General features: G+C 59.1%; 54 protein-coding genes and 1 pseudogene. 23 read left to right on the plus strand and 32 right to left on the minus strand.

Annotated features, from left to right (window positions below; all coding sequences use genetic code 11):
* Positions 1-353 precede the first annotated feature (353 nt).
* From CKW26_RS27865 to CKW26_RS27875, 3 genes are all read right to left on the minus strand, one after another.
* Entirely contained in the window at positions 354-563 is a 210-nt protein-coding gene (locus CKW26_RS27865) for a DUF1289 domain-containing protein (protein ID WP_093436849.1), read from the minus strand.
* Positions 560-1,084, minus strand: a complete 525-nt coding sequence (locus CKW26_RS27870; RefSeq protein ID WP_034154816.1) for a gamma carbonic anhydrase family protein — start codon at positions 1,082-1,084, stop codon at positions 560-562. Before CKW26_RS27870 ends, CKW26_RS27865 begins: the two co-directional genes overlap by 4 nt.
* A gap of 62 nt (positions 1,085-1,146) precedes the next feature.
* Positions 1,147-1,746, minus strand: coding sequence for a CoA pyrophosphatase (locus tag CKW26_RS27875; protein ID WP_093436852.1), 600 nt, complete (start codon positions 1,744-1,746; stop codon positions 1,147-1,149).
* Between the two features lie 147 nt (positions 1,747-1,893).
* On the opposite strand from CKW26_RS27875, the gene CKW26_RS27880 reads away from it, so the two are divergent.
* From CKW26_RS27880 to nagE, 7 genes are all read left to right on the plus strand, one after another.
* Positions 1,894-2,445 (plus strand): NUDIX hydrolase, encoded by a 552-nt coding sequence (locus tag CKW26_RS27880; RefSeq protein WP_007909002.1) that lies wholly within the window; start codon positions 1,894-1,896, stop codon positions 2,443-2,445.
* Positions 2,446-2,558: 113 nt separating this feature from the next.
* Entirely contained in the window at positions 2,559-3,074 is a 516-nt protein-coding gene (locus tag CKW26_RS27885) for a murein L,D-transpeptidase family protein (RefSeq protein WP_095050942.1), read from the plus strand.
* Between the two features lie 283 nt (positions 3,075-3,357).
* Complete coding sequence (locus tag CKW26_RS27890) at positions 3,358-4,089, plus strand: GntR family transcriptional regulator (protein WP_093436861.1); 732 nt, start codon at positions 3,358-3,360, stop codon at positions 4,087-4,089.
* Positions 4,090-4,129: 40 nt separating this feature from the next.
* On the plus strand, positions 4,130-5,236 hold the full coding sequence (gene nagA, locus CKW26_RS27895; RefSeq protein WP_095050943.1) for an N-acetylglucosamine-6-phosphate deacetylase: 1,107 nt from the start codon (positions 4,130-4,132) through the stop codon (positions 5,234-5,236).
* Positions 5,217-6,239 (plus strand): SIS domain-containing protein, encoded by a 1,023-nt coding sequence (locus tag CKW26_RS27900; protein WP_095050944.1) that lies wholly within the window; start codon positions 5,217-5,219, stop codon positions 6,237-6,239. Before nagA ends, CKW26_RS27900 begins: the two co-directional genes overlap by 20 nt.
* A gap of 138 nt (positions 6,240-6,377) precedes the next feature.
* Positions 6,378-8,891: a phosphoenolpyruvate--protein phosphotransferase gene (ptsP, locus tag CKW26_RS27905; RefSeq protein WP_095050945.1), complete on the plus strand. Its 2,514-nt coding sequence runs from the start codon at positions 6,378-6,380 to the stop codon at positions 8,889-8,891.
* Between the two features lie 23 nt (positions 8,892-8,914).
* A complete protein-coding gene (gene nagE / locus CKW26_RS27910; protein ID WP_095050946.1) occupies positions 8,915-10,630 on the plus strand; it encodes an N-acetylglucosamine-specific PTS transporter subunit IIBC in 1,716 nt (571 codons plus the stop codon).
* Positions 10,631-10,809: 179 nt separating this feature from the next.
* Here the strand turns inward: nagE and CKW26_RS27915 are convergent, their stop codons facing one another.
* The 3 genes from CKW26_RS27915 to purL form a co-directional block, all read right to left on the minus strand.
* On the minus strand, positions 10,810-11,172 hold the full coding sequence (locus tag CKW26_RS27915; protein WP_095050947.1) for a DUF6124 family protein: 363 nt from the start codon (positions 11,170-11,172) through the stop codon (positions 10,810-10,812).
* 1,116 nt (positions 11,173-12,288) lie between these two features.
* The gene (locus CKW26_RS27920; protein ID WP_095050948.1) at positions 12,289-12,600 is read right to left on the minus strand and encodes a YqfO family protein; all 312 of its coding nucleotides are present in this window, start codon (positions 12,598-12,600) and stop codon (positions 12,289-12,291) included.
* A gap of 5 nt (positions 12,601-12,605) precedes the next feature.
* The gene (gene purL, locus CKW26_RS27925; protein ID WP_095050949.1) at positions 12,606-16,502 is read right to left on the minus strand and encodes a phosphoribosylformylglycinamidine synthase; all 3,897 of its coding nucleotides are present in this window, start codon (positions 16,500-16,502) and stop codon (positions 12,606-12,608) included.
* A 285-nt stretch (positions 16,503-16,787) separates the two neighbouring features.
* Between purL and mltF the strand changes: the two genes are divergently transcribed.
* Positions 16,788-18,248, plus strand: coding sequence for a membrane-bound lytic murein transglycosylase MltF (gene mltF, locus CKW26_RS27930; RefSeq protein ID WP_093436891.1), 1,461 nt, complete (start codon positions 16,788-16,790; stop codon positions 18,246-18,248).
* Positions 18,249-18,372: 124 nt separating this feature from the next.
* Here the strand turns inward: mltF and pdxJ are convergent, their stop codons facing one another.
* The 8 genes from pdxJ to lptF all read right to left on the minus strand — a co-directional run bounded on the left by pdxJ (position 18,373) and on the right by lptF (position 26,940).
* Positions 18,373-19,116: a pyridoxine 5'-phosphate synthase gene (gene pdxJ / locus CKW26_RS27935; protein WP_016986101.1), complete on the minus strand. Its 744-nt coding sequence runs from the start codon at positions 19,114-19,116 to the stop codon at positions 18,373-18,375.
* A gap of 205 nt (positions 19,117-19,321) precedes the next feature.
* Positions 19,322-20,011: a DNA repair protein RecO gene (gene recO / locus CKW26_RS27940; RefSeq protein ID WP_093436899.1), complete on the minus strand. Its 690-nt coding sequence runs from the start codon at positions 20,009-20,011 to the stop codon at positions 19,322-19,324.
* A gap of 166 nt (positions 20,012-20,177) precedes the next feature.
* A complete protein-coding gene (gene era, locus CKW26_RS27945; RefSeq protein ID WP_007909024.1) occupies positions 20,178-21,080 on the minus strand; it encodes a GTPase Era in 903 nt (300 codons plus the stop codon).
* Positions 21,073-21,762: a ribonuclease III gene (gene rnc, locus CKW26_RS27950; RefSeq protein ID WP_093436904.1), complete on the minus strand. Its 690-nt coding sequence runs from the start codon at positions 21,760-21,762 to the stop codon at positions 21,073-21,075. Before rnc ends, era begins: the two co-directional genes overlap by 8 nt.
* Positions 21,763-21,931: 169 nt before the next feature.
* Positions 21,932-22,786, minus strand: a complete 855-nt coding sequence (gene lepB / locus CKW26_RS27955; RefSeq protein ID WP_095050950.1) for a signal peptidase I — start codon at positions 22,784-22,786, stop codon at positions 21,932-21,934.
* A 5-nt stretch (positions 22,787-22,791) separates the two neighbouring features.
* Positions 22,792-24,591, minus strand: a complete 1,800-nt coding sequence (gene lepA / locus CKW26_RS27960) for a translation elongation factor 4 (protein ID WP_008083639.1) — start codon at positions 24,589-24,591, stop codon at positions 22,792-22,794.
* Between the two features lie 173 nt (positions 24,592-24,764).
* Entirely contained in the window at positions 24,765-25,826 is a 1,062-nt protein-coding gene (gene lptG, locus CKW26_RS27965) for an LPS export ABC transporter permease LptG (RefSeq protein ID WP_095050951.1), read from the minus strand.
* Positions 25,819-26,940 (minus strand): LPS export ABC transporter permease LptF, encoded by a 1,122-nt coding sequence (lptF, locus tag CKW26_RS27970; protein ID WP_095050952.1) that lies wholly within the window; start codon positions 26,938-26,940, stop codon positions 25,819-25,821. Before lptF ends, lptG begins: the two co-directional genes overlap by 8 nt.
* Before the next feature lie 574 nt (positions 26,941-27,514).
* On the opposite strand from lptF, the gene CKW26_RS27975 reads away from it, so the two are divergent.
* From CKW26_RS27975 to rlmF, 5 genes are all read left to right on the plus strand, one after another.
* On the plus strand, positions 27,515-29,005 hold the full coding sequence (locus CKW26_RS27975; protein WP_095050953.1) for a leucyl aminopeptidase: 1,491 nt from the start codon (positions 27,515-27,517) through the stop codon (positions 29,003-29,005).
* 57 nt (positions 29,006-29,062) lie between these two features.
* A complete protein-coding gene (locus CKW26_RS27980) occupies positions 29,063-29,491 on the plus strand; it encodes a DNA polymerase III subunit chi (protein WP_007909049.1) in 429 nt (142 codons plus the stop codon).
* A gap of 8 nt (positions 29,492-29,499) precedes the next feature.
* Positions 29,500-29,895, plus strand: coding sequence for a DNA polymerase III subunit chi (locus CKW26_RS27985; RefSeq protein ID WP_095050954.1), 396 nt, complete (start codon positions 29,500-29,502; stop codon positions 29,893-29,895).
* A 194-nt stretch (positions 29,896-30,089) separates the two neighbouring features.
* The gene (locus CKW26_RS27990) at positions 30,090-32,936 is read left to right on the plus strand and encodes a valine--tRNA ligase (protein WP_095050955.1); all 2,847 of its coding nucleotides are present in this window, start codon (positions 30,090-30,092) and stop codon (positions 32,934-32,936) included.
* A gap of 238 nt (positions 32,937-33,174) precedes the next feature.
* Positions 33,175-34,194: a 23S rRNA (adenine(1618)-N(6))-methyltransferase RlmF gene (gene rlmF, locus CKW26_RS27995; RefSeq protein WP_093436942.1), complete on the plus strand. Its 1,020-nt coding sequence runs from the start codon at positions 33,175-33,177 to the stop codon at positions 34,192-34,194.
* A gap of 194 nt (positions 34,195-34,388) precedes the next feature.
* On the opposite strand, the gene CKW26_RS28000 is transcribed toward rlmF, so the two are convergent.
* Positions 34,389-34,670: an HU family DNA-binding protein gene (locus CKW26_RS28000; RefSeq protein WP_003221909.1), complete on the minus strand. Its 282-nt coding sequence runs from the start codon at positions 34,668-34,670 to the stop codon at positions 34,389-34,391.
* 395 nt (positions 34,671-35,065) lie between these two features.
* On the opposite strand from CKW26_RS28000, the gene yejK reads away from it, so the two are divergent.
* Both yejK and CKW26_RS28010 read left to right on the plus strand, forming a co-directional pair.
* Positions 35,066-36,070: a nucleoid-associated protein YejK gene (yejK, locus tag CKW26_RS28005; protein WP_095050956.1), complete on the plus strand. Its 1,005-nt coding sequence runs from the start codon at positions 35,066-35,068 to the stop codon at positions 36,068-36,070.
* Positions 36,070-36,420 carry a glutaredoxin family protein gene (locus CKW26_RS28010; protein WP_095050957.1) on the plus strand — a complete coding sequence of 117 codons (351 nt, stop codon included), beginning with the start codon at positions 36,070-36,072 and terminating at the stop codon, positions 36,418-36,420. Before yejK ends, CKW26_RS28010 begins: the two co-directional genes overlap by 1 nt.
* A gap of 116 nt (positions 36,421-36,536) precedes the next feature.
* Here the strand turns inward: CKW26_RS28010 and CKW26_RS28015 are convergent, their stop codons facing one another.
* Positions 36,537-37,472: a glutathione S-transferase family protein gene (locus tag CKW26_RS28015; protein ID WP_095050958.1), complete on the minus strand. Its 936-nt coding sequence runs from the start codon at positions 37,470-37,472 to the stop codon at positions 36,537-36,539.
* Positions 37,473-38,008: 536 nt separating this feature from the next.
* Between CKW26_RS28015 and CKW26_RS28020 the strand changes: the two genes are divergently transcribed.
* On the plus strand, positions 38,009-38,392 hold the full coding sequence (locus tag CKW26_RS28020) for a DUF6124 family protein (protein ID WP_095050959.1): 384 nt from the start codon (positions 38,009-38,011) through the stop codon (positions 38,390-38,392).
* A 51-nt stretch (positions 38,393-38,443) separates the two neighbouring features.
* On the opposite strand, the gene CKW26_RS28025 is transcribed toward CKW26_RS28020, so the two are convergent.
* The 7 genes and pseudogenes from CKW26_RS28025 to CKW26_RS28055 form a co-directional block, all read right to left on the minus strand.
* Positions 38,444-38,680: an ogr/Delta-like zinc finger family protein gene (locus tag CKW26_RS28025; RefSeq protein WP_095050960.1), complete on the minus strand. Its 237-nt coding sequence runs from the start codon at positions 38,678-38,680 to the stop codon at positions 38,444-38,446.
* 158 nt (positions 38,681-38,838) lie between these two features.
* Entirely contained in the window at positions 38,839-39,066 is a 228-nt protein-coding gene (locus tag CKW26_RS28030; protein ID WP_095050961.1) for a hypothetical protein, read from the minus strand.
* 158 nt (positions 39,067-39,224) lie between these two features.
* Positions 39,225-39,452, minus strand: a pseudogene (locus CKW26_RS30350) (phage portal protein); the annotation flags it as partial.
* A gap of 8 nt (positions 39,453-39,460) precedes the next feature.
* A complete protein-coding gene (locus CKW26_RS28040) occupies positions 39,461-39,763 on the minus strand; it encodes a GIY-YIG nuclease family protein (protein WP_095050962.1) in 303 nt (100 codons plus the stop codon).
* Positions 39,764-39,803: 40 nt separating this feature from the next.
* Complete coding sequence (locus CKW26_RS28045; RefSeq protein WP_077571232.1) at positions 39,804-40,274, minus strand: nuclear transport factor 2 family protein; 471 nt, start codon at positions 40,272-40,274, stop codon at positions 39,804-39,806.
* Positions 40,275-40,478: 204 nt separating this feature from the next.
* Positions 40,479-41,783 carry a CynX/NimT family MFS transporter gene (locus CKW26_RS28050; RefSeq protein WP_093436962.1) on the minus strand — a complete coding sequence of 435 codons (1,305 nt, stop codon included), beginning with the start codon at positions 41,781-41,783 and terminating at the stop codon, positions 40,479-40,481.
* Positions 41,773-42,432, minus strand: a complete 660-nt coding sequence (locus CKW26_RS28055) for a FadR/GntR family transcriptional regulator (RefSeq protein ID WP_095050963.1) — start codon at positions 42,430-42,432, stop codon at positions 41,773-41,775. The genes CKW26_RS28050 and CKW26_RS28055 overlap by 11 nt, the downstream gene beginning before the upstream one ends.
* 166 nt (positions 42,433-42,598) lie before the next feature.
* On the opposite strand from CKW26_RS28055, the gene CKW26_RS28060 reads away from it, so the two are divergent.
* Both CKW26_RS28060 and CKW26_RS28065 read left to right on the plus strand, forming a co-directional pair.
* Positions 42,599-42,859, plus strand: a complete 261-nt coding sequence (locus CKW26_RS28060; RefSeq protein ID WP_095050964.1) for a type II toxin-antitoxin system MqsR family toxin — start codon at positions 42,599-42,601, stop codon at positions 42,857-42,859.
* A gap of 47 nt (positions 42,860-42,906) precedes the next feature.
* Positions 42,907-43,395 carry a type II toxin-antitoxin system MqsA family antitoxin gene (locus CKW26_RS28065; RefSeq protein ID WP_095050965.1) on the plus strand — a complete coding sequence of 163 codons (489 nt, stop codon included), beginning with the start codon at positions 42,907-42,909 and terminating at the stop codon, positions 43,393-43,395.
* A gap of 52 nt (positions 43,396-43,447) precedes the next feature.
* On the opposite strand, the gene CKW26_RS28070 is transcribed toward CKW26_RS28065, so the two are convergent.
* The 4 genes from CKW26_RS28070 to CKW26_RS28085 all read right to left on the minus strand — a co-directional run bounded on the left by CKW26_RS28070 (position 43,448) and on the right by CKW26_RS28085 (position 47,608).
* Positions 43,448-44,212, minus strand: coding sequence for an amino acid ABC transporter ATP-binding protein (locus tag CKW26_RS28070; protein ID WP_008080191.1), 765 nt, complete (start codon positions 44,210-44,212; stop codon positions 43,448-43,450).
* A gap of 11 nt (positions 44,213-44,223) precedes the next feature.
* Positions 44,224-45,318 (minus strand): amino acid ABC transporter permease, encoded by a 1,095-nt coding sequence (locus CKW26_RS28075; RefSeq protein ID WP_095050966.1) that lies wholly within the window; start codon positions 45,316-45,318, stop codon positions 44,224-44,226.
* Between the two features lie 10 nt (positions 45,319-45,328).
* Positions 45,329-46,510, minus strand: coding sequence for an amino acid ABC transporter permease (locus CKW26_RS28080; RefSeq protein WP_095050967.1), 1,182 nt, complete (start codon positions 46,508-46,510; stop codon positions 45,329-45,331).
* A 66-nt stretch (positions 46,511-46,576) separates the two neighbouring features.
* Positions 46,577-47,608, minus strand: coding sequence for an amino acid ABC transporter substrate-binding protein (locus CKW26_RS28085; protein WP_095050968.1), 1,032 nt, complete (start codon positions 47,606-47,608; stop codon positions 46,577-46,579).
* A 468-nt stretch (positions 47,609-48,076) separates the two neighbouring features.
* On the opposite strand from CKW26_RS28085, the gene CKW26_RS28090 reads away from it, so the two are divergent.
* The 5 genes from CKW26_RS28090 to CKW26_RS28110 all read left to right on the plus strand — a co-directional run bounded on the left by CKW26_RS28090 (position 48,077) and on the right by CKW26_RS28110 (position 53,386).
* Positions 48,077-48,733: an alpha/beta hydrolase gene (locus CKW26_RS28090; protein ID WP_095050969.1), complete on the plus strand. Its 657-nt coding sequence runs from the start codon at positions 48,077-48,079 to the stop codon at positions 48,731-48,733.
* Between the two features lie 97 nt (positions 48,734-48,830).
* The gene (gene rhlB / locus CKW26_RS28095) at positions 48,831-50,309 is read left to right on the plus strand and encodes an ATP-dependent RNA helicase RhlB (RefSeq protein ID WP_095050970.1); all 1,479 of its coding nucleotides are present in this window, start codon (positions 48,831-48,833) and stop codon (positions 50,307-50,309) included.
* A 136-nt stretch (positions 50,310-50,445) separates the two neighbouring features.
* On the plus strand, positions 50,446-51,390 hold the full coding sequence (locus CKW26_RS28100) for an ornithine cyclodeaminase family protein (RefSeq protein WP_095050971.1): 945 nt from the start codon (positions 50,446-50,448) through the stop codon (positions 51,388-51,390).
* 150 nt (positions 51,391-51,540) lie between these two features.
* A complete protein-coding gene (locus tag CKW26_RS28105) occupies positions 51,541-52,668 on the plus strand; it encodes an FAD-binding oxidoreductase (RefSeq protein ID WP_095050972.1) in 1,128 nt (375 codons plus the stop codon).
* A gap of 91 nt (positions 52,669-52,759) precedes the next feature.
* Positions 52,760-53,386 carry a transcriptional regulator gene (locus CKW26_RS28110; RefSeq protein WP_064586076.1) on the plus strand — a complete coding sequence of 209 codons (627 nt, stop codon included), beginning with the start codon at positions 52,760-52,762 and terminating at the stop codon, positions 53,384-53,386.
* Positions 53,387-53,493: 107 nt separating this feature from the next.
* On the opposite strand, the gene CKW26_RS28115 is transcribed toward CKW26_RS28110, so the two are convergent.
* The 5 genes from CKW26_RS28115 to CKW26_RS28135 all read right to left on the minus strand — a co-directional run bounded on the left by CKW26_RS28115 (position 53,494) and on the right by CKW26_RS28135 (position 57,256).
* Positions 53,494-54,270, minus strand: coding sequence for an ABC transporter substrate-binding protein (locus CKW26_RS28115; RefSeq protein WP_095050973.1), 777 nt, complete (start codon positions 54,268-54,270; stop codon positions 53,494-53,496).
* Between the two features lie 264 nt (positions 54,271-54,534).
* Positions 54,535-54,987, minus strand: a complete 453-nt coding sequence (gene moaE, locus CKW26_RS28120) for a molybdopterin synthase catalytic subunit MoaE (RefSeq protein ID WP_095050974.1) — start codon at positions 54,985-54,987, stop codon at positions 54,535-54,537.
* 3 nt (positions 54,988-54,990) lie between these two features.
* Positions 54,991-55,245, minus strand: a complete 255-nt coding sequence (locus CKW26_RS28125; RefSeq protein WP_095050975.1) for a MoaD/ThiS family protein — start codon at positions 55,243-55,245, stop codon at positions 54,991-54,993.
* Positions 55,242-55,715 (minus strand): cyclic pyranopterin monophosphate synthase MoaC, encoded by a 474-nt coding sequence (moaC, locus tag CKW26_RS28130; RefSeq protein ID WP_093437022.1) that lies wholly within the window; start codon positions 55,713-55,715, stop codon positions 55,242-55,244. The genes CKW26_RS28125 and moaC overlap by 4 nt, the downstream gene beginning before the upstream one ends.
* A gap of 146 nt (positions 55,716-55,861) precedes the next feature.
* Positions 55,862-57,256: a PhoH family protein gene (locus CKW26_RS28135; protein WP_016985016.1), complete on the minus strand. Its 1,395-nt coding sequence runs from the start codon at positions 57,254-57,256 to the stop codon at positions 55,862-55,864.
* Between the last annotated feature and the right edge of the window lie 27 nt (positions 57,257-57,283).

A 57,283-nucleotide genomic window follows, 5' to 3' on the forward strand; every position in this document is an offset into this window, starting at 1 on the left:
CCATTATTACAATCGGATCAGGCTGCACAGTCACAATGGCTACCGAACTCCGGTGGACATGGAGGCCCTGGCGGCATGAAAAAGGGTAAAACCCTATAACCGTGTCCAGTATCGTTTGACCAGATCAAAGGGAGCAGATCTTCGTTGAATCGACTCCCGAGCTCGACTCGATAACGCAGATAGGTGCAGCTTGAACAATCCCTTTCCTTCAGGCGAGAGGGAAAGGGAGCCGATCGGGGGCTTTTCAAACCTGAGTTCGACTCAATAGCTCAGGTCGGCGTATAGCGAAAGGCACCTCGGTCAGTCCCCTCTCCCCCTGGGAGAGGGTTAGGGTGAGGGCACCCTCAAGCCGATCACGATTTCGAAGGGATCATCCACACCAACCCACTCGCCTTCGCCCGCTCATGACACAACCCCAGCACCACGCGGCGCTCGTCGTTGGTCATACGGCCCCAGCGGGTGATCTCCGCGACCGTACGCTGGCAGCCAGTACAAATGTCATCCTCATCCAGCGCACAAATATTCACGCACGGCGAGGCAACGGGTCTCTCGGCTGTGTTCATTCTTCTTGCTCAACCAGATCACGGGCGTAGCGCTGCGAGTTATGCACATAGTGGGCGGCGCTGGCTTCGAGCATCTTCTTCTGCGGCTCGGTCAGTTCGCGCACGACTTTGCCCGGTGAGCCCATCACCAGCGAACCGTCGGGAATCTCTTTGCCTTCGCCAATCAGCGAGTTGGCGCCAATGATGCAGTTTTTGCCGATCTTCGCGCCGTTGAGAATCACCGCGTTGATGCCGATCAGGCTGTAATCGCCAACGGTGCAGCCGTGGAGCATCGCGTTGTGGCCGATGGTCACGCCAGTACCGATGGTCAGCGGAAAACCCATGTCGGTGTGCATCACCGTGCCGTCCTGCACATTGCTGTTCTTGCCGATCAGGATCAGTTCGTTGTCGCCGCGCAGCACGGCGTTGAACCAGACGTTGGCGCCCTCTTCGAGTTTGACCTTGCCCACCAGTACGGCATTGGGGGCGACCCAGCTCTGTGGGTGGGTCTCGACACGGGCGTCGCCCAAGCGGTATTTCATCTTGTTTTCCTCAGGGCTCACGGTGAATGGCCATTCTGCCGATGGCTCAGGTATTGATGCGTTCAAGTATCAAGAAAGCTTTTTGGCGGTTGGTGCAGGCTGATCTTGGCGTCATAGAGCAGATTGATCAACTCGACGATCATGATCGCCGTCAGCCCCCAGATCTTGTACTCGCCAAAGCGGTAGCTCGGCACGTACCAGCTGCGACCCTGATAGTCGATGCGGTGCGTGTGTTCACGGGGGTCTTTGCGGAAGAATTCCAGCGGCACAGTGAACACTGCGGCAATCTCGGCATCGTTGGCCAGATACTCGACAAAATCGGGGATGACGCCGACATACGGCGTGACCTTGATACCGTGCAGGGAGATCAGCGGACTCAGCGGGCCGATGATTTCAACCAGGCCGGGTGGCAGGCCGATCTCTTCTTCGGCTTCGCGTAGCGCGGTGAAGATCAGGTCGGGGTCTTCCGGGTCGCGACGACCACCGGGGAACGCGACTTCGCCGCCGTGGGTCGAGAGCCCGCTGGCGCGCAGGGTCAGTACCAGTTCCGGCTCGTCACTGCGGGTGATCGGCACCAGAACGGCGGCCTCGGGGAAACGGGTGTCGGTCTCCAGCGTGCGCGGTGTGTGGTTGCTAACCCTATGCAGTAGCTCGTCCAGCATGAGTGTTCTCGATCTGTGCCTTACTCTGCATCATGCACCAATCGTTGCAAGCGCCCAAGCCCCCGAAACCCGCCGTGTCGCGAAACGACAACTTGCCGACCGGCACCGCTGCACGCCAAGATAGGCGCAGCATTCAGGAAGCCCAGCATGAAATTTTGCAGCCACTGCGGTAACCCGGTCACCCAGCGCATTCCCGAAGGCGATTCGCGGCTGCGATTTGTCTGTGACAGCTGTCAGACCATTCACTATCAAAACCCCAATATCGTCGCCGGTTGCGTGCCGACCTGGGGCACGAAAGTGTTGCTCTGCCGCCGCGCCATCGAGCCGCGTCTCGGCTACTGGACCTTGCCCGCCGGCTTCATGGAGAACGGCGAGACCATCGAGCAGGCCGCCGTACGCGAAACCGCCGAAGAAGCCTGCGCCCGGGTGCGCAACCTGAGTATCTACACGCTGATCGACGTACCGCACATCAGTCAGGTGCATGTGTTCTTCCGCGCCGAACTGGTCGACCTGGACTTTGCCGCCGGCCCCGAGAGCCTCGAAGTACAACTATTCGACGAAGCCGACATTCCCTGGGACGAGCTGGCTTTCCGCACGGTGGGGCGTACCTTAGAATGCTTCTTCGCTGATCGGCGTATCGAGGCGTATCCGGTTCGGTCTGAATCGATTCCTCCGTTGGCGCAGCCGGTCATTATTTAATCAAGACATTGGCATGATGGCCGACAAAAAGATCGCAGCCTTCGGCAGCTCCTACATGTACACATACATATAAAATGTTGGTTATCTGCGTCACTCCCTGGGGAATCGTTTCAATGCGCTGGTTGCTTGCCCTGTTTTGCCTGTCGTTCGTTACCGTCTCCCAAGCGTCATTCGTGACCACCGTGACGCCGTCGAATACACCTCTTATCGAAAAAGTTCTGGTGCTTAAATCCGCGCATCAACTGCAGCTGATCGCCGACGGCAAGCCGCTGAAGACCTATCGCATTTCCCTGGGCAAAGGCGCGAAGAAAGGTCCGAAACTGATAGAAGGCGACAAGCGCACGCCAGAAGGTTTCTATTGGATCGACTGGCGCAAGACCAGCGACAAATTCAATCTGTCGATGCACATTTCCTACCCGAACATCAGCGATTCGGCCCGCGCCCGGCGTGAAGGCGTCGAGCCCGGCGGGATGATCATGATCCACGGCACGCCGGATTCGGAAGAGACCCCGGAAGACCTGTTCCACACCCTCGACTGGACTGACGGCTGCGTCGCCATGCGCAACGTTGATATGCGCGAAGTATGGAACCTGGTGCCGGACGGCACGATGGTCGAAATTCGCCCTTAAACCCTGACCACTGGTCACCTGCAAAAAAATAAATCAAAAGATCGCAGCCTGCGGCAGCGCCTACAGAGGTGATACCACTCTCAACTGTAGGCGCTGCCGCAGGCTGCGATCTTTTGCTTTTTATAGGCCAACACTAATACCACTTGAAACCACACCCCCTAAAACCCTCCATTCCATTGGGCCAAAGGCCATTTCCGTGCGTTGACATGGTATTCAAGTGGTATTAATTTCCGCCCCACAAGCGAGCCACAACAATCCTATACTCGCGACGGAAATGCCCTACATGAACGACCTCCATACCCTACGCCCGGACGACTCCCAGCCGACGCCGCTGTACCTGCAGCTAGCGCGCAATCTGGAAGCAGCGATTCATGCCGGGCAGTGGAAGTCCGAGCAGGCGATGCCTTCGGAACGCAACCTCAGCGAGCAACTGGGCATTTCCCGAGTGACTGCGCGCAAGGCGCTGGAAGTTCTGCTTGATCAAGGCCTGATTCGTCGCCTGCAAGGTTCCGGCACTTTCATCACCCCTCGCCTCGAACAACCGCTGTCGCGCCTTTCGGGTTTCAGCGAGATGCTGCGCCTCAAGGGTTTCGTACCCAGCTCGCAATGGCTGGAACGCGAAATCACCCTGCCGACCCACGAAGAACTGATCCGCCTCAGCCTGTCGCCGAACGACAAGGTCGCGCGCATGAAGCGTCTGCGCAAAGCCGATGACACAGTCATGGCCATCGAAATGAGCACCCTGCCCGCCTCGATCATGCCCAAGCCGCAATTGGTTGGCGATTCGCTCTACGAATACCTCGACGGCATCGGCAAGCCGATCGTCCGCGCCCTGCAGCACATCCAGGCGATCAACGCCTCTGACGAGTTCGCCGCACTGGTCGGCATCGCACCCGGCACCGCGATGCTGCTGATGACCCGGGTCGGCTACCTCGAAGACAACACACCGATTGAAGTCACCGACACCTATTGCCGCAACGACTACTACGACTTTGTTGCAGAGCTTCGTAGATAAAGAGCTGCGTCGTTAAGCGCGGCCAAAAGCGAGAACCAAAATGTCCGAAGACAACATCCTTACCGCCAGCGGCTGGGTTCGCGGCCGGCTGGTCCACGAACACGGCAAAGTCGTGTCGATCGAAGGCGTGCCCTGCGATCCGACCGACAATGACCTGCCGTATCTGCTGCCGGGTTTCATCGATCTGCACGTCCACGGCGGCGGTGGCAAAGACATCATGGAAGGCGCCAGCGCCTTCGAGACCATCACCAGAACCCACGTGCGTTTCGGCACCACCTCGCTGCTGGCCACCACCATGACCGCGCCGAGCGCCGAGATCTCCAGCGTCTTGAAAGAAGTCGGAGAGTTCTGCGAACAGCGTCCGAAAGGTGGCGCGCGAGTCCTCGGCGTACACCTCGAAGGCCCGTACATCAATCCAGGAAAACTCGGCGCGCAACCGAACTTCGCCCACACCGCGTTAATGGCCGAAGTCGAAGAATACCTGACACTGGCGCCGATCCGGGTGATCACCATCGCCCCGGAAATCGCCGGCCATGACGGTTTGATCCGTGAGCTGAGCAGCCGTGGCGTGCGCATGCAGATCGGCCACACCCTCGGCAGTTACGAGGAAGGCGTCGCTGCGCTTGATGCCGGTGCGACCAGTTTCACCCATCTCTATAACGCCATGAGCCCGCTGCATCACCGCGAGCCAGGCATCGTCGGCGCCGCGCTGGCCCACGCCAAATTCGCCGAGCTGATTCCGGATTTGCTGCACGTACATCCCGGCGCGATCCGCGTGGCCTTGCGTTCGATCCCGTGCCTGTATTGCGTCACCGATTCGACGGCCGCCGCCGGCATGCCCGACGGTGAATACAAGCTCGGCAGCCACACCGTGACCAAATGCCTGGGCGGCGTACGCTTGCCCGATGGCACGTTGGCCGGCAGCACGCTGACCATGGATCAAGCCCTGCGCAATCTGGTGAAGATCGGTTTGCCGATCGCCGAGGCCTCGCAACGCCTGTCGCAATTTCCCGCCGACTATCTCGGCATTACTGAACGCGGGCGCCTTGCACCTGGCGCCTGGGCCGACTGCGTGCGGCTGGACCGCTCACTCACACTGACCGCCGTCATGGTCGAAGGAGAAGACATTGACTTCAAAAATGCTTGAAGAGGCGCTGTCCTCGTTCGAGGCCGTGCAAGCCCAACTGCAACAGCTCGACCCGCAAATGATCGAAATTGCCGGGCGCCTGCGCCGTCAGCCGCCGCAAGTGGCAATGACTGTGGCTCGCGGCAGCTCCGACCACGCGGCGAGCTACTTCGCCTACCTGACCATGCAGCAACTTGGCGTCCCGGTGGCGTCGTTGCCGATGTCGGTGGTGACCATGCAGCAGGCGCCGTTGAAGGTCAGCGGTCAGGTCGCGTTCGCCTTTTCCCAGTCGGGGCAGAGCCCGGATCTGGTCAACAGCTTGCGTCTGTTGCGCAAGCGTGGCGCGTTAAGCGTGTCGATGGTCAACGCCGCCGATTCGCCACTGGAAGCCGCGTGTGAATTCAGCGTGCCACTGCTCGCCGGGACTGAAAGCAGCGTCGCCGCGACCAAAAGTTTTATCGCCACCCTCAGCGCCAGCGCTCGTTTGATCGCGCACTGGAAAGAGGACAACGAATTGCTCGAGGCCGGCAACGCCCTGCCTGAAGGCCTGCGCGAAGCGGCGAAACAGGACTGGAGCATGGCCATCGAAGCGCTGCGCGATTGCGAGCGTTTGATGGTCATCGGCCGGGGAGCCGGGTTTGCCATCGCCCAAGAGGCAGCGCTGAAATTCAAGGAAACCTCGGCGATTCAAGCTGAAGCGTTCAGCAGCGCCGAAGTCCGTCACGGCCCGATGGCGCTGATCGACGAACACTACCCGTTGCTGGTTTTCGCCCCACGCGGCGCTGAACAGGCTGGCCTGCTGAGTCTTGCGGCGGAAATGCGTCAACGCGGCGCCCGCGTGTTGCTGGCAGCGCCGGACGATGTGAACGAACGCGATCTGACCCTGACCCGCGCCGAGCACCCGGCCCTTGATCCGATTCTGGCGATCCAGAGCTTTTACGTGATGGCCGCCGGTCTGGCCGTGGCCCGTGGCATGGACCCGGATCAGCCGCGCCACCTGAGCAAAGTGACCCGCACGCATTAATTGAAGCAAACCTGTAGGAGCTGCCGAAGGCTGCGATCTTTTGATTTTGATTCACAGAAAGACAAGATCAAAAGATCGCAGCCTTCGGCAGCTCCTACAGGGGACATCGAACCGAGATATAACCGATGAGACCGAGCCATGCACAACAACAATAAAGAGCTGACCCTTAGCGCCCCGCTCAGCGGCCCGGTGCTCACGCTCGCCAAAGTCCCGGACGCGGTGTTCGCCAGCGGCGCCATGGGCGACGGCATTGCTATCGACCCGATCAACGACACGCTGTATTCGCCGTGCGCCGGAATGATCATTCACGTCGCCCGCACCGGCCACGCGCTCACCGTGCGTGCCGACAACGGCGCGGAGATCCTTCTGCATCTGGGCCTCGATACCGTTGAGTTGAACGGCGAAGGCTTCTCGATGCTGGTCAAGGATGGCACCCGCGTCAGCAAGGGCCAGCCGTTGTTGCGCTATGACCTGGACAAGGTCGGCCAGCAATGCAAAAGCCTGGTCAGCCTGTTGATCCTGACCAACAGCCAGGATTTTCAGGTGCGGCCGATTACGCTCAAAGCAGTGAAAGTCGGCGAGCCGTTGCTGCACATTATTGCGCGCAACGGTCTGGCGGCGAGCGCAGCAGTCATCGGCGGGCCTGAGGTTCATGGCCATGTTCTGGTGGCCCATCGCGGTGGTTTGCATGCCCGCCCGGCTGCGCTGATTCGGCAGACTGCGCAAGGGTTCAAGAGCCAGTCGCAACTGCACTTCGCCGGCAAATCGGCGCCGTGCAACAGCCTGATCGGTTTGATGGGCCTGGCCGTTGGCGAGCAGGATGAGGTGCAGGTCAGTTGTCAGGGGCCGGACGCTGAAGCCGCGCTGCAAGCGTTGCTCAGCGCGTTGGCCACGGCGCTGCCGGATGATCATCACGCGGTGGCGCCGGTCAATGTTGCCGCTCTTAAGCGCCCGGCCGAGGCTGGCGTGTTGCACGGTGTATGTGCTGCGCCGGGACTGGTTGGCGGGCCGCTGTTTCGTTTGAACGCGATCAGTTTGCCAGCGGATGCGGGCAATCATGATCCGCTGCAGCAACAGCAGGTGCTCGACACAGCGCTGACTCAGGTCCGCAACGAAATCGACGCCACCCTCATGCAAGCGAAAAAACACAGGAATGCCGACGAAGAAGCGATCTTCGCCGCGCATCTGGCACTGCTCGAAGACCCGGCGCTGCTCGACGCTGCACAGCGATCCATCGAACAAGGTTGTGCGGCAACTCACGCCTGGAGCCAGTCGATCGACGTGCAGTGCGAAATGCTGCAGCAAACCGGCAGCGCGCTGCTGGCCGAACGCGCCAACGATCTGCGTGACCTCAAGCAACGGGTGTTGCGGGCATTGCTCGGCGAAGCCTGGCATTACGATGTGCCGGCCGGCGCCATTGTTGCCGCTCATGAACTGACGCCTTCGGATCTGCTGCAACTCAGCGCGCATGGCGTTGCCGGGTTATGCATGGCCGAGGGTGGCGCGACGTCGCATGTGGCAATTCTCGCTCGCGGCAAAGGTCTGCCGTGCATGGTGGCGTTGGGTTCTGCCTTGCTTGATCAGCGACAAGGCCAAGCGGTGGTGCTCGATGCCGACAGTGGACGCCTCGAACTGACGCCAGATGCCGAACGCCTGGCTGAAGTTCAGCAGGCGCAACTCGACCGTCAGCAGCGCCGCGACGCACAGCAAGCCAAGGCTCACCTGCCTGCAGAAACCCGCAACGGCGTGACCATCGAAGTCGTCGCCAACGTTGCCTCCAGCGGTGAAGCGGCAGATGCCTTCGCCAACGGCGCTGATGGCGTTGGTCTGTTGCGCACTGAGTTTTTGTTCGTCGATCGTCAGACCGCGCCGGATGTCGAAGAACAGCGTGCGGCCTATCAAGGCGTACTGGATGCGATGGGCGATCACTCAGTGATCATCCGCACCATCGACGTTGGCGGCGACAAGCAACTCGATTACCTGCCGCTGCCCGTCGAGGCCAACCCGGTGCTCGGCCTGCGCGGCATTCGTCTGGCTCAGGCGCGCCCGGAAATCCTCGACCAGCAACTGCGCGCGCTGCTGCAAGTCAGCCCGCTGCGCCGCTGCCGGATCCTATTGCCGATGGTCACCGAAGTGGATGAGTTGCTGCACATCCGCCAACGCGTCGATGCGCTGTGCCTGGAGATGGACATCACGCAACGCCCGGAAATCGGCGTGATGATCGAAGTCCCGGCCGCCGCGCTGCAAGCCGAACAACTCGCCGAACACGCCGACTTCCTTTCGATCGGTACCAACGACTTGTCGCAATACACCTTAGCCATGGATCGCGATCACGCAGGCCTGGCCGCCCGCGTCGACGCCCTGCACCCGGCGCTGCTGCGCCTGATCGCCATGACCTGCGAAGGCGCGGCGGTGCACAAGCGTTGGGTCGGCGTCTGCGGCGCCCTCGCCTCCGACCCGCTGGCCACACCCGTTTTGATCGGCCTCGGCGTGAGCGAACTGTCGGTCAGCCCGGTGCAGATCGGTGAAATCAAGGACCGCGTGCGTCAACTGCACGAAGCCGAATGCCAGCGCCTCAGTCGTGACCTGCTCAAGCTGAGCAGCGCCACCGCCGTGCGTCACGCCTGTCATCAACATTGGCCTCTGCGCTAACAAAAACAAAAAGGACAAACGCCATGTACCAACTCTTCATCGAAGGCCTGCAACGCCTCGGCCGCGCGCTGATGCTGCCGATCGCGATCCTGCCGATTGCCGGCCTGCTGCTGCGCCTGGGTGACACCGACCTGCTGAACATCGCGATCATTCACGATGCCGGCCAAGTGATCTTCGCCAACCTGGCGATGATCTTCGCCATCGGCATCGCCGTCGGTTTCGCCAAGGACAACAACGGCACCGCCGGCCTGGCCGGGGTGATCGGTTATCTGGTGATGATCTCCACGCTCAAGGTGCTCGACGCGAGCATCAACATGGGCATGCTCGCCGGTATCGTCAGCGGCCTGATGGCCGGCGCGCTGTACAACCGCTTCAAGGACATCAAGCTGCCGGAGTATCTGGCTTTCTTCGGTGGTCGACGGTTTGTGCCGATTGTCACAGGGTTCGCGGCGGTCGGTTTGGGTGTGGTGTTCGGCTATATCTGGCCGCCGATCCAGCACGGCATCAACGCGTTTGGTGCGCTGATGATGGAAAGCGGCAGTATCGGCGCGTTCGTGTTTGGCGTGTTCAACCGCCTGCTGATCGTCACCGGCCTGCACCATATCCTCAACAACATGGCGTGGTTCGTGTTCGGCAACTTCACCGATCCAACTACCGGGGCTCTGGTGACGGGTGACCTGTCGCGCTACTTCGCCGGTGATCCGAAGGGCGGACAGTTCATGACCGGCATGTTCCCGATGATGATCTTCGGCCTGCCCGCCGCGTGCCTGGCGATGTATCGCAACGCCCTGCCGGAACGGCGCAAGGTGATGGGCGGGATTTTTCTGTCGATGGCTTTGACGTCGTTTTTGACTGGGGTGACCGAGCCGATTGAATTCGCCTTCATGTTTCTGGCGCCGTTGTTGTATCTGCTGCATGCGCTGCTGACCGGGTTGTCGATGGCGATCACCAATGCGTTGAACATTCACCTCGGCTTCACCTTCTCCGGCGGTTTTATCGACATGGTGCTGGGCTGGGGCCGCTCGACCAATGGCTGGTTGGTGATTCCGGTCGGGCTGGCGTATGCCGTGGTGTATTACGCGGTGTTTGATTTCTGCATTCGTCGCTTCAATCTGAAGACGCCGGGGCGTGAGGATGTCGCTGTCAGTGAAAAAGCCGTACTGACTGAGAACGAGCGCGCCAGTGCCTACATCAAGGCGTTGGGCGGAGCAGAGAACTTGCTCACCGTCGGCGCCTGCACCACGCGGTTGCGACTGGAGATGGTTGATCGCAACAAGGCTTCGGATGCAGACCTGAAAGCGTTGGGGGCAATGGCGGTTGTGCGTCCGGGTAAAGGTGGGAGTTTGCAGGTTGTGGTTGGGCCGATGGCGGACAGCATTGCGGATGAGATTCGCTTGGCGATGCCTTCACTGGGGCGTGCGATTTTGGTTGAAACCGCTGTTGTTGCTGATGAGTCGAAAGCCGCTGTGATTGCTGGCTCCGAAGCGCAGCAATGGCTGACCGCACTGGGCGGTGGCGACAACGTGCTGCAACTGGAGTGCATTGCCATGAGCCGGATTCGCTTGCTGTTGGCGGATGGCAAGGCGTTGTCCGAGGCGCAGTTGAAAGAGCTGGGTTGTCAGGGTGTCAGCCAGTTGGAGGGTGGGGTTTGGCATTTGCTGGTGGGGGATAAGGCTGCGAGTTTGAGTGGGGCGATTGAGGCATTGGTCGATCGTAGCGAGGTCGGCGCCAAGGTTTAGAGGTCTGGTGTTTGGACAGGCCTCATCTCTAGCAGGCTAGCTCCCACAGTTTGGAGTGTGTGCGTTCTGCCAGACTTGGGTTGCCTGGATCGGCGTCATCGCTGGCAAGCCAGGTCCCACAAGGGAATGCGTTTCAACTGTGGGAGCCAGCCTGCTGGCGATGAACGATGACGCGATCGTCAGGTTTGTGGATCGACTCGATCCAGTGCGCGGTTTACTGCGAGTTCGGCGAGCATGATGATTTGCTGGATGCCTAGCGCGGTGCTGCGCTGCAGGCCGGTTAGCTCATTGGCAAAGTTGCTGGTAGCAGCGCTTGCCGAGGCTAACGATTCGCAGGCGTGAGCGAGCAGGCTTTCGGTGTCGACCTCTGGGCAGACCATGAACATGGTGCTCGGTCGGCGGGGCTTTGCGGGTTCGGGGCACAGGTAGAAGTCGAGGGCGCGTTTGATGGCTTCGCGGTTTCGGGCCTGGTCTTCGGCGCGGAGGGCTTCTTCGAGTGGGGTTTTGGTTTCGTGGGGTGGGTCGGGGACGGGTTTAGTCATTGCAATGATCTCTAATCAAATGATTGAAGCCATCACTGGTCGTTTCTCACGCGACGAAGAGGTGGCAGCCATGTGCGGAGTGAGAAACCGGTAAGAGATCAACCCGGCCGAACCGAAGTCCGCCCGCACACAGCCGCCATAGAACATTGCCGGCAGCAAATGAGCTGGCGGCGATTATGGTGCTACTGACGTTTGATTAAAACCTCTTACCGGGTTCTCACACCCGATCACCGATTTGCGGTGACAGCCAAAGACTAGAGACCCGACGTCCGACGGACAACCTGAAAACCTTGTGGGAAGGTTCTGGCTATTCGACACATCATTAAACAGTCAAAAGCAAACCCTCACCCTAGCCCTCTCCCAGAGGGAGAGGGGACTGACCGGGGTGTTTGGTGGATGTTCGCCGACGTGAAATACCGAGTCGAATTCAGATTCTGAAACAGATCAAAGCCCCTCACCCTGCCCTCTCCCAGAAGGAGAGGGGACTGACCGGGGTGTTTGGTGGATCTACGCTGACGTGAAATACCGAGTCGAATTCAGATCCTGAAAAGCCCACAAATCGGCTCCCTCTCCCTCGGGAGAGGGCTGGGGTGAGGGGCAGCTCCAACACAAATCAAAAGCCGAACACCCCGTGCTCTTCACCACTCAACAGGATGAGCGTTAGCTCGGCTGCTGCTCTTGATCTTGATCCACAGGCCCCGTCGGCAGGCTGAGTGGAGGGATTTATCCGGGGGTGGGAGCGCAGCGACCGTTTGGCGCAGCCAAATGCATCGAGAGGAGGTGCAGCGAAGCAAACCGTAGGCGATGCGCCCGGATGGATCCCGGAGCGAAGGAACCCCGAGCTTTAGCGAGTGGGCCGAACGTTGGGGCAAGCGTTTTTGGTTACTTTTTAGGCGTTTGTAAAAAGTGACCCGCCGTAAGGGCGGAACCCTAAGAAGCCGTTACCGCAGCAACGGATATGTACCCGGTCAGCCAGAACATCATTACCTGATCCGACGCCTTCGCGAGCAAGCTCGCTCCCACATTGGATTCCCATTGCCTGGAAAATCGGGGGGCAACAAAAAACCCGCAGACAATCACTCATCTGCGGGTTTCCCGTTTCAGCAGCAAGAAAAGTCAGAAATCTTCCAGCCGCCACACCTCATACGCCGGTGTCTCGTAGGGATGGCTCAACTTGAGAGCCGCCACCACAGCAACGATCAACTCATCCGCCACCACAAGCTCAACCTTCCACTCCTCAACCCGCTCAACCTGCCCCGCCTCACCAATGAACGGCTGACTGCCGTCCAAAGGCCGAAACTGGCCAGACCCAAGCACCTGCCAGGCACAGTGGTCATAGTCACCGATCCGCCCACCACCGGCAGCGAACACAGCCCCTTTGACCACCTCGACATGACTGTCAGGAACAAAAAAGGCGAGCTTGTACACAGGCCTTAGTTCACCCAGACGCGCGCGTTACGGAACATACGCATCCAAGGTGCATCCTCGTTCCAGTCTTCCGAACGCCACGAGTTCTGCACCGCGCGGAACACACGCTCCGGGTGCGGCATCATGATCGTCACACGGCCATCACGGCTGGTGAGACCGGTAATCCCGCGCGGCGAACCGTTCGGGTTGGCCGGATAACGCTCAGTGACCTTGCCATGGTTGTCGACGAAACGCATCGCCACGCAACCGGACAGATCGGCTTCCAGCAGGGCTTCTTCGCTGGAGAACTCGGCGTGACCTTCACCGTGAGCAATGGCGATCGGCATACGCGAACCGGCCATGCCTTGCAGGAAGATCGAGTTCGACTCCTGAACCTGAACCATCGCGACACGCGCTTCGAACTGCTCGGAGCGGTTGCGCACGAAGTGCGGCCAGAATTCGCTGCCCGGAATCAGCTCGTGCAGGTTGGACATCATCTGGCAACCGTTGCACACGCCGAGGGTGAAGCTGTCGTTACGCTCGAAGAAGCCCTGGAACGCATCGCGGGCGCGGCTGTTGAACAGTGCCGACTTGGCCCAGCCTTCACCGGCGCCGAGAACGTCGCCGTAGGAGAAACCACCGCAGGCCACCAGACCTTTGAACTCGTTCAGGTCGACACGGCCGGCCAGAATATCGCTCATGTGCACGTCGATCGCGTTGAAACCGGCGCGGTCGAACGCGGCGGCCATTTCCACCTGACCGTTGACGCCCTGCTCACGCAGCACGGCAACCTGAGGGCGGATGCCTTTCTTGATGTAAGGCGCGGCGATGTCCTGGTTGACGTCGTAGCTGAGCTTGACGCTCAGGCCCGGGTTGTCTTCTTCCAGCAGCACGTCGAACTCTTGCTCAGCGCAGTCGGCGTTATCACGCAGACGCTGGATCTGGTAGCTGGTCTCGGCCCACTGACGTTGCAGCAGACGACGCTGACCTTCGAACACGGTGTCACCGTTGAAGGTGATGTTGATCTGGCCATTGTTGATCGGTTGACCGATCACCGACACGCAGTCGCCCAGACCGGCCGCGCTGAATTGCGCGAGGATATCTGGCGTGGCGTCCTGACGAACCTGGATCACGGCACCCAGCTCTTCGTTGAACAGGATCGCAGCGATTTCCGCCGAAGACTCGGCAACGCTGTCCAGGTTCAGGCTCAGACCGCAGTGGCCGGCGAAGGCCATTTCCACCACGGAGGTCAGCAGACCACCGTCGGAACGGTCGTGGTAAGCCAGCAGGTGACCGTCGGCGTTGAGGCCCTGGATCACTGCGAAGAAGGCTTTCAGGTCTTCGGCGTCATCGACATCCGGCGCATGTTTGCCGAGCTTGCCGTGAACCTGAGCAAGGATCGAAGCACCCATACGGTTCTGACCGCGACCGAGGTCGATCAGGATCAGGTCGGTGGTGCCCTTGTCCATGCGCAGTTCCGGAGTCAGGGTCTGACGGATGTCAGCCACTGGCGCGAAACCGGTCACGATCAGCGACATCGGCGAGGTCACGGTTTTTTCTTCGCCGTTATCGTTCCAGCGGGTGGCCATGGACATCGAGTCCTTGCCCACCGGAATGGTGATGCCCAGCTCAGGGCACAGTTCCATACCGACCGCTTTCACGGTGTCGTACAGACGCGCGTCTTCGCCCGGGTGGCCGGCAGCCGACATCCAGTTCGCCGACAGTTTGATGTCGGAGAGCTTGTTGATGCGCGAAGCAGCGATGTTGGTCAGGGTTTCGCCAATGGCCATGCGGCCCGACGCCGGAGCGTCCAGCAGTGCCAGCGGAGTCCGCTCGCCCATTGCCATCGCTTCACCGGTGTAGACGTCAAAACTGGTGGCGGTGACAGCAACGTCGGCCACCGGAACCTGCCATGGGCCAACCATTTGGTCACGGGCCACGAGGCCGGTGATGGTGCGGTCGCCGATGGTGATCAGGAAGCTTTTGCTCGCCACGGCCGGGTGATGCAGAACGCGCTCGATGGACTCGGTGATGTCGAGGTTCGACGGATCGAAGTCATCGCCCAATTCGGCTTCACGAACTACCGAACGGTGCATGCGCGGGGCTTTGCCCAGCAACACTTCCAGTGGCATGTCCACCGGGTTGTTACCGAAGTGGCTGTCGGTCACGGTCAGTTGCGGCTCGGCAGTGGCTTCGCCGACTACAGCAAACGGGCAACGCTCACGTTCACAGATCGCCTGGAAGCGCTCGAAGTCCTCAGGGCCTACCGCCAGAACGTAACGTTCCTGGGATTCGTTGGACCAGATTTCGTGCGGGGCCATGCCCGGCTCGTCGTTGGGAATGTTGCGCAGTTCGAAACGGCCACCGCGGTCGCCGTCGTTGACCAGTTCCGGGAAGGCGTTGGACAGACCGCCCGCGCCGACGTCGTGGATGAAGCTGATCGGGTTTTTGTCGCCCAGTTGCCAGCAACGGTCGATGACTTCCTGGCAGCGACGCTCCATTTCAGGGTTTTCACGCTGCACGGAAGCGAAGTCGAGATCCGCCGAGCTGGTGCCGGTGGCCATCGAGGAAGCAGCGCCGCCGCCCAGACCGATCAACATCGCCGGGCCGCCGAGGACGATGAGCTTGGAGCCAACGACGATCTCGCCTTTCTTGACGTGTTCTTCACGGATGTTGCCCATGCCGCCGGCCAACATGATCGGCTTGTGGTAACCGCGAACTTCGTCACCGTGCGGGGTGGTGATCGATTGTTCGAAGGTACGGAAGTAGCCGGTCAGGGCCGGACGACCGAATTCGTTGTTGAACGCAGCGCCGCCGAGCGGGCCTTCGATCATGATGTCCAGCGCGGTAACAATGCGCTCAGGCTTGCCGTACGGCACTTCCCACGGCTGTTCGAAGCCCGGAATCTGCAGGTTCGACACGGTGAAACCGGTCAGGCCAGCTTTTGGCTTGGCGCCACGGCCGGTTGCACCTTCGTCGCGGATCTCGCCACCGGAACCGGTCGATGCACCCGGGAACGGGGCAATTGCGGTCGGGTGGTTGTGGGTTTCAACCTTCATCAGGATGTGCACCGGCTCCTGCACCGCGCCGTACTGGCGGGTTTCAGGATTCGGGAAGAAACGGCCGGCAACGTTGCCGACGATCACCGAGGCGTTGTCCTTATAAGCCGACAGAACGCCTTCGCTGTGCATCACGTAGGTGTTCTTGATCATGCCGAACAGGCTTTTTTCCTGGTTCTCACCATCAATATCCCAACTGGCGTTGAAGATTTTGTGGCGGCAGTGCTCGGAGTTGGCCTGGGCGAACATCATCAGTTCGATGTCGTGCGGGTTGCGCTTGAGACCGTTGAAGGCATTGACCAGGTAATCGATCTCGTCTTCAGCCAGAGCCAGGCCCAGCTCGGTGTTGGCTTTTTCCAGCGCAGCGCGACCACCACCGAGGATGTCGATTGCAGTCAGCGGCTTCGGCTCGGCGTGGCTGAACAGACCGGCGGCCTGCTCGAGGTTGGCCAGCACGATCTGGGTCATGCGGTCATGCAGCACGTCGGCAATCTGCTGCGCTTCGGCTTCGCTGAACTGACCGGCAACGTAGAAGGCGATACCGCGTTCCAGACGCTGGATCTTGCTCAGGCCGCAGTTGCGGGCGATATCGCTGGCCTTGCTCGACCATGGCGAGATGGTGCCGAAACGCGGCAACACCAGAAACAGACGGCCGGTCGGCTCTTGTACCGGAACGCTTGGACCGTACTTCAGAAGGCGCGCAAGCACCTGCTGTTCGTCGCCGGTCAGGACGCCGGTGACTTCGGCGAAGTGAGCGAATTCAGCATACAAGCCACTGACAGCCGGAACCTTCTGGCTCAGTTGCTCAAGGAGTTTGCTGTGGCGAAAGGCAGAAAGGGCAGGAGCGCCGCGCAGGATCAACATCTTCGGGACAGCCTCGGGAAGGGGTGTGCTTTGAGGCCGTGCATTCTAGCCTAAACCGCCCTCAACATCACCCGAAACGCTACGCACGGTTGCACTCGGGTATCAATCTGTGTTTCCGACTTCAGAGTCAGGTAAATCAGCTATTCAGATGCCGCTTATTTTTACTGTAACAAAATGCCGTCAAGCCCCGTTCCTGCGGGGTTTCGTGCAGTTTTGTGATCGCTAGCAGACTCGCCCTGCACTGTCGAGATATGGCGCCCGCAGCCGTTTGCGTATACTGCGCAGATGTTTTTCCCAACGGCTTTGCGTCCGCGGTACGCCAAATGGCTGATCGCAACCGGACTCTTCCTGATGCTCGGTGGCTGTGTTGATAAACCCAACACACTCGAGCGCGTAAAGGAGGATGGTGTGCTGCGGGTGATTACCCGTAACAGCCCCGCCACCTACTTTCAGGATCGCAGCGGTGAAACCGGCTTCGAATACGAGCTGGTGAAGCGCTTCGCCGACGATTTGGGCGTAGAGCTGAAGATCGAGACCGCCGACAACCTCGATGACTTGTTCGATCAGATCGGCAAGCCGAACGGCCCGGTGCTGGCCGCCGCCGGTCTGGTCAGCAGCGAACAGCGCAAGCAGCAGGTGCGGTTCTCGCACTCCTACCTTGAAGTCACCCCGCAGATCATCTACCGCAACGGCCAGTCACGGCCGACCGATCCTGGCGATCTGGTCGGCAAGAAGATCATGGTGCTCAAGGGCAGCACCCACGCCGAGCAACTGGCGGAGCTGAAAAAGAAATTCCCCGGCATCGAATACGAAGAGTCCGACGCGGTTGAAGTGGTCGATCTGCTGCGCATGGTCGATGAAGGCCAGATCGACCTGACCCTGGTCGATTCCAACGAAGTGGCGATGAATCAGGTGTATTTCACCAATATTCGCGTGGCCTTCGACCTCGGCGATGCACGCAGCCAGAGCTGGGCCGTGGGCCCGGGCGAAGACAACAGCCTGCTCAACGAAATCAACGCGTATCTGGACAAAGTGCAGAAGAACGGCACCCTGCAACGCTTGAAGGATCGCTATTACGGCCACGTCGATGTTCTCGGCTATATGGGCGCCACGACCTTCGCCCAGCACTTGCAGCAGCGTCTGCCGAAATACGAACAGCACTTCAAGAACTACGCGAAGAAAGAGAAAGTCGACTGGCGTCTGCTGGCGGCCATTGGTTATCAGGAATCGCTGTGGCAGCCGACGGTTACCTCGAAGACCGGCGTGCGCGGGCTGATGATGCTGACCCAGAACACGGCACAGGCAATGGGCGTGTCCAACCGCCTCGATCCGAAGCAGAGCATCATGGGCGGCGCCAAGTACCTGGCTTATATGAAGGACCAACTCGACGATTCGATCAAGGAGCCGGACCGCACCTGGTTCGCCCTCGCGGCCTACAACGTCGGCAGTGGCCACCTGGATGACGCGCGTAAGCTAACGGCCAAGGAAGGGCTGAACCCGGACAAATGGCTGGACGTGAAGAAAATCCTGCCGCGCCTGTCGCAGAAGCAGTGGTACAGCAAGACGCGTTATGGCTACGCCCGAGGCGGCGAGCCGGTGCATTTTGTGGCGAACATTCGTCGCTACTACGACATTTTGACCTGGGTGACCCAACCGCAACTTGAAGGCGATCAAGTGGCCGAGGGCAATCTGCATGTGCCGGGCATCGATAAGTCAAAACCCGCACAAGAACCTGCCCCGCTCTAATCAACACCCCAAATCAATTGTAGGAGTGAGCCTGCTCGCGATATCGGTGGGTCAGTCAATTAATTTTGTCTGACACACCGATATCGCGAGCAGGCTCACTCCTACAAGGGTTTTGAGTTGAAGCTTAAGGCTTGGCAGCCGCCAGAATCAGCGCTTTCATTTCAGACACAGCAGACTTGAACCCGACGAACAACGCATGCGCCACCAGCGCATGGCCGATGTTCAGTTCGTTGATACCTTTGATGGCCGCTACGGCTTCAACGTTGTGGTAATGCAAACCGTGACCCGCGTTAACGATCAGGCCTTGGGCCAGACCAAACGCCACGCCATCGGCGACACGCTTGAGCTCTTCAGCCACTTCGGTCGGGGTTTCGGCATCGGCGTAACGGCCGGTGTGCAGTTCGATGGCCGGCGCACCGACACGCTTCGACGCTGCAATCTGGCGCTCGTCGGCATCGATGAACAGCGACACTTCGCTGCCGATCTTCGACAGACGTTCAACCGCTGCCTTGATGCGCTCCTCCTGTCCTGCCACATCCAGACCGCCTTCGGTGGTCAGCTCCTGACGGGTTTCCGGGACGAGGCAGATGTGCGCCGGACGAATGCGTTCGGCAAACGCCATCATTTCTTCGGTGACGCCCATTTCGAAGTTCATGCGGGTTTGCAGCACATCCTTGAGCAGCAAGACATCGCGCTCCTGAATGTGCCGACGGTCTTCACGCAGGTGCACGGTGATGCCATCGGCCCCCGCCTCTTCCGCGTCCAGCGCCGCCTTGACCGGATCCGGGTAGCGCGTGCCACGAGCCTGACGCAGGGTGGCGACGTGGTCGATGTTCACGCCAAGAAGAATGCGATTGCTGGTGGTCACGGATGTGCTCCTGAAGGGAAAGATTCGGCGCACAGCATACACGGTGAAGGGTCTGTTTACGTCTGGGCGCGGCGGCAACGGGATGCTGGCTGAGTGCAGGGCAAGGCGCGAGGAACGAAGTTTGGTTGCGCCAAATGAGTTCCGAGCAACGCGGCCCTGCGCGCAGCCAGCGCCCGTTGCGCCGCGTCCAGACGTAAACAGACCCTTAGGGCTTGCGAAACAGCTCGCGACTGACGAGAGGGCGACCGCCCAGGTGAACAGCCAGTGCCTGACGCATCAAGCGCTTGGCGGCGGAGAGCGCGCCGGGGGCGGTCCAGTCGGCTTCGGCCATGGCCAGTAATTCGACGCCGTTGAACAGGCCGGGTTGCAGCAGGAAGACCCGCTCAAGACCGGCATCCACTTGCAGACGATAAAGACCATCCGGCGCAACAGGTTCGCCATGGACATCGGTATTCAACGAAAAGCCGTAACCGAGATCGTCCAGCAGCCGCCATTCAAAGGAGCGCAGCAACGGCTCCAGCGGACGACCTTCGGCCAATGCCAGCAAGGTCGCGGCGTAGTGATCGAAGACACCCGGGTGCGGGTCTTCGGCAGGCAGCAGGCGAATCAGCAATTCATTCAGATAGAGACCGCTGAACAGCGCTTCACCGTTGAGCCACGCCGAGGTGCCAGAGCTCTCCATGCGCCCGACGTTCTTAAGCTCGCCCTTGCCACGAAACTCGACTTCCAGCGCCACGAACGGCCGCGCCAATGTCCCGGCCTTGCCCCGCGCACTGCGCAACACCGCCCGCAGCCGACCTTGCGGCGTGAGGAAGTCCACCAACGCACTGGTTTCGCGGTAGGCGCGAGAATGCAGGACATAGGCGGGTTGGGCCGGAGGCGGGTTTTGCGACATTGGGTTCTCGATGAAGAAACGCAGTTTTACACACAACCCAAAACCACTGTGGGAGCGAGCCTGCTCGCGAAAGCGGAGTGACAGTCAACATCAAGGCTGAATGTTACATCCTCTTCGCGAGCAGGCTCGCTCCCACAGTGGGTATCGGTGTTCTCTGGATCGGTGATTACAGGTCGCCGTAACCCAGCGAACGCAGCGCACGCTCGTCATCGGACCAGCCGCCCTTCACCTTGACCCACAGGTTGAGCATGATCTTGGAGTCGAACAGCAGCTCCATGTCCTTGCGCGCTTCGGTGCCGATGCGTTTGATACGCTCGCCCTTGTCGCCAATGATGATCTTCTTCTGGCCGTCGCGCTCAACGAGGATCAAAGCATGAATGTGCAGGGTCTTGCCCTGCTGCTTGAACTCTTCGATTTCGACGGTGATCTGGTACGGCAGCTCAGCGCCCATCTGGCGCATGATTTTCTCGCGCACCAGTTCGGCGGCAAGGAACCGGCTGCTGCGGTCGGTGATCTGGTCTTCCGGGAAGAAGTGATCGTTCTCCGGCAGATGATCAGCGATAACCTTTTCCAGCGCGTCGAGGTTGTGCCCGTGCTGCGCGGAGATCGGGATGATCTGCGCGTTCGGCAACTGCTCCTGCAACCAGCTCAGGTGCGGCATCAGCTCGGCTTTGTCTTCGATGCGGTCGGTCTTGTTCAGCGCAACGATCAATGGGCCGGTAACGTACTGCACACGCTCGAGAACCATCTGGTCTTCGTCGGTCCACTTGGTCCGATCGACTACGAAGATCACCACGTCGACGTCTTTCAACGCTGCCGAAGCGGTTTTGTTCATGTAACGGTTCAGGGCCTTTTCGCCACCCTTGTGCATACCAGGGGTATCGACGTAGATCGCCTGCACGTCACCTTCGGTTTTGATCCCGAGCATGTTGTGGCGAGTGGTCTGCGGCTTGCGCGAGGTAATGGCGAGCTTCTGGCCAAGGATGTGGTTCAGCAGCGTCGACTTACCGACGTTGGGACGGCCGACGATGGCAACATAGCCACAGCGAGTTGCGTTTGTATCAGTCATTGCCATTCTCCACGCCCAGGGCAATCAGTGCTGCGGCGGCCGCTACCTGTTCGGCAATACGACGGCTTACACCCTGACCTCGGCTTTTTTCATTCAGTAAGACAACTTCGCACTCGACGAAGAAGGTTCGGCAGTGCGGCTCGCCCTGGATATCCACCACTTCGTAGCGTGGCAGTTCACAACCGCGCGATTGCAGGTGTTCCTGCAGGCGGGTCTTCGGATCCTTGTTGGTATCGACCAGCGTCAGGCCTTCGAACTCGCCAGCCAGCCAGGCCAGCACGCGCTCGCGCGCCATATCCATGCCGGCGTCAAGGTAGATCGCGCCGATCAAGGCTTCGAGGGCATCGGCCAGAATCGATTCGCGACGGAAACCGCCGCTTTTCAACTCACCGGAACCCAGTCGCAGGTAATCGCCAAGGTCGAAACCGCGAGCCAGTACGGCCAGCGTCTCACCTTTTACCAGGCGTGCGCGCAAACGCGATAACTGGCCTTCGCGTGCCAGCGGGAAGCGATCGAACAGTGCCTCGCCGGCGACAAAATTGAGGATGGCATCGCCGAGGAATTCCAGGCGTTCGTTGTTGCGCCCGGCAAAACTTCGGTGCGTCAGGGCCAGCAGCATAAGCTCCTGATCCTTGAAGGTGTAACCGAGCTGGCGCTCGAGACGGCTTAGAGAAACGCTCACGGTTTACCCACGCTGAGTTCGTGGCTGGATTCCACTGCCATCGCCGGGATGCGGCGCAGGCCTGGGACAATTAACGCTGTGTTCAAAAATTAAATCCTGGCGATTGCGAAGCCGATTGTGCCGGCTCCAGAAATGCATTCGGCGCTGTGGTCAACAGCGCCGTGTGTAATTACTTGATCAGGCCAACCCGCGAAAAATTCGGCAGGTGACTGAGTTTTGATTCCGGCCAGCTCATCCAGACCGCGAAGGCCTTGCCGACGATATTCTGGTCTGGAACCATGCCCAGCAGATCCTTGGGAATGTTCGGATCATCCCAGTAGCGACTGTCGTTCGAGTTGTCGCGGTTGTCGCCCATCATGAAGTAGTGCCCGGCCGGCACGGTCCAAGTATGGTCCGGCGTGGCGCGGTAACGGCTCATTTCCTTGCGGATCAGGTGTTCGGCAGCGCCGAGCTTTTCTTTGTAGAACTCGGCGCTGCCGAGCATGCCCGGCTCCGGGCCGACCAACTGTTCGGCCACCGACTCGCCATTGATGAACAGACGTTTGTCGGCGGTGTAACGCACCGTATCGCCCGGCAGGCCGACTACACGCTTGATGTAATTGACGCTCGGATCACTTGGATAGCGGAACACCATCACATCACCGCGCTGCGGATCACCCACTTCGATGATCTTCTTGTCGATCACCGGCAGACGGATCCCGTAAGAAAATTTGTTCACCAGAATGAAGTCGCCGACGTCCAGGGTGGGTTTCATCGAGCCCGAAGGGATCTGAAACGGTTCCACGAGGAACGAGCGCAGCACCAGCACGATGAACAACACCGGGAAGAACGACTTGCCGTATTCGACCAGCAGCGGCTCTTTGTTCAGTTTTTCAACGACCACTACATCAGGCTGGCTGACACTGCCTTGATAGGAGGCAATGGCAGCACGCCGACGCGGCGCCAGGATCAACAGATCAAGCAACGCCAACAGGCCGCAGACGAACACGGCGATGACCAGCAACAGCGGGAAATTTAGTGACATAGGACCTAACTATCCAACCTGAGCACTGCGAGGAAGGCTTCTTGTGGAATTTCCACGTTGCCGACCTGCTTCATGCGTTTCTTACCGGCCTTTTGCTTCTCGAGCAGTTTCTTCTTACGGCTGACGTCACCGCCGTAGCATTTGGCCAATACGTTCTTTCTGAGCGCCTTGACGGTTGTCCGGGCAACGATCTGACCACCGATGGCGGCCTGAATGGCTACGTCGAACATCTGACGAGGAATCAGTTCTTTCATCTTCTCGGTCAACTGGCGACCTTTGTAGTGCGAGTTGTCACGGTGCACGATCAACGCCAGGGCATCGACCTTGTCGCCGTTGATCAGCACGTCCAGTTTCACCAGATTAGCCGATTGGTAACGATCGAAATGGTAATCCAGCGAAGCATAGCCACGGCTGGTGGATTTGAGACGGTCGAAGAAGTCCAGGACCACTTCGTTCATCGGCAGGTCGTAGGTGACCTGCACCTGATTGCCGAGGAACAGCATGTCGACTTGAACGCCACGCTTCTCGATGCACAGGGTGATGACGTTGCCCAAGTGTTCCTGCGGCACCAGAATGTTGGCCCGCACGATCGGCTCGCGCATGTCTTCGATCGACGACACATCCGGTAGCTTGGATGGGTTGTCGACGTAAATCGTTTCACCGGTTTTCAGCACCAGCTCGAAAATTACCGTTGGCGCAGTGGTAATCAGGTCCAGGTCGTACTCGCGCTCGAGGCGCTCCTGGATGATTTCCATGTGCAACATGCCAAGGAAGCCGCAACGGAAGCCGAAGCCCAGTGCGTCGGAGCTTTCCGGGGTGTACTGCAACGACGAGTCGTTGAGGGTCAGCTTCTGCAGCGCTTCGCGGAAGTCCTCGAAGTCGTCGGAACTGACCGGGAACAGACCGGCGTAAACCTGTGGCTGGATGCGTTTGAAGCCGGGCAGCACTTCAACATCCGGGGTCGAGGCCAGGGTCAGGGTGTCACCGACCGGTGCACCGTGAATGTCCTTGATGCTAGCGATGATGAAGCCCACTTCGCCGGCTTTCAAATCAGTGGTGGCGGTGTGTTTCGGGTTGAACACGCCCACGCTGTCGACCAGATGGATCTTGCCGGTGGACTTGACGAGGATCTTGTCGCCCTTCTTCACGCGGCCATGACGTACACGCACCAGGGAAACAACGCCCAGGTAGTTGTCGAACCAGGAGTCGATGATCAACGCTTGCAGCGGATCTTCAATGTTGCCGGTCGGCGCAGGAATGGTGTGCACCAGACGCTCGAGGACTTCGTCGACACCCAGGCCGGTCTTGGCGCTGCAGGTGACGGCGTCGGTGGCATCGATGCCGATGATCTTCTCGATTTCGTCTTTTACGCGATCAGGATCGGCCTGCGGCAGGTCGATCTTGTTCAGCACCGGCATGACCTCAAGGCCCTGCTCGATCGCGGTGTAGCAGTTGGCTACGGACTGAGCTTCAACGCCCTGACCGGCATCGACCACCAGCAAGGCACCCTCACACGCAGCCAGGGAACGGCTGACTTCGTAGGTGAAGTCGACGTGGCCCGGAGTGTCGATGAAGTTCAGCTGGTACTTGATGCCGTCTTTGGCGGTGTAATAGAGGGTAACGCTGTGGGCCTTGATGGTGATCCCGCGTTCACGCTCCAGATCCATGGAATCCAGTACTTGGGCTTCCATTTCACGCTCGGCCAGGCCGCCGCACATCTGGATGAAGCGATCGGCCAGCGTCGACTTGCCATGGTCAATGTGGGCGATGATGGAGAAATTGCGGATATGACTCAAATCACTCACGGATCAACACTCAAAAAGGCTGCAGGCATAGCCCGCCGAAAAATAGCCGGGAATTGTACCTGATACACGGCGCAAGCGTCACGTTCGCCTGTCACCCGGATTGCATGCAAAAACGCCCCGATCTGTCGACCGAGGCGTTTTCGAGGTTTAAAGCACAGGTCAATCGCCTGTCATCAACCGGCTCTTCGCAGCAGCCAGACACCCGCCAGCGCACAGACCCCGGCCGGCACCAGCACCGCAAACAGCGGCGAGAAACCGAACACCAGGCTCGACGGGCCGAGCAAATCCTGGACGATACGGAAAGTGAAGCCCACCAGCACGCCGGTAAACACCCGCTGACCGAGGGTTACCGAGCGCAGCGGACCGAAAATGAAGGAGATCGCCATAAGCACCAGTGCTGCGGTCACCAGCGGCTGCAACACCTTGACCCAAAATGCCAGCCAGTAGCGGCCGTTGCTCAGGCCCTGCTCGGACAGATAGTGGATGTAGCCCCACAAACCACTGATCGACAGCGATTCCGGTGCCATGACCACGGTGCTGAGCAATTGCGGGCTCAACGCCACGTCCCATTGCTCGCTCGGGGTATTGACGACTTCGGTGCTGCGTTCATGGAACAGCGTGGTGGCAACGTCGGTGAGTTGCCACCTATTGCCGTCGAACTCGGCTTTCTTGGCGAAACTCGAACTCAGCAGGTGACGCTCTTTGTCGAAGTGATAACGGGTCACGCCATACAGCAGGCCGTTGGGTTGCACGGCGTTGATGTGGATGAACTCTTCACCCTGACGGTGCCACATACCGTGCTTGGCGCTTTGCGCGTCGCCGCTGCCTTGCGCCAGCGAGCGATTGGCCTGGGCCATGCTTTCGGTCGCAGGAGCAACGTACTCGCCGATCAGTACGCCGGCCAGCATCAGCACCAGCATTGGTTTCATTACAGCCCAGACGATCCGGCCGATGGACACGCCAGCGGCGCGCATGACGGTCAGCTCACTGCTGCTGGCCAGACTGCCGAGGCCGATCAGGCAGCCGATCAGTGCGGCCATTGGCAACATTTCGTAGAGACGGCGTGGCGCGGTCAGCAATACGAAGCTGAGGACATCGACGAGGGTGTAGGTGTCGCTGACGTCGCCCATCTCATCGATGAAGGCAAACAAGGTCGCCAGACCAAGAATGATTGCCAGCACGGCGATGATCGCCATGAACACGCTGCTGCCGATGTAACGGTCGAGTTTAACCACGGGCCACCTCCAGCGCTGCAGCGCGACGGCTGGCCATCTTCAGACGCAGCGGCTCCCAATAGAGCAAACCGAGACCGATGAACAGGAAGATCGCATGCACCCACCACAGGCCCAGGGCTGGCGGGATCTTGCCTTTTTCAAGGGCGCCGCGGGCGGCAATCAGAATGGTCAGGTAAGCCATATAAAGAAGAATCGCCGGCAGCAGCTTGAGGAAACGCCCTTGGCGCGGATTGACTCGCGACAGCGGCACCGCCATCAGGGTCACGATAAACACCAGCAGCGGCAGGGACAAACGCCATTGCAGTTCGGTTTTGGAGCGGATGTCATCGCTGCCCAGCAGAGACGAGGTCGGCATGGCGTCACGGTCGGTGACTTCTTCGCTGACATCCGGCTTGGGCAGCAGCACACCGTAGGTTTCGTAATGAATAGCGCGGTAATCGGCCTGACCCGGACTGCCGTCGTAGCGGTAGCCGTTATCGAGGATCAGGTAGCGGTTGCCGTCGGGACGCACTTCCTGGCGACCGCTTTCGGCCACCAGCACGGAAATCCCGCGATCCTTTTGATCGGCACCGAGGTTCTTTTGCGAAATGAATACGCTGCCCAGATTGACGCGATCGTCGCTCAAGGTCTCGGTATAGGTGACCCGAGTGCCATCACGCAGGGCCTGAAAGCGACCCGGCTCGAGGGTGTCGAATTCGGTCAGGGCGTCCTGCTTGTTCAGCAGCAACTGGAACTGGTTAGCGCCTTGCGGGGCCAGGCCCAGACTCAGCCACGCGACGACCAGCGCGACCAGGGTCGCCGGGAACAAGGTCATGCGAAACAGCTTCTGCTGGCTCATGCCGGTGGCCGAAAGCACAGTCATCTCGCTTTCCAGGTACAGGCGACCGTACGCCAGCAGGATCCCGAGGAACAGGCCCAGCGGCAGAATCAGTTGCAGGAACCCCGGCAGACGAAAGCCCATGATCAGGAACAGCGAGCCCGGATCGAGCTGGCCAGCAGCGGCCTGAGCGAGGTATTTGATGAAGCGACCGCTCATGATGATGACCAGCAGCACGGCACTCACGGCGCTGAGGGTCAACAGGACTTCGCGGGACAGATAACGGAAGACGATCAAACCAGACACTCCAGGGTTGTCAGGCTAAGGCGGCCAAACAAGCAAACACATCGACCGGCCCGCAACGCAGAGCCGTCGAAAAAAGATGCGGCATTATCCTGTGATTGAGGGCGCCTGTCACTGCGCACACTCATCCATGTCTGTAATCCTTTGCAGATCGTACAACCTAGGGGGCTTTCTCAATTAGTTTTCACACCGCGCCGGGTCTGCTGTTGTGCTGGGCAAGGCGCGAGAAGCGTGGTTTGGTCATTCCAAATAAGCTTCGAGCAACGCAGCCCTGCACAACAGCAGGCCCGGCCCTTCGGGTTGTGCCTTAAAGCCGGCCAGTCTGCGTTGCAGGCCTTGGAAAGGGAACAACCATTCCCAGCGGCCTGCGCCTTGCCTGGCTGGCTTTAAGGACAACGCGGTGTGAAAACTAATTGAGAACGCCCCCTAGGGTTGTCAGGTGCGGGGAGCGGGGTTCAAACTGCGGCCCTTGTCGCAGGCTTTGGCCTGCGCCTCTTCTCTCTATAAGCAGGCGACTGCGGACACCGTCGAACGCCTGCGTGTTGACCATTCATTCAGGGATCCGGACATGGAACTGGTTGTAAAAAGCGTTAGCCCAGAAACGTTGAAAACCGCCACCCTGGTGGTTGCCGTCGGCGAAGGCCGCAAACTCGGTGTCGCCGCCAAACAGGTCGACGAACTGAGCGGTGGCGCGATCAGCGCCGTCCTCAAGCGTGGCGATCTGGCTGGTAAAGTCGGTCAAAGCCTGCTGCTGCACAGCCTGCCGAACCTGAAAGCCGAGCGCGTGTTGCTGGTCGGCGTGGGCAAGGATGAGGAACTGGGCGACCGTCCATTCCGTAAAATCGTTGCCGGCATCCTTAACACCCTGAAAGGTCTGGGCGGCAGCGACGCCGTGTTGGCACTGGATGAAATCATTGTCAAAAACCGCGACAGCTACGGCAAAACCCGTCTGCTGGCAGAAACCCTGGTGGATGGCGAATACACCTTCGACCAGTTCAAGAGCCAGAAAGCCGAACCGCGCGCCCTGAAGAAAATCACCCTGCTGACCATCAAGGCTGCTCAGGCCGAAGTGCAGCGCGCGGTGAATCACGCTACCGCGATCGCCAACGGCATGGCATTCACCCGCGACCTGGGCAACCTGCCGCCGAACATCTGCCACCCGACCTTCCTTGGTGAACAAGCGAAGAATCTGGGCAAAGAGTTCAAGGACCTGAAAGTCGAAGTCCTCGACGAGAAGAAGATCAAATCCCTGGGCATGGGTTCGTTCTATGCCGTCGGCCAGGGCAGCGCCCAGCCGCCGCGCCTGATCGTCATGCAATACAACGGCGGCAAGAAATCCGAGAAGCCGTACGCACTGGTTGGTAAAGGCATCACCTTCGACACCGGCGGCATCAGCCTGAAACCGGGTGCCGGCATGGACGAAATGAAGTACGACATGGGCGGCGCAGCCTCCGTGTTCGGTACCCTGCGTGCCGTGCTTGAGCTGAAACTGCCAATCAACCTGGTGTGCATCCTTGCCTGCGCGGAAAACATGCCGAGCGGCAATGCCTCGCGTCCGGGCGACATCGTCACCACCATGAGCGGCCAGACCGTGGAAATCCTCAACACCGACGCCGAAGGCCGTCTGGTGCTGTGCGATGCGCTGACCTACTCCGAGCGTTTCAAGCCGCAAGCGGTGATCGACATCGCCACCCTGACCGGCGCTTGCGTCGTGGCACTGGGCGCGCACACCTCGGGCCTGCTGGGCAACAACGACGAACTGATCGGCCAACTTTTGAGCGCTGGCCAGACTGCCGACGACCGCGCCTGGCAATTGCCGCTGTTCGACGAATACCAGGAGCAACTGGACAGTCCGTTCGCCGACATCGCCAACATTGGCGGGCCGAAAGCCGGCACCATCACTGCTGCGTGCTTCCTGTCGCGTTTCACCAAGAACCTCAACTGGGCGCACCTGGACATCGCCGGCACCGCGTGGACCAGCGGCGGCAAGGACAAGGGCGCCACTGGCCGTCCGGTGCCTCTGCTGACCCAGTACCTGCTGGATCGCGCCAAAGCCTGAACCCGCTGACCGGCGGCGTCACTTTCGGGTGACGCCGCCTGCTGCTCTGGAACCGCAATGACCAAAGTCGACTTCTATATCCTGCCCAGCGCCGATCCTTCGGCTCGCCTGGACTTTGCCTGCAAGCTCACCGAAAAAGCCTGGCGCATGGGGCACCGCATCTACCTGCATTGCAGCGATGCAGCTCAGCGCGATGATCTCGATGCGCGCCTGTGGGCATTCAAGGGCGAGACCTTCGTGCCGCACGGTCCGGCCGACAGCGAACCGGACGGTTTGATTGTGTTGGGATTGGGTGATGACTGCGGTCAGCATCAGGATTTACTGGTCAACCTCGATCTGAAAGTCCCGGCCTTCGCCAGCAAATTCGCCCGCGTGGCGGAAGTGGTGGTCGAAGATCCGACGATTCGAGCGGCCGCGCGGGAGAGTTTCCGTTTCTACCGCGAACAGGGCTATCCTCTGCAAGATCACCGTTTACAGCGACTCTGAGCATTCCAATGGACACTCCGAAACCGCAGCAAAAGTCCGCACACCTGTTGGACGATCTTGAATCGATCCGCCAGTTGCTCGGCGATGACAACCTGCAACCGCCGCTGCTGACCGACACGGTCGACGATGGCGAACAGGAACAGATTCCGATGTTGTTCGAGCCGGTCGGCGCCGAGCCGGCTGCCGTCGAACCGCCCGCCGCGCCAGCACCAACACCCGCCGCGCCACCGGCAGCACCTGCGAATAAAGGCCCAGACGCCCTGCTCCACCTTGACAGCGAACTGCGCGCCGCCGCGCAATTGATCATGCAAGACGTGATCGACGACTTCGCGCCGCACATCGAAACCGAAATCAAACGCCGCCTCGACGCGCGCATGGAACGGCTGCTCAGCCAGTACGAATAACGCGCCCCGTGTAGGAGCTGCCGCAGGCTGCGATCTTTTGACCTTTGTTTTTTAAAGACAAGATCAAAAGATCGCAGCCTGCGGCAGCGCCTACATTTAGATCTCCACCCAGTCCTCCCCGCTCGCCCTCGGCCCCATGCCCCGCTATACTCGTCGGCTTTTCCTGAATTAATGCCAATAGGGTCCCGCCGCGCATGGATAAGACCTACCAGCCGCACGCCATTGAAACTTCCTGGTACAACACCTGGGAGTCCGAGAACTACTTCGCCCCGCAAGGCGCGGGCGACTCCTACACCATCATGATCCCGCCGCCGAACGTCACCGGCAGCCTGCACATGGGTCACGGTTTCAACAACGCGATCATGGACGCCCTGATCCGTTTCCGCCGCATGCAGGGTCGCAATACCCTGTGGCAGCCGGGCACCGACCACGCCGGCATCGCTACGCAAATGCTGGTGGAGCGTCAACTGGAAGCCACCGGCCAGAATCGTCACGATCTGGGCCGCGAGAAATTCCTCGAGAAGGTCTGGGAGTGGAAGGATCAATCCGGCGGCAACATCAGCCGTCAGATCCGCCGCCTCGGCTCGTCCGTCGACTGGAGCCGCGAGCGCTTCACCATGGACGACGGTCTCTCGGAAGCGGTCAAAGAAGCCTTCGTGCGCCTGCACGAAGACGGCCTGATCTACCGCGGCAAGCGTCTGGTCAACTGGGACACCAAGCTGCACACGGCGATTTCCGACCTCGAAGTGGAAAACCACGACGAGAAAGGTTTCCTGTGGAACCTCAAGTACCCGCTGGCCGACGGCGCGAAAACCGCTGATGGCAACGATTTCCTGATCGTCGCGACCACCCGTCCGGAAACCATGCTCGGCGACTCCGCCGTTGCGGTGAACCCGAACGATGAGCGCTACCAGGCTCTGATCGGCAAGTTTGTCGAGCTGCCACTGGTTGGCCGCCGCATCCCGATCATCGCCGACGATTACTGCGATCCTGAATTCGGCACCGGCTGCGTGAAAATCACCCCGGCCCACGATTTCAACGACTACGAAGTCGGCAAGCGCCACAACCTGCCGCTGCTGAACATCTTCGACAAGAATGCCAACGTGCTGCCGGCAGCCCAGGTGTTCAACCTCGACGGCACGCTGAACGACAGCATCGACGGCGCGATTCCAGCTGAGTACGCCGGTCTTGAGCGTTTTGAAGCGCGTAAGCAAATCGTTGCTGCGTTCGACGCCGCCGGCCTGCTGGTCAGCGTCAACGACCACGGCCTGAAAGTACCGAAAGGCGATCGCTCCGGCACCATCATCGAGCCGTGGCTGACCGACCAGTGGTACGTGTCGACCAAGCCTTTGGCCGAGCCTGCGATTGCCGCTGTTGAAGACGGCCGTATCCAGTTCGTGCCGAAACAATACGAAAACATGTACTTCTCGTGGATGCGCGACATCCAGGACTGGTGCATCAGCCGTCAGCTGTGGTGGGGCCACCGGATTCCGGCCTGGTACGACGAGTCGGGCAAAGTCTACGTCGGTCGCGACGAAGCCGAAGTGCGTGCCAAGCACAACCTCGGTCCGGACGTTGCCCTGCAGCAGGACAACGACGTACTCGACACCTGGTTCAGTTCGGGTCTGTGGACGTTCTCCACCCTGGGCTGGCCTGAGCAGACCGAGTTCCTGAAGAAATTCCACTCCACCGACGTGCTGGTGACGGGCTTCGACATCATTTTCTTCTGGGTTGCCCGGATGATCATGCTGACCATGCACCTGATCAAGAACGAGGACGGCACGCCGCAGGTTCCATTCAAGACCGTGTATGTGCACGGTCTGGTGCGCGATGGCCAGGGCCAGAAGATGTCCAAGTCCAAGGGCAACGTCCTTGACCCGCTGGACATCATCGACGGTATCGAACTGGAAGAACTGGTGCAGAAGCGCACCTCCGGCATGATGCAGCCGAAACTGGCGAAGAAGATCGAGAAGCAGACCCGCGACGAGTTCGCCGATGGCATCGCCAGCTACGGCACCGACGCCCTGCGCTTCACCTTCTGCTCGCTGGCCTCGACCGGTCGCGACATCAAGTTCGACATGGGCCGCGTCGAAGGCTATCGCAACTTCTGCAACAAGATCTGGAACGCCGCGCGTTATGTTCTGGACAAGGGCGAAGACTGCGGCCAGAACGGCGAAGCCTACGAGCTGTCGCTGGCGGATCGCTGGATCATCTCGCAACTGCAACGCACTGAAGCCGAAGTGACCCGTCAGCTGGATCAATTCCGTTTCGACCTGGCAGCACAAGCGCTGTACGAGTTCATCTGGAACCAGTACTGCGACTGGTACCTGGAGCTGTCCAAGCCCGTGCTGTGGGACGAGAACGCACCGGTTGAACGTCAGCGCGGCACCCGTCGTACGCTGGTTCGCGTGCTGGAAGTGGCGCTGCGCTTGGCGCATCCGTTCATGCCTTTCATCACTGAAGAAATCTGGCAGCGCATCGCGCCGCTGGCCGGTATTCAGGGCAAGACGATCATGCTGCAAGCGTGGCCAGTGGCCAACGAAGAGCGCATTGATCCGGCTGCCGAAGATGACATCGAATGGCTCAAGGAACTGATGCTCGGCACGCGTAACATCCGTGGCGAAATGAACATCGGCCCGGGCAAGCCGTTGCCGATCTACTTGAAGAACGTCAGCGCTGAAGACCAGCGCCGCCTGACCGAGAACGAAGCGCTGCTGAAGAAGCTGGCGCGTCTGGAATCGATCACCGTTCTGCAGGCTGGTGAAGAAGCACCGCTGTCCGCCACCGCTCTGGTTGGCGAGATGGAAGTGCTGGTGCCGATGGCCGGTCTGATCGACAAGGGCGCAGAACTGGCGCGTCTGGACAAGGAAATCCTGCGTTTGCAGGGCGAAGTCCAGCGCGTTGGCGGCAAATTGTCCAACGCCGGTTTCGTCGACAAGGCCCCGGCCGAAGTCATCGAGAAGGAACGCGCCAAACTGGCCGAGGCGGAACAAGCCTTGGGCAAACTGGCCGAGCAGCATGCGCGGATTGCCAGCCTGTAAGGGCAAATCGCAGTGAAAAAGGGAGGCCCCGGTGGCCTCCCTTTTTTATGCCCACCACATTTCCCCTGTAGGAGCTGCCGAAGGCTCGGGCCGCGATCGGACGATCTTTTGATCTTGCTTCTAAAAATCAACATCAAAAGATCGCAGCCTTCGGCAGCTCCTACATGGGTTCGGCGCATGGCCCATCAATGTGGGACAATACCCGCCACTTTCAGCCATACCCGAATCGACCACGCCCATGAACGCCCCCCGCACACCCAAACCTGCGCGCAAGAAGCCTGACACCGCGACCCCGGCCAAGACCGTTGAGCCGCGTGAAAAGGCCAGCCTGCACCCGCGCAATCGCCATCAGGGTCGTTACGACTTCCCGGCGCTGATCAAGACCACGCCGGAACTGGCGAAGTTCGTGATCACCAACCCGTACGGCAAGGAAAGCATCGACTTCGCCAGCCCCGATGCGGTGCGCGTGTTCAACCGGGCGCTGCTCAAGTCGTTCTATGGCATCCAGCATTGGGACATCCCGGCAGACTACCTCTGCCCGCCAGTTCCGGGCCGTGCCGATTACGTGCACTTCCTCGCCGATTTGCTGGCGAGCATGAACGACGGCAAGGTCCCGCGCGGCGCGATCGTCAACGTGCTGGACATCGGCATGGGCGCCAACTGCGTGTATCCGCTGATCGGCAACAGCGAATACCGCTGGCACTTCCTTGGCTCGGAGATTGATCCGACCGCAGTGGCTGCCGCCAGAGCCATCGTTCAGTCCAACGACCTGAACAAAGTCATCCAGTTGCGCCAGCAGGAAAACCGCAAGCACATCCTGATTGGCTTGCTGGAGCCGGGCGAGCGCTTTGACCTGACCATGTGCAACCCGCCGTTCCACGCCTCGATGGACGAAGCGACCAAGGGCAGCGAGCGTAAATGGCGCGCACTGGGCAAGGCCGATCCGAAACGCAAACTGCCGGTGCTGAACTTCGGCGGTCAGTCGGCGGAGTTGTGGTGTGAAGGCGGTGAAGCGCGTTTCGTGACGCAACTGATCGCCGAGAGCGCCAACTTCCAGCATAAGGTGCTGTGGTTCAGTACGCTGGTGTCGAAGGCCTCGAACCTTCCGGCCATCGAAACCGCGCTGAAAAAGGCCGGCGTACTGGAAAGCCAGGTCGTGGAAATGTCTCAAGGCCAGAAACAGAGCCGTTTCGTCGCCTGGACGTTCCAGACCAAGTCCGAACAGCAGATCTGGCGCCGCGAGCGCTGGGTTCGCTGATAGCTGCGCAGATGCCCTTGTAGGAGCTGCGGCACGCTGCGATCTTTTGATCTTGATCCTGAAGAACAAGATCAAAAGATCGCAGCCTCGTTTCACTCGACAGCTCCTACAGGCGGAGTAACGCCTTGCTAAATCGCAGGCACAAAAAAACCGTGCCCGGATCACTCCGGTGCACGGTTTTTTATTGCTGCGTCTTACTTGTTCACAGCGTCGGTCAGGCCTTTGGCCACAACCAGCTTGATCACTTTCTTAGCAGGGATTTCGATGGCAGCGCCAGTCGAAGGGTTACGGCCAGTGCGGGCAGGACGCTCGGTCACTTTCAGCTTGCCGATACCTGGCAAGGTGATTTCGCCGCCGTTTTCCAGCTGATCGGCAACGATTTGGCCCAGTTGGTCCAGAGCGTTACGCGCGGTGGTTTTCGGCGCGTCGATAGCTTCAGCGATGTCGGCGATCAGTTGGTCTTTAGTAAGAGCCATGTAGTGTTCCTTCCCTATCAAATTCATATGGATTGCAGAGTGCAGTGTCAGCCATCGAGCCCGATCTTCTGGATCTGGCACCCTCGGCGATAACCACGACGAGTCGGGTTATAGATACCGAAATCAGGGTTTGGTTCGACCTGACAAATGCTGATTGCACGCTTAACGCAGTGACTTCGCGTAAGACCGGGCAAAACTAGCACAGAGACGGGGAAATATCCGCCTCTAGCTACCCATTTGGTCAGCTTTATTGCGCTAAATCGGTAAAAAACTGCATATGCGTCAGTGCGCGCCCCGGTTTTGCCCTACAACCCGCGCCAAAACCAGTGGTTGCGGTACACTTAGCGCTTTTTCGGGGGAGCCTGCCCTCCTCCCTTCCTACAGCCGAGAAGCCCATGCCGATCCGTCATTGCATCGTCCACCTGATCGACAAAAAACCCGACGGCACGCCCGCAGTTCTGCACGCCCGTGACACGGAACTGGCCGAGTCTGCAGCCATCGAGAACATGCTCGCCGACCTCAACGAGAGCTATAACGCCAAACAGGGCAAAGCCTGGGGCCTGTTCCATCCGGAGTCCGGCGCGTTCCCGTTCAGCGGCTGGCTGAAGGAATACATGGAAGGCAGCAAGGACTTCACCGCATTCAGCAAAGTCGCGGTCGAGCACCTGCAGAAGCTGATGGAAGAGTCGAACCTGTCGGTCGGCGGTCACGTGTTGTTCGCCCACTATCAGCAAGGCATGACCGATTACCTGGCCATCGCCCTGCTCCACCACAGCGAAGGCGTGGCGGTGACCGATGAGCTGGACGTGACCCCTTCGCGCCACCTCGACCTCGGCCAGTTACACCTGGCGGCGCGGATCAACGTTTCCGAGTGGCAGAACAACAAGCAGTCCAAGCAATACATCTCGTTCATTAAAGGCAAGAACGGCAAAAAGGTCTCCGAGTACTTCCGCGACTTCATCGGTTGCCAGGAAGGCGTCGACGGCCCGGGCGAGACCCGCACGCTGCTCAAGGCTTTCAGTGACTTCGTCGAAAGCGAAGACCTGCCGGAAGACTCCGCCCGCGAGAAGACCAAGACCCTGGTCGATTACGCCAGCAGTCAGGCCAAACTCGGCGAACCGATGGGTCTGGAAGAGCTGTCGGAGCTGATCGACGAAGAGCGCCCGAAAGCCTTCTATGATCACATTCGCAACAAGGACTACGGCCTGTCGCCAGAGATTCCGGCGGACAAACGCACCCTGAATCAATTCCGCCGTTTCACCGGCCGCGCCGAAGGCCTGTCGATCAGCTTTGAAGCACACCTGCTGGGTTCGAAGATCGAATACGACGAAGAGGCTGGCACGCTGGTGATCAAAGGCCTGCCGACGTCGCTGACCGATCAGTTGAAGCGGCGTAACTGATGCTCGGCAATGTGCTGAAGAAGGTTGCACTGGTTCTGCTGGTGGTGGTCGTCTATCAGAACTGGGGCAAGATCGAGCGGGTGTTCAACCTGTCGCAAATGGTTGCAGAGCAGACGCGCGCACAGGCCAGCGTCGTGCTCTACGCCACCGACTGGTGCGGCTACTGCAAGCAGACCAAACGCTTTCTCGACAGTAAGGGCATTCCCTTCAAGGAGTTCGATATCGAGAAGGATGCCGAGGCGCGCAAGGCGTATGAGGCATTGGGTGGACGCGGGATTCCGTTGATCGACGTTAACGGTACGTTGATTCGCGGGTTCGACCCGGACGAAATCCTCGCTGCCCTGAAATAACCTGTAGGAGTGAGCCTGCTCGCGATAGCGGTGTGTCAGTCGATAAATCCGCCGATTGACACAACGCTATCGCGAGCAGGCTCACTCCTACAAAGTTTTGCATCAGACTTGAGAGATCAGCGGGCTTCGATGCGGAAACCAAAGCGCGGGAAGTGCACATGCACCACACCGCCACGCTCGTCTTCACGACGAATGATCAACTCCTCGCTACCGGCAAACAGCAACTCACCCACCACCGGATCAACTCCGTAATCCGTCGCGGCAATCGCCACTTGCTCGCCAGCCTTGTAGCCGTTCGGATCAACAAACTGCTCATCCGGCAATGCCGCCGGTGTCGCGTTGCGTGCAATCTCAAGCGCCTCCTCGGAGGTCATCGCACTCGCCGCGCCATGACCAAAGCCCAGCACTCGACTCAGCCACGCCGAAACCGCCGGATACTCATCCACCAGCGGCGCCGTCACATGCGTCGCCTTGAGGAACCACATGGGATGCGCCAACGCAAAGTCGGCAATCGACGGCTCGCCAAACAGGAAGTCACCCTGCTCGCGCTGTAACTGCTGCTCCAGCCGCGCCATGATCGTCGGCCACTGATGCTTGGCTTGTTCGGCAGACAGACGCGTGGCGCTGCCACCACTGAACAAACCGGCGCGGTCGGCAATAAAAGCCTTGATCGCTTCCGGCGGCAACTTGGCAAAACGCACCGCCACCGATTCCGGCTGAAACACCAGGCTCACCGCATGTTGAAACACCACCGAGTCAGCCCATGTGGCAAAACTGGCGGCGGTAAATTCCTGACCTTCAGGGAAGAACGCCGGCAACGCCTTTTCCTGCTCCAGGCGCCGCGCGATTAACGACGTGTCGCAGTAGATGTCAGCGCCAATCTGCAACACCGGGGTCTTGCGATAGCCGCCGGTCAGGGCGGTCAGATCCGGTTTCGGCATCACCGGCGAAATATGCACCGAGCGCCACGACAAGCCTTTGAAGCCCAGCAGCAGACGGGCCTTCTCGGCAAATGGGGAGGTCGGGTAATGATGCAGAATCAACTCGGACATGCTCGGCTCCGCCGCTCAGATAGTGAGCCCGCAGCTTAGCGTGCATTTGCTTAGCAGCCTACAGATCTGCCTGATGGGAACTGATCAGTCAGATTGATAAGAGTGCTGCAGTGATCGCGTCATCCAGATATGGCGTTAGCGCACTGTCCGACTGAAAAAGTCATGGAACTCTTCGGTAATTACACGCAATTTTCCACATCCGTTTAAAGACACTCAGTGTTACGCGCAAAGGCCCACAAATTCTTGCGCCACTGCCTACGCGTGCGCCAGAATCCGCCGGCTTGTGCGCCTTGGACTGGCTGCGTAACTTGGAACCGTCACTGATTTCCAGTGATCGAGCTTAGCGGCTTGGTTTCGTTCACTTCCGGTTGCACAAGTATCATCCCGTCAGGCATTCGCCTGCGCTTGATGGTGGCTGTGCGCATGGCACCCTCGGGTGCGCCGGGTTTCGGAGTGACCGGTCCGCTAACTTGCGCATAGCCGCCACCCTTTCGCTTAGCGGCGGGAAGGTTACGGCCTCATCGAGGTACACTCCCATGTTCAAGATAACGCCAAACCCGCCGACCATAGACCTGGCAGCCGTCACCGATCCGACATCCCCCTACGAATCCCCCGATTCGAAAAAACTCAACGAAGCCGCCGAACGCGCACTCGACCATTATTTAGGCCCACCCACGGCCCGGATCATGGAGACGCCCTATCAACCCAACCGCCTCTACATGGCCAACCCGCAATCGGATGCCGAATCCCTGCTGGTCGACGCGTGTGAAACCTTGGGGTCGGCGAGTGTGATGCTCAATGATTTTGCCGGCCAGTTAGAAGGCCCACGTCGTAAAACACTGCAAGGCATAGCGCAAATCGTCATGGTGGCGGAGATGGCTGTCAATCAGGTGGTGGATAAATTAGTGCCCACTGAGTAAATGAAATTAGTGGCGAGAGGTGTACTCTCGCCACTATGGTAAAGACCTAAGTTACTCAAATAAATCATGTTGTTTTTCGCGTGGTAAAGCTCGTAGTCGGTCGAACAGTAGGCGATCAACCGCTTGAGCAAGCGGATTGAGTGTGTGTAAAAATGTAAGATTAGTGACCCAAGTATGCCCACATGCAGTCGAGCCGCATTGACAGTAAAGTCGAGCGAACTCCAATGAAAGCTCTTCTCGAGAAACAATCCGACCTTTCTCATCACAGGCTTTGCAGCTCACCGTCATTTAGACCGACTCAGACATGACAAAACCTAAATTCCAACACCATTAAATCCACTCCTCGCCAACTTACCCCTAAAGCCTTTAAAACAGCAGCACACGCTAATTGATAAATGCAAACTCTGCACCCGCCGACCAACCAACACTAAAAGATAAGAATACAATCATCTTTTGATAGTTGTCGTTTTTTCTATTGAGGGCGCGCTGTAAGCATCAACGCCACGCGCGCTAAGCTGAATATCATTATAAACAACCGTGGCTATGTTTCGCGCCCAGTCGAGACGAACCTCAACTATTGGAGTAGACAACCCATACTCTTTCGCAAACTTATCCCTAACGGACACCTCGGCATCAATAGCTTTCACGATCGGAAACTCTGCTACCTTCGACATTTTGAAGCTCCTAAACACTAGCCAGCTAAATTAAAGTCTTAGTCTTGGTAAGACTGGAGCCTTTAGCCTGTCATTAAAAGAGGATCGAAACCACTGTCAAACCTGACAGGTCTTTAGTAGATTTTGCGATTTAAAATTATATTAATACAATTGATTTACTATAAAGATGCCCAATAAATTTTCCTGTCATGTCGCAGCGATCTGTTCACCTGATTGAACAACTGGCTAATCGGTCGTATCTCATTATTTGTATAAACCCGATCTATCTTCTCGATATCACCAAACCCCGCCGCATTCTCTGGCATCCCCCCCAGCGCTGGGTTCATTCGCCACGCAGCGATCACGTCATTGCTTGTGATGCTGTTGATGCGCTCGAACTCGTCTTTTGTTGCAATCAGTCAGATTGATAAGACGCGACCAGGCATTCCTTGGCGCTCTTCCTGAGTTTTTTGATCAAGCGTTCCTGGCGCAGTGCATCGCTCTTGTCGCGGCACAGTTCGGTATAAACCAGCGCCATCGCCGGGCTGGAGAGGAAGAACCGTGCGCCTTTGCCACTTTGATGCTTGGCGAAACGACGCACCGGATCGTCGCTGATCCCGCAGTACAACGAGCCATTGGCGGCGCGAACGAGGTAGACGAACCAGGACTTGCTCACGGGTTCGGCGACGTCGACAGGTTTTTCGCTAAGGCTGGTCACTTCGGGATCTGAACGTGTAGGAAAACAGGCGGCGATCTTATCAGCGACCGGCCTGAAATGCCTTCAGTCCCTTCAATGCCTGGGCGCGCACGGCGTTGCGCACCAGTGGTGTCCAGCCCAGCAGCAGGCCTTTGAAACCGAGGGCCTGACGCGACCAGCGCCACAGATCGAAGTGATCGTGGTGCTCGCAGATCTTGCCGTCACGGAAGACGAAACGGGCCTGGATATCGTTGATGACAATGTTGCCGGTCTGGCTGAACAGGTAGGTCGCGACCCAATGTGCGCCACCGCTGCGCTCATCGGCGCGGACGTTGTCGAAGGTCAGCGAGAAGTCTTTGGCGCGGGTGGTGAGCATGCGCCACATGTCGCCGGCATCGCGCCCGCGCAGTTCGCCGAAGGCCGGATCACTGAACACGACGTCGTCGGTGTAGCAGGCGGCCATGGCTTCGGCATCGAGGCGCTGGAAGGCCTGGTAGAAGCGGGTGATCAACGCGGCGTGGGCTTCGCTCATGGGCAAACTCCAAAATAGGTACAGAGTGCCAGCACCATAATCTGCAATGCGCAGAAACACTATCGGCATTCGTAAACCGAATACCCGCTGTACACAAAACCCATGCAGGAGTGAGCCTGCTCGCGATAGCGGTGTGTCAGTCAGCGCAACGTTGACTGGTATAAAGCTATCGCGAGCAGGCTCACTCCTACAGTTTGAACCGCGTCAGATTTTTTCGCTTTGCACTTGCACGTACAGCGCACGCCCGGCGCCGAGGCCGGCGATGATCGCGCCGGTGCCAATGATGCCGAAGATCCAGCCCACGGCATTCCAGCCGCCGGTCCAGTCATGCACCACGCCGACCGCAAACGGCCCCATCGACGCCAACGTGTAACCGAAACCCTGAGACATGCTCGACAGATTCGCCGCAACATGCGAATCACGCGAACGCAGCACAATCAACGTCAGCGCCAGACTGAACGTACCGCCCTGCCCCAGCCCCAACAGAATCGCCCACCCCCACAGGCCTTCGATCGGCGCGTACAGGCAACCGAACAGCCCGCCAAGAGTCAGCGCCATGACCACGACGATCGCCAGACGCTGATCCTTGCCGCGCGTCGCCAGCCACGGCGCAGCCAACGAACTGGCGAGCTGGATGATCACCGAACCGGACAACACCAGACCGGCCTGGGTCGGCGTCAGGCCGCGACCAATCAGGATCGACGGCAACCAGCCGAACACAATGTAGGCCAGCGACGATTGCAGGCCCATGTACAAGGTCACCTGCCAGGCCAACGGATCACGCAGCAACCCGCGCACACGGTAGGCGACGTTGTGCGCGCCATGTTTCTGCCCGACTTGCGGCAGCCAGAACACCGCTGCAACCAGCGCCGGAATCACCCAGAAACCCAGGCCCATCGCCCAACTGTGACCGAAATGTTCACTCAGCGGCACGCTGGAACCCGCCGCCATCGCCGCGCCCAGACACAACGCCATGGTGTACACGCCGGTCATGGTGCCGGCGTGTTTGGCGAAGTCGCGCTTGACGATGCCCGGCAGCAAAACTCCGATGATGCCGATACTCGCGCCGCCCAATACGCTGCCAGCGAACAGGCCGATCTCGCCGAAGTTGCTGCGCAAGATAATCCCGCCGGCCAGTGTCAGTAGAATTCCCAACACCACCCGTTCAGCGCCAAAACGCCGCGCCAGAATCGGTGCCAGTGGGGCGAACAATCCCAGGCACAGCACTGGCAGTGTGGTCAGCAAACCGGCCTGAGCCGCCGACAAACCGAGGCTCTTCGACACATCACTGAGCAGCGGCGCCATGCTCGACAGCGCCGGACGCAAATTCAGCGCGACCAGAATCAAGCCGAGCAGCAACAACCACGGCCGGCGCACCAGCGGATGGCTTTGTTGCACTTGCTCGTCGTCAGCCTCGGCATCGATCAGCAGCTCTTCGAGTTCTGCCGTGCGTTTGGGGGTTGTGGATAGCTCACTGCGGGACATGGATTTCTCGGTTTCAAGGTTCATTGATCAACTGCCTCGACAAAGCTTTGGCCCGTTCCGGGTCGCGTTGCTCGACCGCATCGAGTAACTCGATATGCAAGTCGAACACTTCCTGACGGCGCGGGACGATATTCAGGGTCTGGCGCAATTGCGCACCGACGATGCTCGAGAAATAGCGATAAAGCTCGCTGAGGGTCGGGTTGTGCGCGGCATCGACCAGACGACGGTGGAACACCAGATCGCAGGCGATATAGGTGTCGAGATCGCCGTGGTAGTGGCTGCCGCTGGTGCCGAGCGCTTCACGCAATGCGACGAGGTCCTCGTCGGTACGGCGCAACGCCGCCAGGCCGATGGCCTCGACTTCGAGAATGTGCCGGGTTTCCCGTGCCTGATCCAGCGAGCAGCGTGACAACGCTTTTAGCGTATCGAGCGGATCGACCACGGCGCGCAAGTAACTGCCATCGCCCTGGCGAATCTCGATCAGTCCGGAAAACGCCAGCACGCGCATGGCTTCGCGCACGGTGTTGCGGCTGATGCCCAGCTCGGCGCACAGCTCGGGTTCGGTCGGCAAACGCTCGCCAACCTGCCAGGCACCGCTGTTGATGCGCTGACGAAGCTGATCCAGAGCCTGATCGACCAGGGATCGCTTAACGAGTGGAGAGATATCTGACATAGGATTTTCCCTTTCATCCAATCATAGGATGAATTTTCTGACATGTTAGTCAGACCCGTGTAGGACGGCAACCACCTAGGGTCAATCGGAGACACATGGAGCGATATTTTCGATTGGTGAAAATTACCCTTTAAGGGTAATTTCAGGGACAGGGTTTTGGTTTCTTATGGAAAAGAACACACCCCATTATGAGCTGGCGGTGATCAAGGCTGAGGTCAGGCGGCTTGGAAGAAGGGCCTTTACCAGAAGCTCTGCAGAATCCGGTGATCTTCTCGGCTTTAGCATAAGAGAGATGCAAGAAATCGTTTACGAGCTGCAGAACAGGATGTTGTACAAGTCGATGACCAGCTATGACGATCATCGAGTCTGGCAGGACGTGTATCACACCCATTCACAAGATCTGGAGATTTACATCAAGGTGACATAGCGCCCTGCCGGCGGCGCACCGGTAATCTCCTTCAAGGAGAAAAACCCATGAAAACCCGGCAATGTTTCAGCTGTGGTGCCCGTGAGGGAATGAGGCATTTCGAGGGGCGAGGCGAGACCCTGAGTGTCAAAGGCATGGAGCGCCGTGTAACCGATCTTTCTGGCTGGGAATGCCAGCAGTGCGGCGAAGTCGAGTGGGATGACGATACCGATAGCGCGGAACGTTATACGAAAGCAGGCGATGAGCTGGTTATCGCCGCCAGACAAATGATCGGTGCCGAGATGAAACGTATTCGACGCAAATTGCACCTGACGCAAAAAGAGACGGTGCAACTGCTCTCCGGCGGCGGGCATAACGCGTTCTCTCGTTACGAGCGGGGTGAATTACTTCCACCCAGAGCATTGGTGCTGCTCATGCGCCTGCTGGACCGACATCCCTACATGCTTGTCGATATTCAAACCTTGGCAGAAGGCGCAGACCTGCGAGGTTTCAAGCACACAGTCCACAAAGAACACGAAACCCTCACCGTATCCTGACCCACAAAAAACAAACCCGGCACAAGGCCGGGTTTGATTTACACACAAACCATCAATGCAAAATCTGACTCAAGAACAACTTCGTCCGCTCGTTCTGCGGATTATCGAAGAAATCATTCGGCGCCGCCTGTTCAACGATTTCACCTTTGTCCATGAAGATCACGCGGTTGGCCACAGTACGGGCAAAGCCCATCTCGTGAGTCACGCAAAGCATGGTCATGCCGTCTTCAGCCAGGCCGATCATGGTGTCCAGAACCTCTTTCACCATCTCCGGATCGAGCGCTGAAGTCGGTTCATCGAACAGCATGATTTTCGGTTTCATGCACAGCGCGCGGGCGATCGCCACACGCTGTTGCTGACCACCGGACAGTTGCCCCGGAAACTTGTGCGCCTGCTCAGGAATGCGAACGCGCTCCAGGTAGTGCATGGCGATTTCTTCGGCCTTGCGCTTGGGCATCTTGCGTACCCACATCGGCGCTAGGGTGCAGTTCTGCAAAATGGTCAGGTGCGGGAACAGGTTGAAGTGCTGGAACACCATGCCGACTTCACGGCGGATCGCTTCGATCTGCTTGAGGTCGTTGGTCAGCTCCACGCCATCGACGACGATGCGGCCCTGCTGGTGTTCTTCCAGACGATTGAGGCAACGAATCGTCGTCGACTTACCGGAACCCGACGGCCCGCACAGGACGATACGCTCGCCTTGTTTGACGTTGAGGTTGATGTCTTTGAGCACGTGGAACTGGCCGTACCACTTGTTGACGCCCTGCATCTGAATAATGCCTTCAGGACCTACAGGCTTTTTGATTGCTTCACTCATTTACAGAACTCCTAACGCTTGTGGCCAGTGTCGAGCTTGCGTTCCAGATGCATGGAATAGCGCGACATACCAAAACAGAAAATCCAGAACACCAAGGCGGCGAACACGTAGCCTTCGGTGGCCATGCCCAGCCATTTGGGATCGGCAGCGGCTTGTTTGACGCTGTTGAGCAGGTCAAACAGGCCGATGATGATCACCAGACTGGTGTCCTTGAACAGCGCAATGAAGGTGTTGACGATGCCGGGGATCACCATCTTCAGGGCTTGCGGCAGAATCACCAGGCCCATCGAACGCCAATAACCGAGGCCCATCGCGGCAGCGGCTTCGTACTGTCCTTTGGGGATCGCTTGCAGACCGCCACGCACCACTTCGGCGACGTAGGCCGACTGGAACAGGATCACGCCGATCAGCGCCCGCAGCAGCTTGTCGAAATTCATGCCTTCAGGCAGGAACAACGGCAGCATCACCGAAGACATGAACAACACCGTAATCAACGGCACGCCGCGCCAGAACTCAATGAAGGTCACGCAGACAACACGAATCGCCGGCATGTTCGAACGTCGACCCAGCGCCAGCACAATCCCCAGCGGCAACGCACCGGCGATACCGACAGTGGCGATCACCAGGGTCAGCATCAGACCGCCCCACTGGCTGGTTGCCACGGTGGTCAGACCGAAACCGCCGTGCAGCAAGGTGAAGGCAATGATCGGATACAGCACCAGAAAGCTCAGCCCGTAGATCGCTTTACGCGGCACACGCGAGATGAACAATGGTGCCGCGCCGATCACCGCCAGCCACACGGTCAGGTCGACACGCCAGCGCAGTTCCGTCGGGTAGTAGCCGTACATGAACTGGCCGAAACGCTGCTGAATGAACACCCAGCAGGCGCCCTCCTTGGTGCAGTCGGCGCGGGTGGTGCCGACCCAGTTGGCATCGACAATCGCCCAGCTGAGGATCGGAGGCACCACGAGATAAATCAGGTAGAACGCAAACAGCGTCAGCAAGGTGTTGAGCCAGCTGGAGAACATGTTCGCGCGCATCCACGCCACCACGCCGATGCTGCTGTTCGGTGGGGGCATGTCGGGTTTGAAAGTATGAGTACTCATGCGCTTTTCCTTACCGCTCGATCAGCGCAATGCGCTTGTTGTACCAGTTCATCAGCAGAGAGATGCTGATACTGATCGCCAGGTACACGCTCATCGTGATGGCAATCACTTCGATGGCTTGACCGGTCTGGTTGAGCACGGTGCCGGCGAACAGCGACACCATTTCCGGGTAACCGATACCGGCCGCCAGCGAGGAGTTCTTCGCCAGATTGAGGTATTGGCTGGTCAGGGGCGGAATGATCACGCGCAGGGCTTGCGGAATGATCACCTTGCGCAGCGTCGGGCCGTTGCGCAGGCCGAGCGAGCGCGCCGCTTCTGTCTGGCCATGGCTGACCGATTTGATGCCCGAACGCACGATCTCGGCGATAAACGCCGCGGTGTACACGGTCAGGGCCAGGGTCAAGGCGAGCAGTTCCGGGATCAGCACCCAGCCGCCAACAAAGTTAAAGCCTTTGAGTTCAGGCATTTCCCAGTGCAGCGGAGCGCCGAAGATCAGTGCGCACAAGGTCGGGATCACCAGCAGAATCGCCAGGCCCACCCAGAACTTGTGGAACGGCACGCCGGTTTCTTCAAAGCGCTTGTTGGCCCAGCGGCACATCAGCACGATGCCGACGATGGCCACCACGATGCTGATCACGAACGCCCAGAAACCATCAGCGGCCAACGCGGCCGGCATGTTCAGGCCTCGGCTGCTGACGAAGAAGGTGTCACCGAAGTTATGACTGTTGCGCGGTCCCGGCATGGTCAGGAATACCGCGAAGTACCAGAACAGGATTTGCAGCAGCGGCGGAATGTTGCGGAACACTTCCACATATACAGTCGCCAGTTTGCTGATGATCCAGTTCTGCGACAGCCGCGCCACGCCGATGATGAAACCGAGGATCGTCGCCAGAATCACGCCGATCACGGTCACCAACAGGGTGTTGAGCAGACCGATGACAAAGACGCGGGCATAGCTGTCCGCTTCCGTGTAGTCGATCAGGTGTTGAGCGATGCCGAACCCGGCACTGCGCTCCAGAAAGCCGAAACCGGAAGTAATGCCCCGGTGCTGAAGGTTGGTTTGCGTGTTGTCGAACAAGTACCAGCCCAGCGAGACCACCGCCACAACGGTGATGATCTGGAATAGCCACGCACGCACTCGTGGATCGCTGAGGCTGAGCCTCTGCTTTGGTGCGCCGATTGAATTTTGCATGAAGTGCCCCGGAAGAAATGGAACAAGAACATCACCCGGCGGTTGGCCCGCCGGGTGATAGAACCATTAGCGCACTGGTGGTGCGTACTGAATGCCGCCGTTGTTCCACAGGGCGTTCAAGCCGCGGTCAATTTCCAGCGGAGTGCTCTTGCCGAGGTTTTTCTCGAAGATTTCGCCGTAGTTGCCGACTTGTTTGACGATCTGCACAACCCAGTCTTTCGGCAGTTTCAGGTCTTTGCCGTACTCGCCGTCAGCGCCAAGCATACGGGCAACGTCCGGGTTCTTGGTCGACTTGGCTTCGGCTTCGACGTTCTTCGAAGTGATACCGGCTTCTTCAGCATTGAGCAGCGCGTAGCCAACCCAGCGCACGATGGCCAGCCACTCATCATCACCGTTACGTACGACCGGGCCCAGCGGTTCTTTGGAAATGGTTTCCGGCAGAACCACGTAGTCCTTCGGCGAGGCCAGCTTGGAGCGCTGGGCGAACAGTTGGGACTTGTCGGAGGTCAGCACGTCGCAACGACCGGATTCCAGCGACTTGGCGCTTTCATCGGAGGTGTCGAAGGTGATCGGGGTGTATTTCAGACCGTTGCCACGGAAGTAGTCGGAAACGTTCAGCTCGGTGGTGGTACCGGCCTGGATGCAGATGGTTGCACCGTCCAGCTCTTTGGCACTTTTCACGCCCAGCTTGTTGTTAACCAGGAAACCGATGCCGTCGTAGTAGGTAATGAAGCCTGGGAATTTCAGGCCCATGCCCGCGTCACGGGAACTGGTCATGGTGGTGTTGCGCGACAGGATGTCGATCTCGCCCGATTGCAGCGCGGTGAAGCGCTCTTTGGCGTTCAACTGACTGAATTTGACCTTGGTCGCGTCGCCGAATACGGCAGCGGCCACAGCGCGGCAGACGTCAGCGTCGATCCCGAGGATCTTGCCGGTTGCGTCCGGTACCGAGAAGCCCGGCAGACCGTCGCTCACGCCACACTGCACGAAACCTTTCTTCTGCACGGCATCCAGGGTTGCACCCGCCTGAGCGAACCCGCTGACGCCGAGAACTGTTGCTGCAGTCACGATCGCCAGAGTGGATTTCAACATCTTCATTCAAACCTCCAGTTTTGCTCTTGTTGTGTCGGAGCTTGAGTCCAGTCGCACCCTTTTGAGGCGTTGTTGACCCGTGTTGGCTTTTTTTGGGGTCAACCGACGTAAGACCTTCGCTATGAGTCTAGTAGGAGAAAAATCCACATCATGGACAACTCACTTCTCACCAATCGGCCGAACGGGCTGTAGCCCTTTCACATTCGCTAAGCCCGTAGCGGCCATTGGCGAACATCCATCACCGGATTCTTTGCAATCCCGTCGCGGGTCGTACACTGATAGTGTTACCGCCCACGCAAGATCGGTTGCACGGTTCAAGCCATAGCAAAGCCCGTACCACACCGCTCACCGAATCGATTCGGCGACAGGTCAATAGCAAAACTTGTAACCTTGCGACATCTTCTTAACGGATCAACCGGACGCGCACTCGAACCACGCACTTAATGAGAGCGCCCGCACATTTTTGGAGCAGACATGACCGAGCCCTTGATTCTTCAGCCTGTTAAGCCCGCAGACGCCTGCGTGATCTGGCTGCACGGCCTCGGCGCCGACCGTTACGACTTCCTGCCGGTGGCCGAGGCATTGCAGGAAAGCCTGCTGAGCACTCGCTTCGTGTTGCCACAGGCGCCAACTCGTCCAGTGACGATAAATGGCGGATATGCCATGCCAAGCTGGTACGACATCAAAGCCATGAGCCCGGCGCGCGCGATCGATCGTGATGAGCTGGAAGCGTCGGCGGATCGCATCATTGAATTGATCGAAAACGAGCGCGCCAGCGGAATAGACGCCTCGCGAATTTTTCTCGCCGGGTTTTCCCAGGGTGGCGCGGTGGTGTTGCACACTGCATTTATGAAATGGCAGGGGCCATTGGGCGGCGTGCTGGCGTTGTCGACATATGCGCCGACCTTCAGTGATGATATGGAGCTGTCAGCCAGTCAGCAGCGGATTCGCGCGATATGCCTGCACGGCCAGTTCGATGGCGTGGTGCAAAACTCGATGGGGCGCAGTGCTTATGAGCATTTGGTGAAGCATGGTGTCACCGTGACATGGCAGGAATACCCAATGGAGCACGAAGTGTTACCCGAGGAAATTCGCGACATCGGTGCCTGGTTGACCGAACGTTTGCGCTAAGCGTCGAGATTAAAGCCGCCCTTTGATCCCTCCCACTTCGCCGCGCCCGTTTCTTGCATTACACTGGCCGGCGTACATTCCTTAACCAATTGATGAGATGACCGTGCTCAAAGCACTCAAGAAGATGTTCGGTAAAAGCGAGGCTGAGCAGCTCGCGCCAGTTCCCAGTGCGCCGTCGCACGCCCCCGGTCATCGCAACGATGCGCCACAGGCCGACCGCCCCGCTCACGTAGCGGCACCGAAGGCAGAACCACAACCTGCACCGGCCGCGCCAATCGCTGCCGAACCTGCCCGCAGCGAAGCGCCGAAACCGGCCAGACCGCGCCGCGAACCGAAGCCCAAGGCACCGGTTATTCCGTGGAAACTCGAGGATTTCGTCGTCGAGCCACAGGAAGGCAAAACCCGCTTCCACGATTTCAAGCTGTCTCCAGAACTGATGCACGCCATCCAGGATCTGGGTTTTCCGTACTGCACGCCGATTCAGGCGCAGGTCCTGGGTTACACCCTCGCCGGCAAAGACGCCATTGGCCGTGCGCAGACCGGCACCGGTAAAACCGCCGCGTTCCTGATCTCGATCATCACCCAGCTGCTGCAGACCCCGCCGCCGAAAGAACGCTACATGGGCGAACCCCGTGCGCTGATCATCGCGCCGACCCGTGAGCTGGTGGTACAAATCGCCAAGGACGCCGCTGACCTGACCAAGTACACCGGCCTCAACGTCATGACGTTTGTTGGCGGCATGGACTTCGACAAGCAGCTCAAGCACCTCGAAGCGCGTCACTGCGACATCCTCGTCGCCACACCGGGCCGTCTGCTCGACTTTAACCAGCGTGGCGACGTGCACCTGGACATGGTCGAAGTGATGGTGCTGGACGAAGCCGATCGCATGCTCGACATGGGTTTCATCCCGCAGGTACGTCAGATCATTCGCCAGACGCCGCCGAAATCCGAGCGCCAGACCTTGCTGTTTTCCGCGACCTTCACCGAAGACGTGATGAACCTCGCCAAGCAGTGGACCACCGACCCTGCGATCGTCGAAATCGAAATCACCAACGTTGCCAACGAAAACGTCGAGCAGCACATCTATGCGGTGGCCGGTGCCGACAAGTACAAACTGCTCTACAACCTGGTCAACGATAACGGCTGGGAACGAGTGATCGTGTTTGCCAACCGCAAGGACGAAGTGCGCCGCATCGAAGAACGCCTGGTGCGCGATGGCATCAACGCCGCGCAACTGTCCGGCGATGTGCCACAGCACAAGCGCATCAAGACCCTGGAAGGTTTCCGCGAAGGCAAGATTCGCGTGCTGGTCGCCACCGATGTGGCCGGTCGCGGCATCCACATCGACGGCATCAGCCACGTGATCAACTTCACCCTGCCGGAAGTCCCGGACGACTACGTGCACCGCATCGGCCGGACCGGTCGTGCTGGCGCCGACGGTGTGTCGATCAGCTTCGCCGGTGAGGACGACTCCTACCAGTTGCCGTCCATCGAAGAGAAGCTCGGTCGCAAGATCAGCTGTGAAACGCCGCCGACGCATCTGTTGCGCGCGGTTGAGCGCAAGCGTCCGCAGTAAACGACGTTTAAAGGAAAAGCGCAGCCGGCAACGGACTGCGCTTTTTTTTCGCCCGGTGTTTCATCAGGTGCTTGCGAGAGAAAACTAAAAGTCCATAATGGACTAATAAGTTTATCTTTCATCCTCGGAGCCTGATATGTCCAATACGCCCTACGTGATCGACCAGCATCAGGCCCGTGAGCTGCTGGCGCGCATTGATGTGCCGCAAATCCTGCGCAAGCTGTTCCGTGATCTTGCGGCGGGTAACGCCGTGCAACCGGCGCAGCAACTGGTGGAATTTCCGCAAGGTGCCGGCGACTTCATCAATTATCTGGGCGTGCTGGCCGAAGACGGCGTGTACGGCGTGAAGACCTCGCCGTATATCGTTCGCGAGCAAGGTGCGCTGGTGACGGCATGGACCTTGTTGATGTCGATGAAAACCGGTCAACCGCTGCTGCTCTGCGATGCCGCTGAACTGACCACCGCGCGCACCGCCGCGACCACGGCTGTGGCGGTCGACACCCTCGCTCCGACAAACGCCACGCGACTGGCAATCATCGGGAGCGGCAAGGTTGCGCAGGCGCATCTGCACTATGTGAAAGGTCTGCGCGACTGGCAGAGCATCAGCCTGTATTCGCCAAGCCTGTCCGCCGACGCTCAAACCAAGGCACTGTTGAAAGCCATCACTCCCAACCTGAGGATCGTTGACAGCCGTGAAGCCGCCCTCGTCGAGGCCGACGTGATCATGCTGTGCACCTCGTCCGCCGGCCCGGTGATCGATCCGGCCGCGCTGAGCAAACCAGCCCTGATCACCTCGATCAGCACCAACGCCCAGCGTGCCCATGAAGTGCCGCCGCAGAGCCTCAACGACATGCAGGTGTTCTGCGACTATCGTCTGACCACGCCGGGTTCGGCAGGTGAGATGCTGATTGCCAGTGAACAGCATGGCTGGAGCAAGGATTCGATTGTCGGCGACCTCGCCGACTTGCTCAGCGAGAAAGTGCAGCGCCCCGATTACGATCGTCACGTGTTCTTCCGTTCAATCGGCCTGGGACTGGAAGACATCGCCCTCGCCAATGCGATTTATCACTTGACTCACTAACACCACAAATCCCCTGTAGGAGTGAGCCTGCTCGCGATAGCGGTCTGACATTCACCGAAGATGTCGACTGATATACCGCTTTCGCGAGCAGGCTCGCTCCCACAAGGGACTAGCGAACGCCTCGATATTGCGTATCCACTGGAGACCTACATGAGCCAGGCAGATTTCATCATCATCGGCGGCGGGATTGCCGGCGCATCCACCGGTTTCTGGCTGTCGCCGCACGGCAAAGTGATCGTGCTCGAACGTGAATCCCACCCGGCCTATCACTCCACCGGGCGCTCCGCCGCGCTGTTTACCGCCGCGTACGGCACGCCACAAGTTCGCGCGCTGACCCAGGCCAGCCGGGCGTTTTTTGACCACCCGCCAGCCGGTTTCTGCGAACACCCACTGCTCACCCCACGCGGTGAAATGACCGTGGATTTCACCGGTGATGCCGCCGAACTTAACAACCAATATCTCAGCGCCAAAGCCACCGTGCCGGAGATGCAACTGCTCAGCGCCGACGAAGCCTGCGCGCGACTGCCGATCCTGCGTCGGGAAAAAGTCCACGGCGCGATCTATGACCCGAGCGCCAGCGACATCGACACTGACGCCTTGCATCAGGGCTACCTGCGCGGGATCCGCCGCAACAACGGCGAAGTGCACACCGATTGCGAAGTGCTAGGCCTCAGTCGCGATACCGAGGGCCTCTGGAGTGTTCAGACCAACGGCCAGACGTTCAGCGCGCCAGTGATCATCAACGCCGCCGGCGCCTGGGCCGACAAGATCGGCACACTGGCCGGCGCCCAACCGCTGGGCCTGCAACCGAAGCGCCGCGCCGCGTTCATTTTCGCCGGGCCGGAAGGCGTCGACATTCATCACTGGCCGATGCTGGTCAGCCTCGACGAATCCTTCTATATGAAGCCCGACGCCGGCATGTTTCTCGGCTCGCCCGCCAACGCCGACCCGGTCGAGCCTCACGATGTGCAGCCGGAAGAACTGGACATTGCCATGGGCATCTACCAGATCGAAGAAGCCACCACGCTGACCATCCGCCGTCCGACGCGTACGTGGGCCGGCCTGCGCAGCTTCGTCGCCGACGGTGATTTGCTCAGTGGCTTCGATCAGCAGGTGCCGGGGCTGTTCTGGGTGGCGGCGCAGGGTGGTTACGGCATTCAGACTTCCCCGGCGATGGGCCAAGCCAGCGCGGCGTTGGTACGCGGCGAGCCGTTGCCCGAGCACTTGCAGCAGTTCGGGCTGGACAGCGCCATGCTCGCCCCCGCTCGCCTCGCCTGATTGTCCACGGATGACGCGCCCAACGGATTGCGGCACACTCGCAACGCCTCCTGATCACGGGGGCGTTGACGCTGCCTGGAGCTCCACTGTCATGACTGCCCCTGAATTCGACCCGGCGCTGGATAACTTCCGCGCTGTTGCCGACGCCATCGCCACGCTGTTCTTTCCCCACGCCGAAGTGGTGCTGCACGACCTGCGCACGCAAAAGGTCGACTACATCGCCAACAACCTGTCCAAGCGCGAGATCGGCGACGACTCGTCACTGGAGGACATGCTCAGCGAGGATGTCAGCGACCGCAATATCGGCCCGTACGAAAAGCTCAATTGGGATGGCCAGAAGATTCGCAGCCTGAGCACCGTGCTGCGCGACAGCGAAGGCCGGCCACTGGCGGTGTTGTGCATCAACCTGAATATTTCGCTGTTCGAGAATGCCAAGGCCGCGCTGGACCTGTTCCTCTCGCCGAGCAAACTGATCCCGCAACCGGACTCACTGTTTCGCGATGACTGGCAGGAGCGCATCAACACTTTCCTCCACGCCTGGCTGCGCGAACGGCAGCTGAGCCTGAACCTGCTGACCCGCGATCACAAACGCGAACTGGTGCTGGCGCTGCACGCCGAGGGCGCGTTCAAGGGCAAGAGCGCCTCGAACTATGTGGCCAATGTGCTGAACATGGGGCGGGCGACGGTGTACAAGCATTTGAAGGAATTGAAGGGCTAGAGATTTGCGGTGATTGATCCGGCCCCATCGCTGGCAAGCCAGCTCCCACAAGGATTTACGGTGTACACAAAACCTGTGGGAGCTGGCTTGCAAGCGATGACGGACTATCAGTCGCCGTAGATGTCGGACTTGAAATACTTCTCGGAAATCTTCTGGTACTCGCCACTCGCGCGAATGCCATCAATGGCGCCATTCAACTGGCTGACCAATTCTGCATTACCCTTGCGCACTGCAATCCCTGCGCCCTCGCCCACGTACTTCGGATCCTTCAACTCAGGCCCGACAAACGCATAACCCTTGCCACGCGGCATCGACAAAAAGTCATTCAGCGGAATGGTGTCGGCAAAAATCGCATCAAGCCGCCCCGCTGCCAGGTCCATGTAGATTTCTTCGTTGTTGCTGTAGCGCTTGACGTTAATGCTCTTCGGCTCGAACACCTCGGTGGCATAACGATCGGTGGTGGTCGCGCGCTGCACGCCGACATTCTTGCCCTTGAGGCTCGCGTATTGATCGTCGACCGTGGCGCCTTCCTTCATCACCAGTCGTGACGAAGTGAAGTAGTACTTGTGGGTGAAATCCACCGACTTCTTGCGGTCTTCGTTGATGGTCATCGAGGACAGCGCCATGTCGATCTTTTTCACTTTCAGCGAAGGAATCAGACCGTCGAACTCACCTTCGACCCACACACACTTGACCTTCATCTGCGCACACAGTGCATTGCCGATGTCGTAGTCGAAACCGACGATTTCGCCTTTGTCGGTTTTCGACGCAAATGGCGGGTAAGCGGCTTCGATACCGATGCGCAGGGTTTGCTCGGCGGCGAACACGCTGGCGGAGGCCAACAGGCTGAGGGCCAGACCGGTGATGAGGGGGAGTTTCTTCATGTTCGTTCTCTCGCGGGTTGTTGTTGGTTTGGCAAGATGAAGAAGAGCAACTGGAAGCGGGGAGCTTCGAGCGGCAAGACTGAAGCTTTTTTGTACTTGTAAATCCATATTGGACTTATATGTACAATGCGTCAATCGGGCAAAGATGGAGGATTTGGTGATGCAGATGACGTCATCGCGAGCAGGCTCACTCCTACAGGGGAACGCATTCCAATTGTAGGAGTGAGCCTGCTCGCGATAGCTGATTTGAAGGCGCTACAGTAGTTATTTCTTCCAGCGATCCGCCGCTGCATGATCACTGTCCCGCCCCTCAACCCAACGCGGCCCGTCGCTGGTGTTTTCTTTCTTCCAGAACGGCGCGCGGGTTTTCAGGTAGTCCATGACGAAGGCGCAGGCATCGAATGCGGCCTGGCGATGGGCGCTGGCGGCGCCGACAAACACGATGGGTTCGCCCGGCTCCAATGCGCCGATGCGGTGCAGCACTTCCAGTTTCAGCAACGGCCAGCGCTGTTCGGCTTCGATGGCGATTTTACCGAGGGCTTTTTCGGTCATGCCCGGATAGTGTTCGAGGAACATCCCCGCTACATCGAGGCCGTCGTTAAAGTCGCGCACGTAGCCGACAAAACTCACCACCGCGCCGACGCCGACATTGGCCGCATGCATCGCGTTGACTTCAGCGCCCGGATCGAACGGCATGGCCTGCACGCGAATTGCCATGGATCAGCCTCCGGTCACGGTGGGGAAAAACGCCACTTCGTCGCCATCGACCACCGGCTCGTCGAGCTGGCAGAGGTCTTCGTTGCGTGCGCACATCAGGTTCTGCTCGCTCAGTACCTCGGCGCCATCCCGTTGCGTCTGCATTTGAAGAACATGTGCACGCACATCATCGACAGTGGCGAAATCACCTTCAATCTTTACCGAATCCACGCCCAGCGCTTCGCGGTAACGGGCAAAAAACTTCACGGTCAGGTTCATGGCTGCTCCGCCTGAAAGTGCCCGCTCTTGCCACCGACCTTCTCCAGCAGACGCACGCTTTCAATGGTCATGCCGCGATCGACGGCTTTACACATGTCGTAAATGGTCAGGGCGGCAACACTGGCAGCGGTCAACGCTTCCATCTCAACGCCGGTCTGCCCGGACAGCTTGCAGCGGGCAACGATGCGCACGGTGTCGTCGCCATCAGCACTGAGTTCGACTTTGACGCCGGTGAGCATCAGCGGATGGCACAGGGGAATCAGATCGCTGGTTTTCTTCGCCGCTTGAATGCCGGCAATGCGCGCCACGGCGAACACGTCGCCCTTGGGATGGCCACCGCTGACGATCATCTGCAGCGTTTCGGGGAGCATGCGCACCAGCGCTTGGGCCGTCGCTTCACGGAACGTCACGGCTTTTTCGGTGACGTCGACCATGTTGGCGCGACCTTGGGAATCGAGATGAGTCAGCACGGGATTACTCCTGATCAGGAGCGACGATTGTAAACCCGCGGGTCAAATTTCTGCGAGTCGGATTATCACGCAGCTCCTACATCTGGATTTGTGCAGGGCCATAAAAAACCAGGCGGCTTTTAGGCCGCCCGGTTTTGGTTGAAAGGTTACAGATGGGTTTCGGCGTATTCGGCCAGAATCGAGCGAGGCACCCCTTGCAGGGTGATGTGCACACCGTTGGGGAAATCCTTGAAGCGTTCGGTCAGGTACGTCAGCCCGGAGCTGGTCGCGGACAGGTAAGGGGTGTCGATTTGTGCGAGGTTGCCCAGGCACACCACTTTGGAACCCGCGCCGGCCCGGGTGATGATGGTTTTCATCTGGTGCGGCGTGAGGTTCTGGCATTCGTCGATCAGGATCAGGCTCTGCTGGAAGCTGCGCCCGCGAATGTAGTTGAGCGATTTGAACTGCAACGGCACTTTGCTGAGGATGTAATCGACGCTGCCATGGGTGTTTTCGTCATCCATGTGCAAGGCTTCGAGGTTGTCGGTGATGGCGCCCAGCCACGGCTCCATTTTTTCCGCTTCGGTGCCGGGCAGGAAGCCGATTTCCTGGTCCAGGCCCTGCACACTGCGGGTCGCAATGATGCGGCGATAACGCTTGCTGACCATGGTCTGCTCGATCGCCGCGGCCAGCGCCAGAATGGTTTTACCGGAGCCTGCCGCACCCGACAGGTTGACCAGATGAATGTCCGGATCCAGCAACGCGTACAGCGCCAGACTCTGATAGATGTCGCGTGGCTTCAGCCCCCAGGCCTCTTGATGCAGCAGCGGTTCCTGATGCAGGTCGAGGATCAGCAGCTTGGCCTCGTCGATCTCCTTGATCCAGCCGACAAAGCCCTGTTCGTCGATGATGAACTCGTTGATGTGCACCGCCGGCAGGTTGTCGATCAGTTGCACTTGGTGCCAGGTGCGGCCGTGATCCTGGCGGGTGTCGACCTTGCTCACGCGGTCCCAGAAAGAGCCGGTCATGTTGTGATAGCCGTTGGGCAGCAGAGACACGTCATCGACCAGTTGGTCGGTGCTGTAATCCTCGGCATCGATGCCACAGGCGCGCGCCTTGAGGCGCATGTTGATGTCTTTGGTGACCAGCACCACAGGCTTTTTCGGATCGCGGGTGTGCAAATCGATCAGTTGGTTGATGATTTTATTGTCGTTCAGATGCTCGGGCAGAATCAGATTCGATTCGGCCTGTTTGCTCATCAGAATTGACAGCAAGCCCTTTGGCCCGCCCTTGCCGCGCTGGATCGGCACACCCAGTTCAACGTCTTCCGGGGAAGCGTCGCCCAAGGTCTTGTCGATCAGCCGGATGGCCTGACGGCATTCGGCGGCAACGCTGTGATGCCCGCTCTTGAGCTTGTCCAGCTCTTCAAGCACGGTCATCGGGATCGCGACGTGGTGTTCTTCGAAATTCAGCAGGGCATTTGGATCGTGAATCAATACGTTGGTATCGAGTACATAAAGGATTGGCTGGTTGGAGGAAGGGCTACGTCCGTGATCATCCATACTCGGTCACCTTTGTCAGAGCCATTG

This window comes from Pseudomonas sp. Irchel s3h9, assembly GCF_900187475.1.
Taxonomy (GTDB): domain Bacteria; phylum Pseudomonadota; class Gammaproteobacteria; order Pseudomonadales; family Pseudomonadaceae; genus Aquipseudomonas; species Aquipseudomonas neuropathica.

Bases quoted from the DNA above. Each gene is read 5' to 3' on its own strand.
- CKW26_RS28065 (WP_095050965.1), top strand. From the start codon at position 42,907: ATGAAAACCCGGCAATGTTTCAGCTGTGGTGCCCGTGAGGGAATGAGG.
- CKW26_RS27990 (WP_095050955.1), top strand. From the start codon at position 30,090: ATGGATAAGACCTACCAGCCGCACGCCATTGAAACTTCCTGGTACAAC.
- CKW26_RS28105 (WP_095050972.1), top strand. From the start codon at position 51,541: ATGAGCCAGGCAGATTTCATCATCATCGGCGGCGGGATTGCCGGCGCA.
- moaE (WP_095050974.1), bottom strand. From the start codon at position 54,987: ATGGCAATTCGCGTGCAGGCCATGCCGTTCGATCCGGGCGCTGAAGTC.
- CKW26_RS28115 (WP_095050973.1), bottom strand. From the start codon at position 54,270: ATGAAGAAACTCCCCCTCATCACCGGTCTGGCCCTCAGCCTGTTGGCC.
- CKW26_RS28030 (WP_095050961.1), bottom strand. From the start codon at position 39,066: ATGTCGAAGGTAGCAGAGTTTCCGATCGTGAAAGCTATTGATGCCGAG.
- CKW26_RS28050 (WP_093436962.1), bottom strand. From the start codon at position 41,783: ATGAACCTTGAAACCGAGAAATCCATGTCCCGCAGTGAGCTATCCACA.
- CKW26_RS28080 (WP_095050967.1), bottom strand. From the start codon at position 46,510: ATGCAAAATTCAATCGGCGCACCAAAGCAGAGGCTCAGCCTCAGCGAT.
- CKW26_RS28015 (WP_095050958.1), bottom strand. From the start codon at position 37,472: ATGTCCGAGTTGATTCTGCATCATTACCCGACCTCCCCATTTGCCGAG.
- CKW26_RS28045 (WP_077571232.1), bottom strand. From the start codon at position 40,274: ATGAGCGAAGCCCACGCCGCGTTGATCACCCGCTTCTACCAGGCCTTC.
- CKW26_RS28055 (WP_095050963.1), bottom strand. From the start codon at position 42,432: ATGTCAGATATCTCTCCACTCGTTAAGCGATCCCTGGTCGATCAGGCT.
- rhlB (WP_095050970.1), top strand. From the start codon at position 48,831: ATGACCGTGCTCAAAGCACTCAAGAAGATGTTCGGTAAAAGCGAGGCT.
- era (WP_007909024.1), bottom strand. From the start codon at position 21,080: ATGACTGATACAAACGCAACTCGCTGTGGCTATGTTGCCATCGTCGGC.
- CKW26_RS28085 (WP_095050968.1), bottom strand. From the start codon at position 47,608: ATGAAGATGTTGAAATCCACTCTGGCGATCGTGACTGCAGCAACAGTT.
- CKW26_RS28100 (WP_095050971.1), top strand. From the start codon at position 50,446: ATGTCCAATACGCCCTACGTGATCGACCAGCATCAGGCCCGTGAGCTG.
- CKW26_RS28000 (WP_003221909.1), bottom strand. From the start codon at position 34,670: ATGGCTCTTACTAAAGACCAACTGATCGCCGACATCGCTGAAGCTATC.
- CKW26_RS27870 (WP_034154816.1), bottom strand. From the start codon at position 1,084: ATGAAATACCGCTTGGGCGACGCCCGTGTCGAGACCCACCCACAGAGC.
- rlmF (WP_093436942.1), top strand. From the start codon at position 33,175: ATGAACGCCCCCCGCACACCCAAACCTGCGCGCAAGAAGCCTGACACC.
- yejK (WP_095050956.1), top strand. From the start codon at position 35,066: ATGCCGATCCGTCATTGCATCGTCCACCTGATCGACAAAAAACCCGAC.
- lepB (WP_095050950.1), bottom strand. From the start codon at position 22,786: ATGTCACTAAATTTCCCGCTGTTGCTGGTCATCGCCGTGTTCGTCTGC.
- CKW26_RS28025 (WP_095050960.1), bottom strand. From the start codon at position 38,680: ATGACGGTGAGCTGCAAAGCCTGTGATGAGAAAGGTCGGATTGTTTCT.
- CKW26_RS27875 (WP_093436852.1), bottom strand. From the start codon at position 1,746: ATGCTGGACGAGCTACTGCATAGGGTTAGCAACCACACACCGCGCACG.
- recO (WP_093436899.1), bottom strand. From the start codon at position 20,011: ATGTCGCAAAACCCGCCTCCGGCCCAACCCGCCTATGTCCTGCATTCT.
- CKW26_RS28010 (WP_095050957.1), top strand. From the start codon at position 36,070: ATGCTCGGCAATGTGCTGAAGAAGGTTGCACTGGTTCTGCTGGTGGTG.
- CKW26_RS27885 (WP_095050942.1), top strand. From the start codon at position 2,559: ATGCGCTGGTTGCTTGCCCTGTTTTGCCTGTCGTTCGTTACCGTCTCC.
- nagA (WP_095050943.1), top strand. From the start codon at position 4,130: ATGTCCGAAGACAACATCCTTACCGCCAGCGGCTGGGTTCGCGGCCGG.
- CKW26_RS27975 (WP_095050953.1), top strand. From the start codon at position 27,515: ATGGAACTGGTTGTAAAAAGCGTTAGCCCAGAAACGTTGAAAACCGCC.
- CKW26_RS28110 (WP_064586076.1), top strand. From the start codon at position 52,760: ATGACTGCCCCTGAATTCGACCCGGCGCTGGATAACTTCCGCGCTGTT.
- CKW26_RS27985 (WP_095050954.1), top strand. From the start codon at position 29,500: ATGGACACTCCGAAACCGCAGCAAAAGTCCGCACACCTGTTGGACGAT.
- mltF (WP_093436891.1), top strand. From the start codon at position 16,788: ATGTTTTTCCCAACGGCTTTGCGTCCGCGGTACGCCAAATGGCTGATC.
- CKW26_RS28135 (WP_016985016.1), bottom strand. From the start codon at position 57,256: ATGGATGATCACGGACGTAGCCCTTCCTCCAACCAGCCAATCCTTTAT.
- CKW26_RS28070 (WP_008080191.1), bottom strand. From the start codon at position 44,212: ATGAGTGAAGCAATCAAAAAGCCTGTAGGTCCTGAAGGCATTATTCAG.
- ptsP (WP_095050945.1), top strand. From the start codon at position 6,378: ATGCACAACAACAATAAAGAGCTGACCCTTAGCGCCCCGCTCAGCGGC.
- CKW26_RS27915 (WP_095050947.1), bottom strand. From the start codon at position 11,172: ATGACTAAACCCGTCCCCGACCCACCCCACGAAACCAAAACCCCACTC.
- nagE (WP_095050946.1), top strand. From the start codon at position 8,915: ATGTACCAACTCTTCATCGAAGGCCTGCAACGCCTCGGCCGCGCGCTG.
- CKW26_RS28075 (WP_095050966.1), bottom strand. From the start codon at position 45,318: ATGAGTACTCATACTTTCAAACCCGACATGCCCCCACCGAACAGCAGC.
- CKW26_RS28020 (WP_095050959.1), top strand. From the start codon at position 38,009: ATGTTCAAGATAACGCCAAACCCGCCGACCATAGACCTGGCAGCCGTC.
- purL (WP_095050949.1), bottom strand. From the start codon at position 16,502: ATGTTGATCCTGCGCGGCGCTCCTGCCCTTTCTGCCTTTCGCCACAGC.
- CKW26_RS28060 (WP_095050964.1), top strand. From the start codon at position 42,599: ATGGAAAAGAACACACCCCATTATGAGCTGGCGGTGATCAAGGCTGAG.
- CKW26_RS27865 (WP_093436849.1), bottom strand. From the start codon at position 563: ATGAACACAGCCGAGAGACCCGTTGCCTCGCCGTGCGTGAATATTTGT.
- CKW26_RS27980 (WP_007909049.1), top strand. From the start codon at position 29,063: ATGACCAAAGTCGACTTCTATATCCTGCCCAGCGCCGATCCTTCGGCT.
- CKW26_RS28125 (WP_095050975.1), bottom strand. From the start codon at position 55,245: ATGAACCTGACCGTGAAGTTTTTTGCCCGTTACCGCGAAGCGCTGGGC.
- CKW26_RS27890 (WP_093436861.1), top strand. From the start codon at position 3,358: ATGAACGACCTCCATACCCTACGCCCGGACGACTCCCAGCCGACGCCG.
- CKW26_RS27880 (WP_007909002.1), top strand. From the start codon at position 1,894: ATGAAATTTTGCAGCCACTGCGGTAACCCGGTCACCCAGCGCATTCCC.
- CKW26_RS28090 (WP_095050969.1), top strand. From the start codon at position 48,077: ATGACCGAGCCCTTGATTCTTCAGCCTGTTAAGCCCGCAGACGCCTGC.